A 41,432-nucleotide genomic window follows, 5' to 3' on the forward strand; every position below is an offset into this window, starting at 1 on the left:
CCCCGCATCCCGCCGCCGGGCCCGGCGCCCGGTCAGGTGTATTCGGCGATCACCTCGCGGGCGGCCTCGAGTTCGGCGCTCTTGGCGCGCGCGAACCCCTCGAACTCCTCCGGTTCGGCATGGACGGCCTCGAGCTGGATCCGGCTCTCGGCACCGGACCACACCTGGACCAGGCGAGTGGCGCGCTTGCACCGCACGTCGGCCTCGGCGACGGCGATCTCGTGGGCACTCGGGCGCTCCGAGTGCGCCCAGGCAGGGTCGCCCAGGGCCTCCATCGGATCCGGGTAGTCGAACCCGTCGTCCTTCATGCACGCGCTCCAGTCACCGAACACGCGCTCGACCGCGGGGGCCTCCATCGAGGCCTCATAGGCCCGCGATTCGTACTCGAACACGCGCGCCTCGGCGGGCGGGGGCACGTCCTCGCGCAGCCGCTCCTGGGCCCGCGCCCAGCAGCCGCCCTCGCCGTCGTCGCCGTAGGCGGCGCGCTCGTCCTCGGGGGCCAGCCCCTCGCGCTCCTCCTGTACCTGCAGGCGCTTCTCGACCTCCGGCGGGGACGGCGGCATGCGGTACCCGTAGCGCTCGGCGACCTGCGGCTCGATCAGGCCGTAGCGGCGGCGGTCCGTCGGGGCCGGGTCGCGCACCGGCGGCTCGAGGACCTCCCACTCCTTGCCGAGGCCGCGCATGCACGCGCGCATGATCAGGTCCCGCGCGTACTCGACCTCCTGGTGGTCCACGACGGAGAGCCGGTACGCGTCGAAGGGGACGTGCAGCGCGTACACCTCCGGGGGGACCGGGACGGCGCCGTCCCGGTCCCCTGCCTGAGGACCCGCGGCGCAGCCCGCGGCGGCCAGGAGGGCGAGGGCCGGGCCGAGCCCGCGCAGGGCCCACCGCACGGTTCCCCTCCGGTCGTTCTCGGACCGTTCCGACACGGTTCTCCTCGCCCGCCCCTCAGCCGTGGAAGATGATGCAGCTCGCGCGGTTGTCGAAGTCGTTGTTGGTCAGGTCCTTGTCCTGGGAGTTGGCGCGCGCATAGTAGGTGATACCGCCGCACCTCGCTCCCCCGTAGTCATACATGGAAATACCATGATTAGCGTGGTTCTTCATCGAGCTGATGTGGCCGTCCAGGTTCCCGCCCCCGTCGAAGTAGTTGTTCGACAGGTTGCGGTCGGTTCCGTTGAACTCCTGGTTGCGCCCCTTGAAGTCATCGTGCTCATAGACGTGGAAGTCGTCGGCGGCCGCCGCCCCCACCATTCCCGAGAAACCGATGATTCCAACAGCCGCGAATACGGCGATCCTTTTCAGCATGGCGATCATTCCTTTCTCCGGCTCGACACCCCTTGCGGTTTTTACCGCAGGCGGCCCCGCCGACGCTACGCGCGCCCGGTGACCACCACAAGGGCTCCCTGACCGCCTCCACACGGGTCAATTCCGACGAAGGTCCCGTTCTCCGTTTTTCACTGACGGCACAAGGAGGGATTTGGCCGAATTTCGGGACCTCCGGCACGCCATGGCGTACGGGGCGGCTCGGTCACGCGCTTTTCACACGCGGCGCCGCGGTCGAGCCTCTCCACCCCCACCTGGGCGTCCACCGGGACGACCCCCGGAACGCCCCGGTCCGCTCGGAGCCACGGGTCCCGACAGGGATTCGGGCACCGGCGGCCACCCGCAGGCTCCGATACCGGCGGTCGTTCTCCCTATACGAGCACCCGGCTGCTTGGCCGCGCCCCATCCGACCGCCCAGCGCGCGTCGGCGGCGTGGAAGTGCAGGTGCCACGGTTCGCCTCCGTGCCGGGAGAGCACGGGCATGGCCCCGGTTTCGCGCATGACCGCGTTCGCGGTCTCGCAGGCGGTGTCCATGTCGCCCTCCTCCACCGCGGCGAAGACCCGGTACAGGCGCCGGGCGAGCCCGCGCAGCTCCTCGGTGTCCCAGGCCCCGGGGAGCTCGTGGGCGTACTGCCGCCCGGCCGCCGAAAGCGCCTCGGCGAGGTCGGCGGGGGCGGCGAGGGGACGAAGGACACGATCCGGGCGGGACCGCGGTCCCCTACCGCAAAGAAATCGCGAAACGCCGCGCGGCACCGCGCGCGCTCGGACCCGGTACGGGTACCACCGGAGGCGGGAGGTGCCCGGCACCCCCGCCCCGACCGGGTTCCGCTGGAAATCGAGGACCGCCTGTGAACGACGACTCGTCCCTGCTCTACCGGCTCGGTGACGCGGCCTGGCGGATGCTGCTCATCGGAGCGGTCATCGTACTGCTGCTGTGGGCGCTCGCCTATGTCAAGGTCGTGTCCGTCCCCGTGGTGCTGGCCGTCTTCCTCACCTCGCTCTTGATGCCCGCCGTGCTGCTCCTGCGCCGGGCGGGGCTGGGGCGCGGCCTGGCGACCACCCTCGCCTGCCTGGGCGCCCTCGTCGTGCTGGCCGGGGTCACCACGCTCGTGGTGCGCCCGGCGGTCTCCGGCGTCGAAGGGCTGATCGACAGCCTGGGCCGGGTCCCGGACACCCTCGAGCAGACCGCCTACTCCCTGGGCCTGGACCCGCTGCTGATCAACGACCTGGTGGACTCGGCCTCCCAGGAGGTCACCAGGATGCTGGAGCAGAACCGGCAGCAGCTGGTGACCGGAGTGTGGTCGGCCGGGACCGCCGCGTTGGAGGTCCTGGTGGGGGCGGTGCTGGTCCTGGTGCTGACCGTGTACTTCCTGCACTCGGGCGACCGGCTGATGGAGTGGAACTACTCGCTGCTGCCGCGCGCGTCGCGGCCGGGCCTGCGCGCCTCGGCCGAGGCCGCCTACGGGGTGGTGGGGCGCTACGTCCGCGGCGTGGCCATCGTGGGCCTGATCGACGCGGTGGGCATCGGCGTGCCCCTGTTCTTCCTCATCGATCCGGCACTGGTGGCCCCGCTCATCCTGCTCACCTTCCTGGGCGCCTTCCTGCCGATCGTGGGCGCGTTCCTGTCCGGGCTGCTGGCGGCGCTGGTCGCCTTCGTCACCGAGGGGCTGGTGACCGCGCTCATCGTGGTGGCGGTGGTGCTGCTGGTCCAGCAGGCCGAGAGCCACATCTTCGCCCCGCGCGTCTACGGCCGGGCGCTGGACCTGCCCAGCGCGGTGGTGCTGGTGGCCATCTCCTGCGGCGGCGTCATCGGCGGGATCCTCGGGATGTTCCTGGCGACCCCGGTGGCGGCCGTGGTGGCGACCCTGCTGCGCGACCGCCCCTTCGCCGTCGTGGAGGATGCGCCCGGCGGCACGGAGGAGGCCGTGGCCGCGGGAGCCGCGGCGGGCACGGCGCGGGACGGCGGGCGCCCGGCCGGTGCGGGGACGGCGGGCGATGGCGCGGCCGGAGAGAACGGCGCGGGCGGTGCGAGCGGGACGGGCGGCACGGACGGCGCAGCGCCGAAGCCGGCCTCCGACGAGAACGGCGGACGGCAGGGCTGAGCACATCGGGGGGGACGGAAGCGCCTGTCGGCAGGGCCGTCGGCGCCCGGGGCCGATAGGGCCCGAAGGCCCGTCCGAGCGTTCCGCGTCCGTCCGGATGCCGGGGTGCTGCCCAGGGATCGGTCCCCGCACCTGCTCAGGCCTCCCCGTGTCGAACGACGGAGTCCGGCGCGGCCCACCACCGAGCGGCCGCCGGGCGCCCAGGTCCGAAGACCAGGGCACGAAGCCCCTCGTCAACGGGCTGAGCCCGCTCATAGAAGGCGGCGACGAGTACACGGCTCCACGCGAAGAGCATTCACCCGGCCTCCCTCTGGACCTCCTTCATGAAGGCGCTCAGGGCGGAAGCGGCGGGAGCTCGTGCTCCAGGCCGGGGGCCGGGTCCCGCTCCGTCTCCGCGAGGCGGCGCGCGATCCCCTGGGCCGCCGCCCTGAGGGCGGGGACGAGGCGCACGGGGTCGGCCCTCAGGCTGCGTACCACGATGCCCAGCGCCGCCACCGGCTCGGCGCCCGGAGCGGCCTCTGAAGCGTCGCCAGTGGCGCCCTCGAGTGCGGCCTCCCGGCCACCGCCGTCCGGCCGCCCCGGCTCCACCGGGACCGCGACCGACACCGACCCCAGCGTCATCTCCTCCTGTGTCAGGGCGTGGCCGCGCCTCGCCACCTGGCGCAGCTCCCGCTCCAGGCGCCCCCGTTCGACCACCGTGAAGCCCGTCGGGCGCGGGAGGGGGCGGGCGAGGTACTCCTCCCGGACCGACGGAGCGGCCCCTGCCAGGAGCGCCTTGCCGACGCCGGTCGCATGCAGCGGCAGGCGGCCGCCGACCCGCGAGACGACGGGCACCGACCGGTGTCCGCAGAGCTTCTCCACATAGAGCGCGTCGAAGCCGTCCCGCACGGCCAGGTGCACGTTCTCCCGCGTCGCCTCGTACAGGTCCTGCATGAGCGGCAGGGCGACCTGCCTGAGCCGGCCGGACACCGGGGCGAGCAGGCCGGTCTCCCACAGCCGCCTGCCGATCCTGTAGCGGCCGGCGCTCCCCCGCTCCCNCCGTCGCTCCCGCGCTCCAGCGCACGCCAGGACTCCAGTTCCCCGGCCAGGCGGTGCACGGTGGCCAGGGGCAGCTCCGCCCGGCGGGCCAGCTCCGAGAGCGTCAGCGCCGGATGGGCGACGTCGAAGGAGGCCAGCAGCCGCAGCGCGCGCCCGGTCACCGACCGGCCGTCCCCTCCGGTCATCACGCCCCCTCTCAGAGCCCCTTCCAGTGAGTGGAAGCCCAGGCTAGCCCGTGACGCGCGCCACCTAGTTGGGTGGCCCCATGCACACACGAGTCGGAATCCTCGGCGCCGGCCCCGCGGGCCTGGTGCTCTCCCTCCTCCTGGCCGAAAAGGGCATCGATTCGGTGATCGTCGAGACCCGCACGCGGGAGGAGATCGAGCGGACCATCAGGGCCGGGGTGCTCGAACAGGGGACCGTCGACCTGCTGGTGCGGCACGGGGCCGGCGACCGCGCCCTCCGCGAGGGCGCCCGCCACGACGGGATCGAGCTGAGGTTCGGCGGCCGGCCGCACCGCATCGACTTCGCCGGGCTCGTGGGGCGGTCGGTGTGGCTCTACCCCCAGCACGAGGTGCTCAAGGACCTGGTCGCCGCGCGCACGGCCGCCTCCGCCGACATCCGCTTCGGCTGCTCCCAGGTGGAGCTGCGGGGCCTCGAAGGGGACCGCCCCTCCGTCGCCTTCACCGACGACGGCGGCGCGCGGCACGAGCTGACGTGCACGGTGGTGGCCGGGTGCGACGGGTCCAACGGCATCAGCCGCAGGTCGATCCCCCAGGGCGCGCGCACCGAGCACTTCCGGGCCTACCCCTTCGGCTGGTTCGGCATCCTCGCCGAGGCGCCGCCGTCCTCGGCCGAGCTGGTCTACGCGCACTCCGAGCGCGGCTTCGCTCTGATAAGCACGCGCAGCCCCGGGGTCCAGCGCATGTACTTCCAGTGCGCGCCGGACGAGGAGGCCGACGCCTGGAGCGATGCGCGGATCTGGGACGAACTGCAGGCGCGGGTGGTCGGGGACGGCTTCGCGCTCCAGGAGGGACCGATCTTCCAGCGAGGCGTCATCCCCATGCGCAGCTTCGTCTGCGAGCCGATGCGCCATGGACGCCTGTTCCTGGCCGGCGACGCCGCGCACGTGGTTCCGCCGACCGGCGCCAAGGGGCTCAATCTCGCGGTGGCCGACGTCGCTGTCCTGGCGCGCGCGCTGACCGAGTTCTTCGCCACCGGTTCCGAGGCCGGGCTGGACGCCTACGGACCGACGGCCCTGCGGAGGGTATGGCGGGCGCAGCACTTCTCGTGGTGGATGACGTCGATGCTCCATACGCCCCCGGACGCGTCGCCGTTCGACGTCCAGCGGCAGCTGGGCGAGCTGGACATGGTCACCGGCAGCACGGCGGGGGCCGCCTACCTGGCCGAGGCGTACACGGGATGGCCGCTGGACGGGTAATGCGGCCCGGGCCGTGCGGCAGGGAGCGCCGCACGGCCGTGGCGCCCCCGCCGCCCGGGCCGCGGGTGGGTCGGGACCGCTCGTGGATCGCTCCGGGATCCGCCTTAGACCCCGACGACCTCGAACTCCACGGCCAGCTCGACGCCGTTGCGGGCGCCGGCCTCCTCGGCCGCCGTGCGGAGCATGCTCTTGTGGTCGAACCCTTCGAGCGCGCCCATGTAGACCTCGTGGGCGTCCAGGGAGGCGATGCCCGTGTTCAGCTCGTCCTGACCGAAGGAGGTGAAGTGCGTGGGCTCGGGCGAGGAGGAGAAGGCCACCGAGCGCACCCCCTTCCATGCCTTGAGTCCTTCCTCCCCCAGCTCGGGGAAGACCCAGGTGTTGGCGGCGTCGCGGACGGCGTCGAGCAGCGCCGGGCCGAGCACCCGGTGGTCGGCGTGGTTGTAGAAGTCCGCGCCCGGAAAGTACTCGCGGTAGTTGATGGAGATCACCACCTCCGGGCGGTGGTCGCGGATGGCCCGCGCCAGCGCGCGGCGGAGGCCGAGCCCGTACTCCAGCGTGCCGTCGGGGAAGTCCAGGAACTGCACGCGCTTGGCGCCCACGATCCGGGCGGCGGCGCGCTGCTCCTCCACGCGCAGCGGGCCGGCCTCGCTCGGCGGCACGGTCTCGATACCGGCCTCGCCCTTGGTCACCAGGAGTTCCGAGACCTCCTTGCCCTGGCGTGTCCATTTGGCGATGGCCGAGGTGGCGCCGAACTCCAGATCGTCCGGGTGCGCGACCACGGCCAGCGCGCGCGTCCAGTCCTCGTCGAAGGGCTTCAGGTGGGTGTCTTGAGCGGCCATAGAGGGGACTCTAACCGCGCCGGAGGCCGCGGCCGCGGACGCACGCGGGACTCTCCGGGGCTCACCTGCCGAATCCGGCCCGGGGTGGCCGGAAGCGGCCGTTCACGGGCGGGACCGGGTGCAAGGCTCAGCGGCCGCCCTCGACCGTCTCCCAGAGCTCGGACGCCACCCGCCTGCCACCGGGGACAGAGTAGATCTCGGTCGGCACCTCCCTCGGCTCCGCCCCGATCCCGTCGGGGTTCCCCCAGTTCGCCGGGGATCCGGGACATATCGCGCCTCCGAACGTTCCGGGGATCTCCTGCGGCTCGCTCCTGAGCTCGAAGGTCCGCTCGTGGACGGGCGCACCGGTCGCCAGTTCGCGCACCGTGACGGTGAAGCGCTGAGAGTAGACCGGCACCATGCGCACCGCCGGATTCGGGGAGCCGTGGTCGGTGTCCCGGTAGGCGCACTCGCCGATCTCCTCGTCGGCGCCCTGGCCCTCCACGCAGGCCAGGAGCTCCACCTCCTCGGCCGCCCCCGGGGTCCAGCCGTTCACGGTCCTGCGGCCGCTGACGGTCGTCTCCCCCTCCAGGTCCATGAGCTCGAAGCGGTCCGGCTCCGTGTCGTCCCCGGGCGCCCGGAGGAAGACCGCGACGGTGTGCGGCGGCTCCGGGGCCGTCTTCGCCGCCTTCACATACCTGCGGTCCGGATCGGGGCACAGCTCTCCGAGCTCCTCCAGGGTGTACTCGGCGAAACGCTCGCCTCCGACGGCCTCCCGGGCCGAAGGGGGCAGCACGGAGGCGCAGCCCCCGGCGAGGAGGGACAGGGCCGCCACGGCGGCAGGAGCGCGCCGGAGGCCGCGGCGGGTGGTGGGGGACGGCAAGGCGGACCTTTCTGGCTCTCAGGCGATCGCTGACGTCTTCTGCCGGTCGCTGTTTCTGCCGGCCTATGTTTCCGCCGGTCTCTGTCGGCCGGTTCCGCGGTCGGCGCGGCGGGGGCCGGACCGGTGGCGGAATCCGCCGCACATCGGACACCGAACGCGTCCGGAAGACTACAACGCCCCTGCGGCGCCGGTGACGCCCCGCACCCCGCGTTGCCGTCCGCGGCGCTTCTTGATAAGCGGAGGCCATGGACGCTCACCGGCACCTGCTGCCCATGGACACCTCGGCCGACGCCGAACGCCGCCGCGGGCGCACCGCGCTGCTCCCGGTCGGGAGCTTCGAGCAGCACGGGCCCCACCTGCCCTCGGCCACCGACACCGTGATCGCCTGCACCGTCGCCCGGGAGATCGCGGCGGCCCACCCGGTGCAGGTGCTGCCCCCGCTGACCATCTCCTGCTCCCATGAGCACGAGGACTGGCCGGGCACAGTGAGCATCTCGGCCTCCACCCTGCTCACGGTGGTCCGCGACGTCGCGGACTCGGCGCTCCGGGCCGGCGCGGCCGGGCTGGTCCTGGTCAACGGGCACGGCGGCAACTACGCACTGGGCAACGCGGTGCAGGAGGCCCGGGGAGCGATGGCGCTGTTCCCCGGCCCCGCCGAGTGGGCAGAGGCGCGCCGCGCCGCCGGGCTGGCCACCTCCGCCGACGCCGACATGCACGCCGGGGAGCTGGAGACCTCGATCCTGCTGCACGCGCACCCCGAGCTGGTCGGCCCCGGGTACGCCGAGGCCGACCACGACGCCGAGGAGCGGCCGCACCTGCTGACGCTGGGGCTGGGCGCCTACACCGCCTCGGGGGTGGTGGGCCGTCCCTCCCTGGCATCGGCGTCCAAAGGGGCCGCCGTGCTGTCCTCCCTGGCGCGGTCCTTCGGGGCGCTGCCGCCGCTGTCGGCCCGCCGCTGACCGGCCGCCCGGCACACGAGCAGCACCACGGCTCCGGGCAGGCTCGCGACCAGGGCCAGGGCCCCGTACCCGACGGCGGTGGCCAGCCCCAGTTCGGCGCCGAGCCCGGCGGCGCCGAAGGCGGCCGCGGTGGCCGCCTCGCGCGGCCCCCAGCCGGCGGCGTTGGCCGGCACCGCCATGGCCAGCAGCGCCGCCACGGCCGGGAGCACCAGCTCGGTGCCGGAGGCGGCGACCCCGACCGTGCGGGCGGCCACGACGAACAGGACGAGGTGCCCGGCCAGGACCGCGGCCGAGAGGGCGGCGACCCGCGGGCCCAGGCCGCGGGAGAGCAGGGTGGCGCGGGCGTCGGCGAGCACCGCCAGCACCGCGGACCGGACGCGGGGCAGGCCCCTGCCCCGGCGCGCCCAGAGCACCAGCCCCNCGGCGCCACCGGGTCGACCACCGACCACCACGCGGGGGCGGCGGCCAGGAGCACGGCTCCGACGGCGATGAGCACCGCCTGGCCGGCGGTGCGCTCCAGCACCACCGCGCGCACGCCGGCGCCGAGCGCCCCGCTGCGGCGGCCGTGGTCCAGGGCGCGGTGGACGTCGCCGAGCACCCCCGTGGGAAGGACCGCGTTCAGGAACAGCGAGCGGTAGTAGGCGGCGACCGCCGGGCCGGTGCGCAGGCGCAGTCCCAGTGCGCGGGCGACCAGGACCCACCGGCGCGCGCTGAGCAGGGTGGTCGCCGCTCCGACGGCCAGGGCCGCGGCCACCGCCAGGGCGGCGGGGCCGGCTCCGACGCCGCCCAGGGCCGCGGCCACCGCGCCCAGGTCCAGGCGCCAGGCGACGATCCCCAGCAGCGCTGCCGCCGCGACGATCCGCGCCCACGGCCACAGGCCGGCCGGTATCCCGGCGCGCCGCCGCCGTTCAGGTCCGGTCACGTCCGTGCCCCCGTCCGGCCCTCCGCCCCGCGAGCGGAGGCGGAAGGCCACCATGATGCCACCGCCCGGTGCACCGATCGCCCCGTTTCGCGAATTTCCATGGTCCCCATGCGTGCCCCGCTCATTCCCCGTCGCTTCCTCCCCGGCGGTTCACTCCCGGGCCCGTACCGCGGCCGTACCCGCACCGTCGGCGCCGGTCCCACCCCCTGAGTTCCGTCCGACCCGCGATCGGTTCGGATCCGGGTCCGGCCTCCGTCTGCAGGAACGACATCCCGCGAGGCCTGAAGGGGTGGCGATCACCTCGTTCAGAGGAACACCGCCTCCGGGGCCGCTGCCGAGCCCGAAGCACCGACCGGGGCGGCGGACCGCGCCCGGCGCGGAGGCCGCCGCGTCCGAAAACCCTGCCGCATGCATCGGCGGAACTTCCGACGGCCGTGGGCGGCCCCCGGACACGGCCCTCAGCCGCCCAAGGACGACATGCACACCGGCCCGGTCTCCGGTGGCGACCGGGCCCCGGCTCCCGGCTATCGAGCTCCCGGCTGTCGAGGCCCTATCTCCTCGGCACCTCCGCCTCACATTCGTCCGCCCCCTCCGTCGTCCGGCAGGGCGAGGAGGTCACGGTGGTGCACCTCTACGTGCAGGTCTCCGTCGGCGCACTGGGACCGGCGGCGGTCGAGGTAGTCGCGCGCTCTCACGCCCAGGTCCGGGCGCTGCTCGACGGCCGCCGCCACCCATCCCTCCAGCCACGCGGCGGCGAGGGCGCGCAGGTCCGGACCCAGCCGCCAGGGGCTGTCGCGGACCAGGACGTGCGCGCCGGCTCCCGCGAACGCCTGTGCCACGGCCCCGGGAGCGTCCGGCCCCAGCAGCGTCCGACCTCCCGACTCCCGTCTCTGGTGCGCGTTGAACGCCGCCTCGATCTCCCGGTCCAGCGGCTCCTCAGGGGCCAGGACCACCCTGCCCGCCACCGAGAGGGTGAGCAGGGCCGGGCAGCGCGCACCGGTGCACGCGGCGACCAGCGCGTAGGCCTCGTCGGTCGTCAGCACGTCCAAGAGCGCCGAAGCGGTGACCAGGTCGGCCCCGCGCAGGTCGGACCCGGTAAGGACGGTGAGCTCGGCCGTGCGGGTCTCCACGGTCACCGGTCGCCCGTCCGCCGCCGCGGAGGGCGGGCCGGCCCGCGCGCGCCGGAGCAGGTCCTCGTCGCGGTCGTAGACCACCCAGTGCTGCGGACCGGGAAGGATCGGCGCCGTCCAGCGGGCCATGGAGCCGGTACCGCCTCCCAGGTCGCACACCAGCAGCGGCGCACCGTGCTCCGGTCGGCGCAGGAACCGGCCGGCCTCGGCGGCCAGGCCGCGGTGGCGCGCGGCCGCGTCGGCCGGCTCCCGCAGCGCCAGCCAGTCCGGAGCGAACCGCCGCGTCCCCGGTGCGTTCATCGCGCCCCCTCTGCCGCCGCCCGGTCGCCGTGGAGCAGTTCCAGGACCCGGGCCATGTCCGCGGCCGCGCTCCTCCAGGAGCGCAGCAGGGCCCTCCGCTCGCGTGCGGCGGTCCGCAGGCCCACGCGCAGGGCCCCGTCGCCCCACCACCGTCCGAGAGCCCCCGCGAGCGCCAAGGCGTCCCCCGAGGGGACGAGGAGGCCGGCCACCCGGCCGCCGGAGACGCGGCCGACGGTCTCGGGCAGCGCCCCCGCCCCGCTCACCAGGACCGGGATGCCGCGTGCCAGCGCTTCGGACACCACCATGCCGTAGGTCTCCGCGCGGGAGGGCAGCACCACCAGGTCGGCGCGGGCGAACTCCCCGTCCAGCGCCGAGGGGCCCAGCGCGCCGGTGAAGCGGACCCGGTCCCGGATGCCGTGCCGTTCGAGCCGCTCCTCGACCCGTTCGGCGAATGTGGGGCGCGAGGGGCCTCCGGGGGAGGCCGCCTCCGAGGGCTGGGGGCCGGCCATGACGCACGTCCATCGCCGGTCGCGGTTTCGGCCGAGCGCTTCGGCGAGCAGGTCCTGTCCTTTGCGCGGGGTCACCGCCGCCACGCACAGCAGCCTGGAGGCGCCGTCGGTCCCGGGCGCCAGGGGCGCACGGTCGGTGCCGGGCTCCACCGTGTGGACCCGCGCCGGGTCGAGCCGGTGGCGCCGTGCGATGTCCCGCGCCGCGTGGCCACTGGTGGCCACCACCCGGTCCGCCGCGCGCAGGACCGCCCCCTCCGCTCGCTCGTACGCCTCCGCTCGCTCAGGGCGCAGCCCTCCCTCGTCCGCAAGGGGAAGGTGGACGAGGACCGCCAGGCGCAGCCGGGCCGCCGCCGGGGCGAGCACGTCGGGGACGCCGCAGGCCACCAGCCCGTCCACCAGGACGGGGGTGCCGTCCGGAAGCCCGTCGAGGGCCCGGGACAGCCGCGCGCGCTCGGCGCCCGAGGGATCCGGCCAGGCACCGTCCAGCGGGAGTTCACGCACCGGCATCCCCACGCGCGCCGACTCCTCGGCGATGCGCCGGTCGTACCGGTTCCCTCCGCTGGGCGCGGCCGGGTCGCCGATGCTCCCGGGAACGATGAAGACCGTCGTGCTCACAGCGACCGCTCATAGCTCGCCCACGCGACGTGGGACTCGTGGAGGGTCACCGCCAGGCCGTCCAGCCCGCGCGCCCCCTCCCCCAGCTCGCCGGCCTCGATCCGGGCGGCGAGCCGGTCGGCGACCACCTTGGCGAGGTACTCCGTGGTGGTGTTGACGCCTTTGAAGGCCGGATCGTCGTCGAGGTTGCGGTAGTTCAGTTCGGCCAGGACCTCGCCGAGCCGGGTGGTCGCCAGTCCGATGTCGACGACCACCCCGTCGCCGTCCAGCTCGGCGCGGCGGAAGGCCGCGTCGACGACGAAGGTGGCGCCGTGCAGGGCCTGTGCCGGTCCGAAGACGTCGCCGCTGAAGCTGTGCGCGGCCATGAAGTGGTCGCGGACGGTGACGCTGAACAAGGGTTCCTCCTCAGAGGCGGGGGTCAGGGGTAGGCGATCCGGTGGCAGAGGGCCGGGACGGTTCCGTCCGCCAGGCCCCGCATCGTCTCGGGCAGTTCGTCGAAGGGGCTCTCACCGCTGATGAGGGCGTCGTAGGCGGGGTCGGAGAGCAGGTCCAACGCCAGCGCCAGGCGGTCGCGCAGCGTCCGGCGCGCGCTGCGGGCCGGGGACACCCTCCCCACCTGGCTGCAGCGCACCGCCAGCCTGCGGGGGTGGAAGGCCTCTCCCAGCGGAACCCGCACCTGCCGGTCGCCGTACCAGCTCAGCTCGATCACCTCGCCCTCGGTCCCCAGGAGTTCCAGGGCCCGGGACAGCCCCTCCTCCGAGGCGCTGGTGTGGAACACCAGGTCGCATCCGCCCTCGGCGCCGCCGGGCGCGGCGAAGGGGACGCCCAGCCGTTCGGCGACGGCGGCCCGTGCGGGGTCGGTGTCGACCAGCTGCAGGCGCACCCCCGGCAGGGCCGCCAGCAGGCGCGCCGTACAGCCGCCGACCATGCCGGCGCCGACGACGCAGACGCGGTCGCCCACCCGGGGCGCGGCGTCCCACAGGGCGTTGACCGCGGTCTCCACGGCTCCGGCGAGCACCGCCCGGCGGGCGGGCACCCCGGGCGGGAGCGGCACGACCGCGTCAGCCGGGACGACGTAGCGGGTCTGGTGCGGGTACAGGCAGAACACCTCGCGCCCGACCAGGTCCGGCGGGCCCTGCTCCACCCGCCCGCTGTTGAGGTAGCCGTACTTGACCGGGCCCGGGAACTCGCCCTCCTGGTGGGGCGCCCTCATGTCCGCGCTGAGGGCCTGCGGGACGCGCCCGTTGAACACCAGAGCCTCGGTGCCGCGGCTGACCCCGGTGTACAGGGTGCGCACCACGACGTCACCGGGGCCCGGTTCGGCAAGCCCGACGGGACGGATCTCCCCTTCGCCCGGAGCGTTCACCCAGAAAGCGCGCGCTGCGCGTTCCACCTGCTCACCCTCCGTTCGCCCCGGGGCCCGCCTCTGTGGCCGCCCATGGTGCGGCGCTCGTTCCGCGCCCGTCGCCCCGGCACCCGTCCGCGCCTGCACGGCGCGCGCGCCACAGCCACAGCACGTCCCGGCCGAAGGACCAGGCCAGCAGCGCGAGTGCGCCCGCAGCCGCCGCGGCCGCCGCGAACGGGGGCAGCAGACCGCTGACGACCGCGATGAGCGCCACCGCCTGCACCGCCGCCACGGCCTTGCGCGCGGTGCTCGGCGGGAGTCCGGCGCCGAGCCAGGGGGCGAAGCGCGCGGCCGCGCCGAAAGCGTAGCGTGCGCCGCCGATCGCCAGTGTCCACAGGCCGAGCAGGAACGCGGCGTGCACGCTGAGCACCAGGATCAGGAAGGCGTCGACCTCCATGTCGAAGCGGGCCCCGAGCCGCGATGCGGTACCCGTGCGCCGGGCGACCGGCCCGTCGACCCCGTCCATGGCCAGCGCCACCGAGGCCAGGACCGCCGCCGGCCAGGGGTCGGCGGGGCGGCCGGAGGCGGCGTCGGCGACCAGGGCGGCCACCCCGCCCACCAGCACAGCGCGGGCCAGGGTGACGCGGTCGGCCGGGCGCATGGACACCGCACCGTCGCGCCGCAGCGCGCGCGCCAGCAGCGCCCACAGCGCGAGCGCATAGGCGCACCCGACGGCCCATCCCGCCGCTCCGAGCCCGACGGTGGACGCGATCAGGGCCAGCAGCACGGGCTGGGCCGCGGCCCCCAGGGCCGTGCCCCACCACGGCCCCGGCCGCAGGTGCGGTCCGGGCCCGGCGATCGTGCGGGCGGGGATCTCACAGACGCCCATAAGCACGCTTCACCTCCGCCATCAAGGCGTCGCGGACGCCGGGGGCGAGGGCGAGGGTCGCCTCGGAGTCCACGGTGTGCTCGGAGCCGTCGCGGTCCAGGACGGCCCCGCCGGCCTCGCGCACCAGCAGCACGCCGGCGGCGGTGTCCCAGGGGCGGTTGGCCAGGATCAGCGCGGCGTCCAGCCGGCCGTGCGCGGTCCAGGCCAGGTCGGCCGCAGCGGTACCGAGCATCCTGATCCGCTGCACCCGCGCCCCGAGCCGCCCCAGCAGCTCCAGGCGCACCCGGTTCTTGGCCTCGGCGCCCGGCCCCACGGCGAAGTCGCCGACCGCGACCATGGCCGCCCCCGGGTCGGCCGTGGCGGCCGCGTGCAGCCGTTCGGCGCCGCAGTAGGCCCCTACCCCGGACGCCGCCGAGTACGCGGCGTCCAGGAAGGGGAAGTCGATGGCGGCGGCCACCGCGGTCCGCCCGTGCACCAGGGCGACGGTCGCCCCGCACAGCGGGATTCCGCGGGCCAGGTTGGCGGTGCCGTCCACGGGGTCGACCACCCAGTAGGGCGCGTCCCCTCCGGCGCCGGTGCGGCCGTGCTCCTCACCGAGCACGCCCAGCCCGGGCGTCTCGCGGCCCAGGAAGTCCCGCAGCGCCTCCTCCACCGCCAGGTCCACGTCGGTCACCATGTCGCGGTCGCCCTTGGCGGCGACCGAGCGCGGGGCCCGGTCGGCGATGATGCGCCGGGCCAGGGCCGCCGCCTCGCGCGCGACCGGGAGCAGGTCGGCCCCGTCGGCCGTCGCGCCCGGCCGGGTCCCGTGCTCAGCCACGGCGGCCCCCGCCCGTCTGCGCCGCCCCGCCGGAGGTGTCGCTCCCGGGACGCCCGTTCACGCCCTCCGCGCCGCCCACGGCCTCGACGCCGTCGAGCTGCGGGAGGTCGTGGCCGAGCCGGTCGCGCTTGGCGGTCAGGTAGGCGAGGTTGCCGCCGTGCGCGGGCGCCAGCAGCGGAACGCGCGCGGCCACCGCCAGGCCGTGCGCCTCCAGCGCCTCCACCTTGTCGGGGTTGTTCGACATCAGGCGGACGGAGGCCACCCCGAGGTGGCGCAGGATCCGGGCGGCCGGGCCGTAGTCGCGCACGTCGACCGGGAACCCCAGGGACGTGGCCGAGTCCACGGTGTCCAGCCCCTGCTCGTCCTGGAGAATGTGGGTGCGCACCTTGGCCAGCAGGCCGATCCCGCGCCCCTCGTGCCCGCGCATGTAGACCAGCACCCCGCGGCCCTCGGCCGCGATCGCCTCCAGGGCCGAGTCGAGCTGCTCGCCGCACTCGCAGCGGGTGGCGCCGAAGACGTCCCCGGTCAGGCACTCGGAGTGGACGCGGACCAGGACCGGCCCGCCGTCCGCGACGTTCCCGCGCACCAGCGCCATGTGCTCGCCGTGGGCCCCGGGGTCGCGGAAGGCCACGGCCCGGAACCGGCCGCGGCGGGTGGCCAGGTCGGATTCTGCGGTCTCCAGGTGCGTTCCGTCGTGATCAGGCATCCTGCTCCCCTCGCTGGTGGGAGGGCCGCGGCGGGGCGGCCCGGGCGCGCGTGCGCGTCACGCTATAGACTGACCCTGATATTCGAAATTTGAAACATCGTATCTCGAGGACGGCATCATGGGCGGCGACCCCCGGGAAGGAACGGGACTGACACGGCGGCGGCGCCGGATCTCCGACAGCGAGACCGAGCGGCGCATGCTCCAGGCGGCCATGGACCAGGTCAACAGCGCCGGACTGACGGTCAGCCTGGACCACATCAGCTTCGAGGACGTGATCCACCAGGCCGGCGTCTCGCGCAGCGCGGTCTACCGCCGCTGGCCCTACAAGGACCTCTTCTTCAGCGACCTGCTCCTGGAACTGGCCCGCGGAACGAGCCCGGCCATCGGCACGACCAACCCCGAGGCGGTGCGCGGCGTCGAGCAGACCATCCTGGACAACCTCGACCGGCTCCGCTCCCCCGCCCGGCGCATGGAGGTGGCCGCCGAGGTCCTGCGCCACGGAGCGCCCCGCGAGCTCAAGACGTTCCTGGAATCGCCCGAGTGGCGCACCTACCTGGCCCTGCACGCGACCTTCCTGGGCCTGCCGGAGACCGACTACCGCGAAGAGGTGCGCCTGGCCCTGACCGAGTCCGAGCGCAGGGTCACCGCCGGCCTGGCGGCCTTCTACGAGCGGTGCGCCTCGCTCCTGGGGCTGCGCCTGCGCGCCGGCCTGGGGGCGGGCTACGAGTCGCTCGCCGCGCTCGCGGGAGCGACGGTGCGCGGCATGGTGGTCATGGCGCCCACCACCCCTGTGCTGTCCGAGCTGACCGTGCGGTCCGGGACGCTCGGCCTGCCCGAGGCGACCGACTGGTCGCTCCCCGCGCTCGCGCTCGCCTCGATCGCCTCGGCGTTCCTGGAGCCCGACCCCGACGTCGTGTTCGACGACGCGCGCATCGAGGAGCTGCGCACCGAGCTGAGCGCCCGGCGCGGGCCGCTCGAACGTGCCGCGGTCGAGGAGGGGGCGGGCCCCGGCTAGGGCACCCCCGGGCCGGGCGGAGGCGCCGGCCGTCAGGGGCGCGCCCTCATTTGCGCCTGTACCTGGGCCGCGGCCGCAGGTGGGCGTTGGGCAGGGCGGGGGCGGGAAGGGGCGCCCCGTCGTCTTCGGGAACGGTCCCGAAGCGTGCGGGCCCGGCGCCGCCCGTGGGGGCGGCCCCGCCCTGCTCCTCTGCGCCTTGCCGGGTGCGTTCCTGCGTGCCGTTCGCGCGCGCTGCGGCCCGTTCGGCCTCCCAGGCCTCGCGCGCGGCCACGATCTCCTCATGGCTCCGCCCCACGAAGTTCCAGAACATGACGAGGTCCTCCTCGAAGGGGACACCGCCGATGAGGAGCGCGCGCGAGCCCGGCCGTCCGTGCAGGGCCAGTTCCTTGCGCCCTCGCCCCAGGTACAGCATGGAGCCCACGGGCACCTCGCACCCCTCCGCGCTCACGGGGCCGGCCAGGGCGAGCACGGCGTGCTCGAACTCCGGCTCCAACGGCATGCGCAGCGCGCCCTCCCCCTCCAGCGCCGCCTCGGCCCCGACCAAGGGGGAGTAGACGCGTGCGGGCGAGGTCTCCCCGGCCATCGACCCGGCGATGAGACGCACGGTCCCCGCGGCGCTCTGCAGGTCCGGAAGGTCGGCGTGGCGCTCGAACCCGGCGGGGCCGTCGCGGTGGGCCTCAGGCTGGGCGATCCACAGCTGCACACCGTGCAGTGTCGGCGGCCGTTCCTCCGGCGAGCGCTCGGAGTGGGCGATGCCCCGTCCGGCGGTCATCAGGTTGAGCTCGCCCGGGCGCACGGTGCGGTCGCTGCCCAGGCTGTCCAGGTGGCGGACCCGGCCTTCGAGCAGCCAGCTCACCGTCTGCAGGCCCGTATGGGGGTGGGGCGGCACCTGCATGCCCGGTCCGTCGGCGAGGTCGGAGGGGCCGTAGAAGTCGGCGAAGCACCAGGCACCGACCATGCGGCGCTCGCGGTTGGGCAGGGTCCGCTGGACGGGCATGGCGCGCGGCCCGCCCAGCGGGACCTCCCGGGGCGCGAGCAGTTCGATGTCGGGTTCGGCGGCCGGCGGTGCGGGTGCGGGACCGGGCGCCCCGGGCGCGGTGCCCGGGGCGCACACGGTCTGCTCGGCGGGGCGGCTCTCGACGTTGCTCACCGCCCCACCGTAAACCGGGCCCGGCGCGCGGACCCAGCCCTCCGGCGGCGGGCGCGTCAGCCCGCCAGCCCCCTCGCCCAGGCGGCGAGGCGGTCGAGGAAGGTCTCCGCCGTCGTGAGCCTCGGCTCCTCGGCGAGCACCGCGAAGTGGGGCACGTGCGGCATGCCCTCGTACAGGTCGAGCGCGACCCGGGTGCCCTGCTCGGCCGCGGCCTCGGCGAACCGCCGGGCGTCGTCCAGCAGCAGCTCGTCCTCCCCGGCGACCAGCAGCAGGGGCGGGAGGCCGGCCAGGTCCCCGTACAGCGGCGACTGCGGCGCCGCGTCGGCCGGTGCGCCGCCGAGGTAGTTGGGTCCGATGTGGCCCATCATCGACCCGGCCACCAGGTCCCTGCCCTCGTTCTCGGTGCGCGATCCGCCCTCGGCCGCGAAGTCGGTCAGCGGCGAGACCGCCACCGCCCCGCCCGGCAGCGCCTCGCCCGCCTCCTTGAGCACGAGCAGCGCCGACAGCAGCAGCGTCGCCCCGGCGGACTCCCCCGCCAGGACGATCCGCCCGGGCGGCACCCCCTGGGCGACCAGGGAGCGGTGGACCGCGACCACGTCGTCCACGGCGGCGGGGAAGGGATGCGCCGGGGCCAGCCGGTAGCCCACGCGCAGCGCGGGGCGGCCCGCGGCACGGGAGAGCCGGTGGGCCATGACGCGCTCGATCTGCGGGCTCTCGAACTCGAAGCCGCCGCCGTGCACGTAGACCAGCACGCCCGATGACAGCCCCGTACCGTCGGCGTCCACCCAGTCGCCCGGGACGCCGCCGGTCCCGGGAAGCAGCGGCTCGGTCCGGGCCGCGTCGGGCAGCGCGGCCCCGAACAGGGTCCCGCCGGTGAACAGCTCCCGCACCGCGGCCCGTTCGGCGTCGGTGGCGCGCACCCGCTCGACGAGGGGGCCCACCGGGCGGCGCGCCGCCCCGTCCCCGCCCGGTGAACCGGCCCCGGGCCCTGCGGACGTCCCGGGCTCCGCGGAGGCCCCGGCCTCTGGCTCCGCTGGCTCCGCTGCCTCCGCTCCGCCGTCGATCCCGGCGTTGAGCAGGGGCACCAGCGTCGTCTCCTCGTAGTCCAGGTGGGCGAGCAGGTCGGCGATCAGGCGGTCGACGTCGGCCAGGACCGCCCGGGTGTCGGGGTCGCCCCCGGAGACGCGCTCGCGGAGCGCGTCCAGCAGCTCGGCGACCCGGGCGTGCTCGGCGGCCAGGCGCTCGACCACCGGCGCCAGGTCCGGGCGCGCGGCGGCCACCGCGGGGAAGACCCCTCGGTCCTCCATGGTGTGGTGGTGGTGCAGGCCCTGGCACAGGGCCATGCAGTTGAGGCGCAGCTGGGCGCCGAGGGTCCCGCCTCCGGCGTCGGCGACCTCGGCGCGGACCAGCTCCAGCTCCCGGCGGAAGGCGTCGTGCACCACCACCAGGGCGTCCCCGGCGGGCAGGTCCGGAGGCCCGCCGGCGACGGGCTCCAGGGCGACGACGGGCAGGGTGCGCCCGGCCCGCTCCTGGTACTCGCCCCACCCCGCGTCGGCTTCCACGGCGCGCGCGAACACGCGGTCGCGCTCGACGCCCTGGAGCACCGTCGCCGTGGCGGTGTAGGTGAACGGGCCGTTCTCCACGGTGACGCGGGGGTCGGCGCGCAGGTTGCGGTACCAGGCCGGGTGGTCCGGGGCGCCTCCGGCCGAGGCGATGACGACGACGCGGCCGCGTTCGTCGTTGAGGTAGCCCAGCGGTGTGGTGCGCGGGAGCCCGGTGCGGGCCCCGGTGGTGGTCAACAGCAGCAGGCGGGCGCCGGCGAAGGGGCCTCCCACGCGCCCCTGGTTGGCGCGGAACTCTTCGATGACCTGCCGGTTGAAGTCGGTGATGATGGCGGCATCTCCTTGAATGCACGGGTGAGGAGCGCGCCGCCCTGCTGCGGGCGTGCGCGCGGAGGTGTTCAGGGGTGTCTCCGCACACGCGTCGGTACGGATGGCGGGCATCACGGGCGCATGGCGGGGCGGAGACCTCGTGGATCACGGATCGCCGTCGATGCGGCGGAGAAGGGGCGCCTGCTCACGCGCCGGGCGCGGAAACGGCCGACGGGCGCGGAGCGCGCGGCGCCATGCGCTAGATCAGTCCGAAGACGCGTGCTTCCATCACGACATCTCTCCAGGGTCAGGTGCCGCCCGGCCACCGCCTTCGTCGCTGCGGTGCCACGCGGCACGCCCGTCATTCAAGCCCTGCGCCGAGCGGGTGTCAACCCCGGTCCGGCCCGCCCTGGTCGGGGCGTTCACGGATACGGCCGTGGCATCGAGCGCCGAGAGGAACGAAGCGCCCCGCAGATGGCCGACGCACTTCATTCGAGCGGCCGTTCTTCGGCCGCCGACTGGACTCTTCGGGTGTCGTGAGGGAGCACTCTGCAGAACGGCCTCCCCCATGCGTACATGAATAGTGGTGGATTCACCACTCCCGATCGCCCGACGCCCTTCCTGAGAGGGGACACCACAAAGAATGCCGGGCCCGCACACCCCTGGGACCGTTTCTGGGGGGGGCGGCGCAGGCGCCGGGATCGGCCGTGGCGTGGAGGCTTCCTGCTGGTCCCCGTGTGCGTATCCGACCACCCGTCTCAGACCCCCGGCGTCACAACCGCGGAGAGCAGTCTCCCCTCGGAACCGGGCGCGAACAGCTCGGGCCTGAGGCGCGCCATCACCGCGCCCCAGGCCCGTTCCTCAGTTCCCGTTTACCGACTGCTCACCCGCAGAATCGTCTTTCCGAGCGTCGCGCGCTCGGCGATGGCGCGGTGCGCCTCTTCGGCCTTCTCCAAGGGGAACGCCTGGCCGATCTTGGGCGCGACGTCTCCGCGCCGCAGCTTGTCCAGCAGCCGGTGAACGATGCGGCGCCCAGAGGCGTCGTCCAGTTCGGGCAGGTCGAGCAGTGAGAGCGCGCGGACCCCCCGTTCCTCGGCGCGCTCAGGGTCGATCTGTGCGAAGTCTCCGCCCGAGGCCCCGTAGCCCACGAACCGGCCGCCGTCCTTGGTGAGCCCGAAGGCCGCGGTTCCCAATGCGGCCCCGGCCCCGTCCAGCACGACGTCGGGCCCGGCTCCGCCGGTCAGCTCCAGGACGCGGTCGGTCCAGCCGTCCTCGGAGTAGTCGACGGTGTGCCCGGCCCCCTGCTCCTTGGCCCAGGCGAGCTTGCGCCCGCCCCGGGCGGCTGCGATGACGTGGGCCCCTTCGGCTCGGGCCAGCTGCACCAGGATCGATCCCAGGCCTCCCGCCGCAGCGGTGACCAGGACCGTCTCCCCCCGTCCGGGCACCACGGCGTCGGCGATGTGCTGGGCGGTGAGGCCGTCGTGCAGCAGCGCCAGCACCTGGTCGGCGTCCACGCCCTCGGGGACGGCGACCAGGCTCTCGGCGGGCGCCGTGGCGAACTCGGCATAGCCGCCCTGCGGGGCCGACGTGCGCCCGGTCTCGGGAGAGCGCTCACCGGTGTCGGCCGTCACCCGGCTGCCGACCAGGGACGGGTCGACGCCTTCACCCACGGCCGCGACCCGGCCAACGACACCGCTGCCGGGGATGTAGGGCGGCTGCAGGGGGAAGAAGTCGGCGCCCCAGCCGCTGCGCAACTGGGTGTCGAGGAAGAGCACATCGGCCGCCTCGACGCCGATCACCGCCTCGCCCGGCCCCGCCTCCGGCGCCGGGACCTCCACCGGGGCCAGGACCTCGGGACCGCCGAACCGCTCCACTCGGACTGCGCGCATGGTGCCGCTCCTCTGCTCCGCATCGCCCCGCCCGGCCGCTCCGGGAGGGGAACGGCACCACACTCACACCTGAAGTTCAGTTGAGGTCAAGCCTTTCAGTCGGCGGCCCTGGTGGATCACGGCTCGCAGCACCACTTGAGCGCGGTGGCCTCGATGTCCACGAAGCGCCGCATGCGCGCCCCGGCGATGGAGGCCAGCAGCGGCGCCGCACGGCCCTCCAGCGACAGCACCAGACGCACCCGCGAACCGCCGCCCGCGGCCTCCAGGTGGTGCTCGGCCGTCATCCGGGCCCCGAGGAAGGAGGTCTCCCAGGTGAACTCCCGATCGGGCGTGAAGGCGGTGACCGTCCACACCGCCGGGGGCGTGCGCCGCTGGACCAGCCGGAAACGCGCGCCGGGCCGCGGCGCACCGGAGTCGAGGGCCTGCACGGAGGCCACCGTCGGCAGCCAGTCGGGCCAGCGCTCGACGCCGGTCATCACCGGCCAGACCTCCTCGGGCCGCGCACCGATCTCCGTACCGGTCTCGTACCGCATCCGTTTCCGCCCGTCTTCCCGCAGCGCGCGGCCGCCCCGGCCGCGTGGCGCCATTGTGGGCGCCGTCGGCCGCCTCCGCCATGGGCCCTTCGGCCGCTTACCGCTCCGGCGCCCCGGGGCGGACGCGGTCGCGAAGCCCGGGCACGTCCCGCCGGCGAAGGACGGTGCCCCGTAAGGGCCCGCCGAGGGTGCACACCGGAACGGATCACCCACCCGTGGCGGAGTCGGGCGCGGCGCCCTAGAGTGGCATCCGCCCAGGCCGGAGAGCCGACCGGCCCCGGTGCCCCACCGACCCGGAAAGGCCGGCGCCCCCGTGTCCGAGCCGCCCGCACCGCCCCGCTTCTCCCTGCGCCAGCTCGCCTACTTCGTCGCGATCGCCGAGGCCGGGACGCTGACCGAGGCCGCCGAACGGCTGCACATCTCCCAGCCCGCCGTCTCGCTGGCCCTCAACGACCTGGAGCGCGCGCTCAAAGTCCAGCTGTGCGTGCGGCGCAAGGCCCACGGCATCACCCTCACCCCCTCCGGCTCCGGCCTGCTGGCCCGCGCGCGCCGCCTCCTGCGCGAGGCCGAGGAGCTCGAAGCCGAGGCCAGCGGCGGCGGCGCGCTCACCGGCGTGCTCTCCCTGGGCTGCTATGTGACGCTCTCGCCCACCGTGCTGCCGCCCCTGCTGCAGGGCTTCGCCGCCCTCCACCCCGAAGTGACCGTCGACTTCGCCGAGGACGACCAGGACGTGCTGCAGCGGCGCCTCCTGCGCGGCGAGCTGGACCTGGCGGTGCTCTACGACATGGACCTGCTCCCCGAGATGGAGCGCACCGTGCTGTTCTCCGTGCGCCCGCACGTGCTGCTCCCCGCCGACCACCCCATGGCCGGCCTCCCCGAGGTGTCGCTGCGCGCTCTGGAGCCCGAACCGATGGTGCTGCTCGATGCCGCGCCCAGCTCCCACCACGCCCTGTCGCTGTTCCACCGCTTCGGGGTGGTCCCCCGGGTGCGCCACCGCCCCACCACCTTCGAGACGGCGCGCGCGCTGATCGGCCGCGGCATGGGCTACGGAGTGCTGGTGCAGCGCCCGGCCAACGACCGCACCTATGAGGGGATGCGCGTGGTCGTCAAGGAGATCGCCGAACCGGTGCGCGAGGAGGCCGTCGTCCTCGCCTGGCCACGGAGCATGCGCCTGAACCGGCGCGCGCAGGAGTTCGTCCGCTTCTGCCGCGCCCAGGAGCCCGCGCGCGACTCCTGAGCGCACATCGTCCCGCGTCCCCGGTACGTCCCCGGCACGGAGCCGGGCCGGGCGGGCGTCACACGGCGCAGCGGTCGCCCCGCGTCAGGCCGCTCTCCGCGAAGGGGACGTCCTTGGGCTTCTTGTGCAGCTCCCACCCCTGGACGTGCACGCCCGGGCTCTCGTGGAAGAAGCGGTCCTGCCACAGGCGCGCCTGGTCGGCCAGCTCCTCCAGGCCCTGCCCCCGCGCCTCGGCGGCGCTGGTCTCCAGGAGCGCCTCCACCTCTTCAGAGGTGGTCATCCGCTCGTACCAGGCGGTCTGGGCCGAGCTGCCCGGCCCGGACGAGGGGGTGGAGGTCCCCGGGATGTCGGCGGCCTGCAGCGCCTGCGCGCCCTCGTGGCCCAGCGTCGCCCACACCGCGCGCGCCAGCACGATCTGGGAGGCGATGCGGCCCCGGTGGTCGCCGGTCCGGCCGCACAGCCGCACCGCGCGCCGGGCGTGGTCCAGCACCGTCGACAGCTCCTGCCCCTCGCGCGGCGGCCCGGTGTACACGCCCACCGCCATCTGCGACTCCATCACCGCGTGGAAGCGCGTCTGGGCGGTGATGCGCCGCACACGCGCCTCCCACCACCGGTCGCCCAGCGCCTCGAAACCACTCACCGCCTGGGAGAAGGCGGCCACCGCCCGCTCGCCCTCGCCGGCCTCGCTGAGCACCTGGCCCAGCACCAGCCGCGTTCGGGCGCTCTCCCTGCCGTGGTCGAGCTCGTGGAACATCTGCAGCGAGCGCTCGGCCAGCTCCAGGCGGGCCTCCGGGCGCCACGGGTCGCGCCCCCGCTGGCCGGTGAGCAGACCGCCCACCAGCGCCCCCAGGCCGCTTCCGGAGCGCCCCTCCCAGACCGCGCCGTGGTCCAGCAGCGCCATGCCGCGCAGGCACCGCGCCAGGTGCACGCGCTTGCCCGCGCGCTCGAAGCGCTCGCGCAGCGTGTCCAGCAGCCGCCAGGCCTCCTCGTGCCGCCCGCCCACGTTGTGCAGGTCGCCCAGCAGGATGCGCGCGTAGTCGGCCCGGCCCGCGTCGCCGGTCCGGTCGAAATCGGCGATCGCCCGGTGCAGGGGCTCCTCGGCGGCCGCGGCGTCCCCGAGGAGCAGGTGGCGCTCCGCGGCCGCGAGCCGGGCGCGCGGGTCGGGGCCCTCGCGGGCGGGGGCGCCGGTCGGGTCGGACCAGCGGTCGGGCGCGGTGCGCGGGCGCGGCGGGCCGGACGGCGACGCGGGCGGCCGCTCCTCGGCCTCCCCTGTCGCGACCGGGGCCGCCTGGGTGGCGGCGAAGGCCTGGGTGTCCAGCTCGGGCGGGGCCGCCGGGCGGGGCGGCGGCGCCGAGCGGACGGTGGGCTCCGGGGCGGCGCCGGCCGCCTCGGGGACCGGCGGCACCTGCTCGGCCCCGGTGAGCATGTCCAGCAGGCCGCGGGCGGTGGGGCGGTCCCCGGGCTCCTTGGCCAGGCAGTGCAGCACGATCGCGCGCAGGTGCCCCTCCAGCGGCCCGGTCTCGGCCGGGCCCTTGAGCACCCGCAGCATGCGCGCGCCCACGTTGGGCCCGGGGAAGGCCTGCCCGCCGGTCCCCGCGTAGACCATGGTGGCGCCCCAGGCGAAGACGTCGGCCCGGTCGGTGATCCGGTCGCCGCGCAGCTGCTCGGGCGCCATGTAGCCGACGGTGCCGACCGCGGCCGTGGAGGCCGCGCCCGCCTCGGCCAGCCGGGCCACGCCGAAGTCGATCACCCGGGGGCCGTCGTCGGCCAGCAGGATGTTGTCCGGTTTGAAGTCGCGGTGCACCACCCCGGCGGCGTGGATCGCCACCAGCGCGGTGGCGGTGTGCACCGCCAGGCGCTCCAGGTCGGCGCCGTGCCGCGGCCCGCTGTCGCGCACCTGCTCCAGCAGGGTCGGGCCTTCGACGTACTCCGAGGCGATCCACGGGCGCTCGGAGTCGGCGTCGGCGTCCAGCACCGATGCGGTGCAGAAGCCGCGCACGCCCCGGGCCGCCTCCAGCTCCCGGCGGAACAGCTCGCGGGCGTGGGCGTCCTCCAGCATGTGGGGGTGCAGCTCCTTGACCGCCGCCTGGCGGCCCTCGCCGTCCACCCCCAGGTAAACGGTGCCGAACCCGCCCCGCCCGAGCTCCCCGTAGAGGGTGAATCCGCCGAGTGTCCTGGGTCCGTCCGTCATGCGCTCCCCTATTCGCTTCTCCGCCGCCCGCCCTCCCGCGGCGCGCCGTCAGGAGGCGTCGCTTACAGAACCTTAGTGGCCCCGGATTCCGCACAGCAGTCCCGGGGACGCGACATCACCCCATGTGAGCGCGGATCCGCCGGATGTGGCCAGGGCCCGTGCGGCAGCAGCCGCCGATCAGGCGCGCCCCGGCGGCGCGCCAGGCGTCGGCCCGGGCCGCGAACGCCTCGGGGTCCGCACTGCCGGTCCAGGCCCGGGCGGCCGGGTTCCAGGACTCCCCCGAGTTCGGGTAGGCCGCCCCCGGCCGTCCGGAGGCGGCGACGGCCTCGGCCACCAGGGGTGCGGCGTGCCGGGGCGGCGTGCAGTTCACACCGACGGCGACGACCTGCTCCATCCCGGCGAAGAGCGCGGCGCACTCGGCCATGGGCGTCCCGTCGCTGATGTGCGCGTCGTCGCGGCCGGAGAAGCTCACCCACACGGGCACCTCCGGTGTCTCCCGCATCAGCTCCGCCAGGGCGCGCGCCTCCTGGTAGGAGGGAACGGTCTCGCAGGCGAGCAGGTCGGCGCCGGAGCCGGCCAGCAGCATCCAGCGCTCCCGGTGCCACTCGGCCAGCGCGCGGGCGTCCAGGCCGTAGTCCCCGGTGTACTCCGAGCCGTCGGCGAGTGCCGCCCCGTAGGGGCCGATCCCGGCGGCGACCAGGCCTGCGCCCGCCTCGTCGCGCGCCTGTGCGGCCAGGCGCACCGACCGGAGCATGAGCCCGGCCGCCTCGTCGCGCCCGATCCCCTGGCGCGCGAAGGCGGCGAATCCGGCCTGGTAGGACGCCGAGACCGCCACGTCCGCCCCGGCCTCGAAGTAGTCGCGGTGGGCGCGGCGCACCAGCTCGGGGGCGTCCGCCAGCAGCCGCGCCGACCACAGTTCCCCGGACAGGTCGCACCCGTACTCCTCCAGCCTGGTGGCCAGGCCGCCGTCGAGGACCACGACGCCGCGGTCGTTGAGCAGCGCTTCCATGGGCGCCACTCTAGATCGGCGCAGGGACCCTTGCAGGCCCTTTGCGCCGGGGAGAGGCTCGAGGCGCCGCCCGGCCAGGAGAGGTCGGCGCGATTCTCCAAGGACGGTGCACATGCTCCGAGTCATCGGCGCGGGATACCCGCGCACCGGAACACTGTCGATGAAGGCGGCGCTCGAGCAGCTGGGGTTCGGTCCCTGCCACCACATGTTCGAGGTGATGAGCAGCCCCGAGCAGAGCGCCCTCTGGTCGCTCACCCCGGGCGAGGGGGAGGCGTCCTGGGACCGGCTCTATGAGGGGTATGAGTCGGCCGTGGACTGGCCGACCGGGTACTTCTGGGAGGAGGTTTCCCAGGCCTACCCCGACGCCAAGATCCTCCTGACCGTCCGGGACGCCCGTCGGTGGTACAAGAGCGCCTCTGAGACCATCTTCCAGTCCCCGCGCATGCTCGACGCCGTGGACGGCGAGGAGCACGGCGGCGCCGGGCAGGAGGACGCGGCCGGTGCGACCACCACGGCGCACCTGAGGAGGCTCCACGAGACGCTGCTGAGCACCATGTGGCGCGGGGCCTTCGGCGTCGGCGCCGACGAGGTCCCCGACGAGGCCACGGCGGTCGCGGCGTTCGAGCGCCACATCGAGTACGTGCGCTCGCGGGTCTCCGAGGACAGGCTGCTCGTGTTCGAGGCGGCCCAGGGGTGGGAGCCGCTGTGCGACTTCCTCGGCGTCCCCGTCCCTGAGGACGAGCCCTTCCCCCACCTCAACGAATCCGAGGACCTGAAGGAACGGCTGGGGAACGTGATGAGGGGCGGCCGGCCCTACTAGGCGCCACCCGAGGCGCGGACCGCGGACCGCAGAGGGCGGCCGCCGACCCCGGGGCTCCCCGAAGGCCGGCGGCCGCCCCGGGGCCTCAGTCCTCGACCGGGGCCAGGCTCACGGTTCCGTCCTCGTCCACGCTCCATCCGGGGTTGTGGCAGACCTCCCACACCACGCCGTTGGGGTCGGCGATGTGGCCGTGGTACCCGCCGAAGGCCGCCTTCTGCGGACTCTTGACCAGGCGGGCACCCGCCTTCACCGCCCGGGCGACCACGGCGTCGACCTCCTCGGGCGAGGCGACGTTGTGGGCCAGGGTCAGCCCGCCCAGGCGGGCGTCCTCCGGGCCGCCCGCCATGTCGCGGGCGAAGGCACCGGCCTCGAAGAGGCCGAGGACGGTACCCGGGGCGATCTGGAAGAAGATGATCTCCCCCGGTACGTCCATGAGCGGCCGCCAGCCGAGCCCGTCGGTGTAGAAGGACCGGGCGGCGTTGAGGTCGAGCGTGGACAGGGTGATGAAGTGGACCGACTGGTTCATGGGTCCGATCATGGCGGGGAGGGGGGAGGAGTGTCTTGAACGAAACGGACACGCCGCGATCGGCCTACCGGGAGTTCCCGCCGGCGGGCCCGGTTCCGGCCGCCGTGTGCGCCTGGGAGCAGGCCATCGCCCCCGGGCGGGGATACGTCCAGCGGGTGCTCCCCGACGGGTGCGCCGACGTGGTGGTCACTGCGCACGGCCAGGCCCGCCTCGTCGGCCCGACCGCCGAGCCGGCCCTGGTCCGCCTGGCCCCCGGCGGGACGGTGCGGGGGCTGCGCCTGCGCACGGCGGTGATCGGGGCCGCGCTCGGATGCCCGGTGGGCCCCCTGCGGGACGCGGACGTCCCTCTGGAGGACGCCCTGCCCTCCGGCGCCGCCCGCCGCCTGGCCGAACAGGTGTGGTGCGGCGACCCGCCGGAGCTTCCCCTGCGCCGCCGCGCGGACGGCCGCGTGCGGGCGGCGCTGCGAGCGATCGGCACACCGGCCGGCCCGGGGGCGCCGGCCCCCTCGGTGCGCGGCGCCGCCGAGGCCGCCGGGGTCTCCGAGCGCCACCTGCGGCGGCTGCTGGCCGACGCGACCGGACTGGACCCGCGGGCGCTGCAGCGCGTCATGCGCCTGCAGCGCTTCCTGGCCCTGGCCGACGCCGCGCCCGGCCTACGGGCGGCGGACCTGGCGGCCCAGGCCGGCTATGCCGACCAGCCGCACCTGACCCGCGAGGTGCGCAGGATGTCCGGGCTCACTCCCGCGGTCCTGCTGCGTGAACGCGCCGCCGGCCGCGGGGCCCCTCCGCCGCCCGGCGCCGACTGACCGGCGGACGCCTCCGCCCCGGCCCGACGCCCGCTCGGCCGCGTCGCCCCGGCCGCGGGACCTCAGCCGAAGATGTTCCACCAGCGGCGCTTGCGCCTGCCGTCGGAGGCCCGCAGCGCCTCCCGCGCGCGCTCGGCGCGCTGCTCCTCCAGACGCCGCCGGGCCTCGGCGTTCTTCTCCCGCCACTCGGCCACGACCTCCTCGACGTCGAAGGGCATCATGTTCAGCGGCGGGCCGGAGGTGGGGAACTTGACGGTGCGCACGATCTGCTCGTTGATCCCGGCGATGATCCGGCGGGCCTCGTCCTCGGTGCGGGCGCCCACGGCGGCGGCCCGCGCCTCCTCGGCCTCCTTGCGCACGCGCAGCGCCGGCGGCAGCGGCGCCACCCCCTCCTCCTCGGTCTTGCGCCGCACCCACCACAGGGCGTCGCGCGGGCGGTCGATGTCCGGGATGGGCTTGCCCGCCCCGGGCAGGCCGTCGAACTCACCGCGCTCCATCGCCCGGCGGACCTGCTGGTCGGCCCAGGACTCCCACTCCATCCCCGCGGGCTTGCGTTCGGTCATGGCCGCTCCCCCGTTTCCGTGCTCCGCCGTCCCGCCGCGCCCGGTCGCCTCCGCGCGGCGCCCACGCTTCATGATACGTCTGTATCATAACCGCTGCCGAAGCCCCCGGGAAAGGAGCACGCACGTGCCCCGCACCGTCGACCACGCCCGACGACGGACCGACATCTGCGACGCCCTGGTGCGCACCGCCGCACGCGAGGGCCTGCACGCCGTCACCATGCGGTCGGTCGCCGCCGAGGCCCAGGTCTCCCTGCGCCTGGTGCAGTACTACTTCTCGACCAAGGCCGGGCTGATGCACGCCGCCCTGGTCCACCTCGAAGAGCGCAGCCACCGCCGCTGGTCCGAGCGCCTGGCCGGGCTCCCGGTGCCCGCCGCGCCCCGCGCCCGCGTCCGCGCCTTCCTCGAGGAGGCGCTGCCCACGGACGAGGAGAGCCGGGTCTTCCACCTCCTCTGGACCTCCTTCGCGGTCCTGGCGATGACCGACCCCGCGCTCGCCGAGCAGCCGTTCGTCTCCGGCCCAGAGCGCTTGGAAGGCCAACTGGCCGCGCTGCTGGAGGAGGCCCGCTCCCAAGGCGCCCTGAGCCCCGAACAGGACCCGGCCCTGGAGGCCGCCCGGCTCCTGGCCCTCACCCACGGGCTGGGCACCGACGTGCTCACCGGGCGCATCACCCCTGAGCGCGCGCTCGCCGTGGCCGAATACCACACGGGCGCCCTTTTCGACGCCTGCGTCCCCGCCGACGACGGGACACCGGGGCACGGCTGAGGCCCGCCCGGGCGGGCGGAACTCCACCGCCTCCCGTCATCGGCCTGGGCCGAGGCGGGCGCTGCGCCGCCGGATCCGCATCCGCTGAAGGGTAGGTAGATGCCACGCCGCCACCGCGACGAAAGGACACCATGCCCCCCACCGAATCGGAACCCAGCGACGCGGAACCCGCGGAGAACGAACACACCGCACGCGCCGAGCTCAAGGCCGCCGTATGCGCCGAGATCGACCGGCGCGCCGGGGAGATCACCGCGGTCTCCCGCGAGGTCCTGCACAACCCCGAGACCGGCTTCCGGGAGGAGCGGACCGCCCGCCTGGTCCGCGACCGGTTCGCCGCCATGGGGCTGGAGCCCCGGTCGGGGCTGGCCGGGACCGGCGTCGCGGCGCGCATGGACGGGCGCGCCCACCGCCGCACCGTCGCCGTCCTGGGCGAACTCGACTCGCTGCTGGTCGCCGACCACCCCTGCGCCGACCCCGCCACCGGAGCCGCGCACGCCTGCGGGCACAACGCCCAGATCGCCTCCCTGCTCGGCACCGCCTACGGCCTGGCCCCGGTCATGGACCGCCTCGACGGGGACGCGGCGCTGATGGCCGTCCCCGCCGAGGAGTGCATCGAGGTCGACTGGAGGCTGGACCGCCGCGCCGCCGGGGACCTGGAGTTCATCGTCGGAAAGCCCGAACTCGTCAGGCTGGGCGCCTTCGACGGCGTGGACATGGCGATGATGGTGCACGCCGGTCCCGCCGTGGCGTCCCCCGCCATGTCGGTGTCCATGACGGCGAACGGGTCGCTGGTCAAGCGGGTGACCTTCCACGGCACCGCGGCCCACGCCGGCGCCACCCCCTGGAACGGGGCCAACGCCCTGAAGGCCGCCACCCTGTCCATCGCCGCCGTCGACGCCCAGCGCGACACCTTCCGGGACGCCGACGCCGTGCGGGTGAGCCAGATCCTCACCGGCGGCGAGGCCGTGAGCGCCGTTCCGGCCAGCGCGCGCATGGAGGTGATGGTGCGGGCCGCCACCGTCGAGGCGATGCAGGACGCGTCGGACAAGGTCGACCGCGCGCTGCGCGCCGGAGCGCTGGCGCTGGGCGTGCGCCTGGAGATCGAGACCGTGGGCGCCTACCTGCCGCTGCGGCCCGACGGTCCCTTCGCCGACCTCGCCTACGCCAACTGCGTCGAACTGTTCGGCGCCGGGGAGGTGGTGCGCGACGCCGGAGCCATGGGCGGCTCGACCGACATGGGCGACCTGGGGTTCCTCATGCCGGTGCTGCACCCGTGGTCGGCCTCGGGGTGCGACGCGCCCTTCCACGGGCCCGCCTTCCACACCGCCGACCACGAGGCGGCCGCCGTGGCCCCGGCCAAGGCCATGGCGATGACCGTGGTGGACCTGTTGGCCGACGGCGCGGCCGGAGCCGAGCGGGTCATCGCCGGTTCCGGCCCCAAGCTGGGCACCGAGGAGTACCTGGACCTGCGGCGCTCCTTCGATGCCCACACCGTCGAGGACCCCCTGGAGCGGATGCGATGAGCGGGGACGGGACCGCGTCGGCCCGCACGCACGGGACCGGCGCCGCTCAGAGCACGGACGCCCTGCACGAACGGGACGCCGTGGGGCTGGCGCGGATGCTCCGGGAGAAGCGCGTGTCGGCCCGCGAGGTCGTCACGGCGCACCTGGACCGGATCGCCGCGGTGAACCCCCGCGTGAACGCGGTGGTGACGCTCTGCGCAGAGCGCGCGCTGGAGGAGGCCACGGCGGCGGACGAGCTCCTGGCCTCGGGGGCCGTCCCCGGCCCGCTGCACGGGCTCCCCGTGGCGGTCAAGGACACCCATGCGACGGCGGGGGTGCGCACCACCCTGGGCTCGCCGGTCTTCGCCCACCACGTCCCCGAGGCGGACGACCTGGTGGTGGAGCGGATGCGGGCCGCAGGGGCGATCGTGGTCGGTAAGACGAACGTGCCGGAGTTCGCCGCGGGCTCGCACACCTTCAACCCGGTGTTCGGCACTACCCGCAACCCCTACGACGCCTCCCGTTCGGCCGGGGGCAGCAGCGGCGGTGCGGCGGCGGCCCTGGCCGCGGGGATGCACCCGATCGCCGACGGCTCGGACATGGGCGGATCGCTGCGCAACCCGGCCTCGTTCACCAACGTGGTCGGACTGCGGCCCTCACCGGGCCGGGTCCCGGCGTGGCCGTCGGCGATGCCGTGGGAGACGCTGTCCACGCCCGGGCCGATGGGCCGGTCGGTGGCGGACGCGGCCCTGCTGCTGTCGGTGATCGCAGGGCCCGACCCGCGCGCGCCGACGGCGCTGGGCGATCCGGGCCGGGTGTTCGCCGATCCCTGGCCCGCGGAGGTGCGCGGGGCGCGGGTCGCGGTGGCGCCGGACTTCGGCGGGGCGCTGCCGGTCGCCCCCGAGGCGGCGGCCGTCGTCACCGCGGCGGCCCGGACCCTGGAGGGGCTCGGCGCCGCGGTCGAAGAGGCGGTCCCGGACTTCTCCGGAGCGGACGGCGTCTTCCGGACGTTGCGCGCGTGGCAGTTCCATCTGGCGTGGGGCCCGGTGATCGAGGCGCACCCGGGCACGGTCAAGGAGGCGGTCGTGCGCAACGCGGCGGCGGGGGCCGCACTGACCGGCGAGCAGGTGGGACGCGCCAAGCAGGGCCTGGCCGGGCTCTACCACCGGTTCCGTCTCTTCTTCGAGCGGTACGACCTGCTCCTGCTCCCGGTGAGCCAGGTGCCGCCCTTCGATGCCGGGGCCGAGTACCCCGCCGAGGTGGCGGGACGGCCCATGGGCGACTACCTGGAATGGATGGCGTCGTGCTACTGGGTCTCGGCGACCGGCTGCCCTGCGCTCTCCGTCCCGGGCGGTTTCACCGGCGAGGGGCTTCCCGTGGGCGTCCAGATGGTGGGCCCGCACAGGGCGGAACGGCGGCTCCTCGGGATGGCCGCGGCGTTCGAGGCCGCCACGGGGTATGGACGTCGGCGTCCGGGACTGAGCTGATGCATCTGCCCGGAGGAGTCTTCAGCGCACTCCCAGCACAGCCTTGACGATGTAGATTCAACTCTGACAACACGCCGAGCGCTGGCACGGCGATCGGTTTGCACCTCCAGCGCTCTGGAGACACGAACCGATCGCAGTCTGAGGACTTTCCTCCCATCGGATGCCCGGAGACGGTGGAAGGCGCGAACGACGCCCTTACAGGCCTCCTCCAGGAGGATTCCATGACTCCAGAAGAACTGGCAGAGAGGATCAAGGCGAGCGCCGGCCCCGAACAGGCCTATGACCTCATGGCCGCGCAGCCGATGAGGGTCCGCCAGGCCGCCCATCACGCCCTGCCCCTCGCCTCTCGCCTCGCCCTGTGGGAGGTCCAGATCGACCGGTTCGCGGAACAGAATGCCGGAGACCTGAAGACGGCTCCCAAGCAGCGCGAGGCCATCGCGTTCGCCAAGACGGTGATCCGGCAGGCCAGGAACGGGGGCATCGACCCTGCAAGCGAGCTCCCGGTGAAGCTCGAAGAGATGAGGGTCCTTGCGCAGGAGGCCTTCGATGCGAGGACGGCGATCCGCCTGTTCGCGACCCTCGGCCCTCCCGAGGAACCACCCGGGTGACCACGCCTCCCCTGTCGCTGCGGTCGGCCCTGTGGGCCGCCCCCGGATGGGAGGCGCAGTCCCCCTCGGCGCCCCCTACTCGCCTCACCCCTCGACGACCTGGGTGTTCTGGCAGGCGACGAGGCGCCAGGCGCCGCCCTCCTTCGCCATCACATAGAGCGGGCTCCCCTCCCGGCCCACCTGTTCGCCACCGTCGTCCCAGTAGCGCTGGCGCACCTTGACGGCGGCGACGTCGGAGCGGATGAAGAGCACCTGCTCCACCTCGTACGTGGGGATCATGCCCTTCATCGCCCCGGGGAGCACCTTGCGGGTGAAGGCCGCGATCTCGTCGATACCGTTCAGGCGCACCCCCTGCGCCGTGGTCCATACGGCGTCCGCCCGGAAGAGGCCGATGAACGCCTCGGGCAGCTCGTTGCGCTGGGCGTGCTCGACGTCGGCGACGACCTTCCCGATCGCCTCGACGTCGGCCGCGTTCGTCTCTGGCGAGGTCCGCATGGGCACCGATCCTGAGACATCGACCTGAGCTGAGGTCAAGGGCTGCGGCCGACGCGGGGAGGCCGGTACAGGGAGGACGGTCCGGGAAGGAGCCGCGGCGGCCGGGCGGCCCCGCGTCACCCCTCGGGACGGTCCTCCAGCAGAGCCTGCGCAACCGCACTGTCCGTCACCAAGGTCGACACCAGGCCGCTCTTGAGCGCCGCACCGATCGCCCTGGCCTTGGCCTCGTCGCCCGCTCCGGCGACGGCGACCACCTCGGGGACCTTGCGCAGCTGCTCGGCCCGGATGCTGATCACCCGCTCGTCCAGATCGCAGTGGACCGGCCGCCCCTCGGCGTCGATCAGCTGCGCCGACACCTCCGCCTGCACCCCCAGGCCGCTGTAGCGCGCGCGGGAGTCCGGGTCCAGGGACTGGAACACCGTGGAGTTGTGCTCGTCCCAGCCGCCGATGGCGACCACCGCCGTGGTGAGCCGGTCGTAGTGGGCGAAGGCCGAGGCGATACCGGGGTCCGCGCGCAGCGTCGCGGCCGTGGCCGCGTCGGGCAGGATCAGCGGGGCGTAGACCGGGTAGGCCGGTCCGCCCGACAGCGACGCCGCCCGGCGGACCGTCTCCACTGAGCCGCCGCCGTCGGCGAACTCCGAGAGCACCCCGTTCAGCTGAACGACCGTGCACCGGGGAAGCTCGGCCAGTTCGGCGCCCACCGCCTGCAGCACCCGGCTCCAGGCCAGCCCCAGCACCTCGCCGGGGCGCACGATCTCCGGCAGCAGCCGCGCCGCCGCCGCGCCCAGCGCCCTACGGGTCTCCACCGGGTCCTCGGCGGCCTCCACCACGATCGCCCGGCGCAGCCCGTAGGCCTGCCGGAGCCGCTCCGACAGCTCACCGTCCAGCCGCGCGGGCAGGCGCACCTCGATGCGCACGATCCCCGCACCGCGGGCCGTGTCCAGGTCCCGGGCCACCTTGAAGCGGCTCAGCCCGAACTCCTCGGCGATCTCCACCTTCGACCGCCCGTCCAGGTAGAACCTGCGCGCGATCGCGGCCAGCCGCACCATCTCCGCGGGGCCGCCCGCGGCGGCCTCCGGCGCCTCACTCCGCCGTTCGCTCATATGCGCAGCAGTGTACTCGATCGAGCGATACGCATTGACACCGTGTTTCGCTTGGGTTTTCAATACACGAAACATCTGTGACCCAGGCCGCTCACATGAGCATCCCCGGTCACGCCGCCCCCGACCCCTGGAGAGACCCCTCATGCGTGCCGCCATCATCGATGAGCCCGGAGCCGTCAGCGTGGGCGAGAGGCCCGACCCCGCCCCCGCCCCCGGCGGGGTGGTGGTCCGCGTCGGCGCCTGCGGGATCTGCGGAACCGACCTGCACATCGCCGACGGCGAGTTCCCGCCCAGCCCCTACCCCCTGGTCCCCGGGCACGAGTTCGCCGGGACCGTCACCGCCGTCGGCGAGGGCGCCCCCGGCGGCCTGCGCCCCGGCGACCGGGTGGCCGTGGACCCGTCCCTGTTCTGCGGCCACTGCACCTACTGCCGCGCCGGCCGCGGCAACCTCTGTGCGAACTGGGGCGCGATCGGCGACACCGTCGACGGCGCCTTCGCCGAGTACGCGTCCGTCCCCGCGGCCAACTGCTACCGCATCCCGGACACGATGACCCTGCGCCAGGGCGCCCTGGTCGAGCCGCTCTCCTGCGCGGTGCACGGGCTGCGCCGGATCGGCGCGCAGGTCGGCGAGCGCTTCCTGGTGGTGGGCGCGGGCACGATGGGCCTGCTCCTGCAGCAGCTCCTGCAGCGCTCCGGCGCGCGCGTCACCGTCGTCGACCGCAACACCCGGCGGCTGTCCATCGCCGCCGGCCTGGGCGCGGAGGCGACCGCCGCCGATACCGCCGACCTCGCCGACGAGCGCTTCGACGCCGCGATCGACGTGACGGGCGCTCCCCCGGCCATCGAGGCCGCCTTCTCGGCGCTGCGCCGGGGCGGCCGCCTCCTGGTGTTCGGGGTCGCCGCCGACGACGCCCTGGTGTCGCTGTCGCCGTTCCGCGTCTACAACGACGAGATCACCATCGTCGGCTCCATGGCGGTGCTCAACAGCTTCGGCCCCGCCGTGGACCTGATCGGCTCGGGCGCGATCGAGACCGCCCCGCTGCTCACCGATGCGCTGCCGCTGGAGAAGTTCCCCGAGGCGCTGAGCATGATGCGCTCAGGGGCCGGAGTGAAGATCCAGGTCGTCCCCGACGAGGACGGCGCCCACGGCGACGGCGGCACCGCCTGACCCCCGAAGCGATCGGAAGAGGCAGCACAGTGCACCCCACCCCCTTCGCCCGCGCCGCCGCCCGCGCCTTCGCCGTCGCCGCGGCCGGGCTGCTGCTCACCGGATGCGCCGGCGCCGGGGCCACCGGCTCCGGCGGCGACTCCGTCCGGCTGACCGTCGCCATCGTCTCCAACCCCCAGATGCAGGACGCGATCTCGCTGGAAGAGCGCTTCCGCCGGGAGAACCCGGGGATCGAGGTCGACTTCGTCTCGCTCCCGGAGAACGAGGCCCGCGCCAAGATCACCACCTCGGTGGCGACCGGCGGCGGCGAGTTCGACGCGGTGATGATCAGCAACTACGAGACGGCCCAGTGGGCCGAGTACGGCTGGCTGGAGAACCTGCAGCCCTACATCGACGACTCCCCCGGCTACGACGACGGGGACTTCATCCCCTCGATCCGCGAGGACCTGTCCTACGAGGGCGACATGTACTCGGTGCCCTTCTACGGGGAGTCCTCCTTCCTGGCCTACCGCGAGGACCTCTTCGACGAGGCCGGCGTCGAGATGCCGGAGAACCCCACCTGGGACGAGGTGGCCGAGCTGGCCGCCGAGCTCGACGGCGTGGAGCCCGGCGTCTCCGGGATCTGCATGCGCGGCCTGGCCGGCTGGGGCGAGATGCTCAGCCCGTTCAACAGCATGCTCCACACCTTCGGCGGGCGCTGGTACGACCAGGACTGGAACGCCGAGCTGGACTCGCCCGAGTTCCGCCGCACCGCCGAGTTCTACGTGGACCTCACCCGCGAGCACGGCCAGACCGGGGCGGCCAACAGCGGATTCGGCGACTGCCTGAACCGCTACGCCCAGGGGCGGGCGGCGATGTTCTACGACTCCACCTCCATGGTGAGCACCATCGAGGACGACAGCGCCGGGACGGTGGCCGGGCTCAACGGCTACGCCCCCGCGCCGGTGTCCGAGTCCGACTACGGCGGCTGGCTCTACACCTGGTCGCTGGGGATCCCCTCCACCTCCGAGCACAAGGAGGAGGCCTGGGCGTTCCTGGAGTGGATGACCGACAAGGACTACATCCGCCTGGTCGCCGAGGAGTACGGCTGGCAGCGGGTCCCGCCCGGCAACCGGCTCTCGACCTTCGCCGAGCCCGAGTACCAGGAGGCCGCCGGCGCCTACGCCGACCCCATGCTGGAGGGCATCGAGCAGGCCGACCCCGCCGAACCGACGACACGGCCGGTCCCCTACCGCGGCATCGGGTTCCTCGCCATCCCCGAGTTCCAGGACCTGGGCACCCGGGTCAGCCAGCAGCTCAGCGCCGCCATCGCCGGGCAGGTCACCGTCGAGGAGGCGCTCGCCCAGAGCCAGCGCTACGCCGAGGACGTCGGCGACACCTACAAGGAGGACGAACGATGAGCGCTGCGACCGCGCCCGCGCCGGAGGCGCCCGCGGCGCCGGCGCGGCGGACGGGACCGGACCGGCCCCCGCGCGCCAACGGGTGGGCCCGGCGCGCCCCGCTCCTGCCCGCACTGGCGTTCCTGCTGGTCACCACCCAGCTTCCGTTCCTGGCCACGATCGTCTACTCGCTCCGGTCATGGAACCTGCTGCGCCCGGACTCCCAGGCGTGGGTGGGCCTGGCCAACTACGCGCGGGTGTTCACCGACCGCCAGTTCCTCGGAGCCGCGGCCAACACGGTGCTGATCACCGCCTCGTGCGTGGTGGTGGCCATGCTCCTGGGGATCGGCCTGGCGCTGCTGCTGGACCGGCCGTTCCGGGGGCGCGGGGTGGTGCGCACCCTGGTCATCACCCCGTTCCTGGTGCTGCCGGTGGCCACCGCGCTGCTGTGGAAGCACATCATGTTCGAGCCGGTGTTCGGGCTGGTCAACTTCGTGCTGGCGCCGTTCGGGGCGGGCGGGACCGACTGGGCCTCGCAGTCGCCGGTGTTCTCGGTGGTGGTCGCCCTGGTGTGGCAGTGGACGCCGTTCATGGCCCTGCTGGTCCTGGCGGGCCTGCAGAGCCAGGGCAAGGACGTGATCGAGGCGGGCCAGGTCGACGGCGCGTCCCGGTGGCAGATGTTCGTCTGGGTCACCCTGCCGCACCTGCGCCGCTACATCGAGCTGGGCGTGCTCCTGGGGTCCATCTACGTGGTCAACACCTTCGACACGATCTACATGATGACCCAGGGCGGACCGGGGACCGCCAGCTCCAACCTGCCCTTCTACATCTACCAGCGGACCTTCCTCGGGTTCGACATCGGCCAGTCGGCGGCCATGGGCGTCGTGGTGGTGGTCGGCACCATCATCGTGGCCACCCTCGCGCTGCGGCTGATCTTCCGCACCTTCATGAACGCACAGGAGGCGAGAACGTGACCGCCGTGAGCCCCCCGCGTCCGGCACGACGCGCCCGCGCGAGCGCGCGCGGCACCGCCCTGACCGCGGCCACCTGGGTGATCGCGCTGGTGTTCGTCTCGCCGGTGCTGTGGCTGGTGCTGACCGCCTTCAAGGAGGAGAACCAGGCGGCGACCGATCCGCCGACGCTGTTCTTCCAGCCGACGCTGGACCGCTTCTCGGCGGTCCTGGACGCCGACTTCCTGCCGTACGTGGGCAACTCCCTGATCGCGACGCTGGCCTCGACCCTGCTGGTGCTGGTGCTGGGCCTGCCCGCCGCCTACGCGCTGTCGGTCGCCCCGGTGAAGCGCACCCAGGACGTGCTGTTCTTCTTCATCTCCACGAAGATGCTGCCGGTGGTGGCCGTCGTGGTGCCCATCTACGTGGCCGCCTCGCACCTGTCCATGCTGGACAACGTGTGGACGCTGGTGGTGCTCTATACGGCGATGAACCTGCCCATCGCGGTGTGGATGCTGCGGTCCTTCTTCCTGGAGGTGCCCGGGGCGATCGTGGAGGCCGCACGGGTCGAGGGCGCGGGCCTGCCGCGGATCCTGTGGTCGGTGATGCTGCCGGTGATGGCGCCCGGCATCGCGGCGACCGCGCTGATCTGCACGATCTTCGCCTGGAACGAGTTCTTCTTCGCGGTCAACCTCACCGCCGCCCAGGCCGCCACCGTACCGGTGTTCCTGACCGGCTTCATCACCAGTGAGGGGCTGTTCGTGGCACAGCTGTCCGCGGCCGCGGTGATGGCCTCGCTGCCGATCGTGGTGGTGGGCTGGACCGCCCAGCGGCAGCTGGTGCGCGGCCTGTCCATGGGCGCGGTGAAATGACGGGCGGGGGCCGCGGCGCCCCGCCCGCGGCGGCCCCGCCATGATGGGGGACCGTCGGATAGTCCCGGTCCCGGTGCCGCGGCGAGCGCCGCGGCACCGGGACCTCCGAACGTCGGGAGACACATGATCATCGTCTGCGGCGAAGCGCTCGTGGACCTCATCCCCGGGGAGTCCGCCGGCGACTGGAGGGCGCTGCCGGGCGGCGGCGCCGCCAACGCCGCCATCGCGCTGAACCGGCTGGGGGCGCCCGCCCCCCTGCTCTGCCGCCTGTCCGGGGACCATTTCGGCCGGATGCTCCGCGCCCACCTGGAGGGGAACGGGGTGGACCTGCGCTGGGCGGTGGACGCCCCCGAGCAGACCACCCTGGCCTTCGTCGCGGTCGACGGGGCGGGCTCGGCCGAGTACACCTTCTACGCCCAGGGCACCGCGGACTGGCAGTGGTCGCCCGAGGAACTGCCCTCCGCCACCGGCGGTTCGTGCGTGCATGTGGGGACCCTGGCCACGGTGCTGGAGCCGGGGGCCTCGGTCCTGCGGTCGTGGCTCAGGGCGCGGCGCGGGGACACCGTGGTCTCCTACGACGTCAACGTCCGCGCCGTCGCCTGCCCGGACATGGACGCCTACCGGGACAACGCGCGCGCGTGGTGCGATGTGGCGCACGTGCTCAAGGCCAGCGCCGACGACCTGGCGCTGCTCTTCCCCGAGCAGCCCCCGGTGGAGGCGGCCCAGGCCCTGGTGGAGGAACACGGCCTGCGCCTGGCGCTGGTCACCCTGGGCGGCGAGGGGGCCGTGGCGGTGATGCCCGGGCATGAGCCGATCCGGGCCTCCGCGCCGCCGGTGGAGGTGGTCGACACCGTGGGAGCGGGCGATGCCTTCATCGGCGCCTACCTGTCCGAGCTGGAGCGCCGCGGATTCCTGGCGAGTCCGGCGGCCCTGGAAGGGCTCGGACCCGAGGAGGCCGCCGAGACGCTGGGGTTCGCCGCGAACGCGGCCGCCCTGGCGTGCACGCGCGCCGGTTCCTCCCCGCCCACGCGGGACGAGGTGGACACCGCGTTCGGCAAGGCGGTCTCCTGAAGTGCGGGCCTTGCCGGCCGCACCCGGGGAACGCTCCGCCCCTTGCACCTCGGAGCGCTTCCCGGGCCGAAGGAGCGCACCCCGTCCCCTGAGGGAGATCCCATGGCACTCATAGCGGGCGTCGACAGTTCGACGCAGGCCACCAAGATCGTCGTGCGGCGCGCCGAGGACGGCGCACTCGTGCGCACGGGCCGCGCCCCGCACCCCGACGGCACCGAGGTCGACCCCGAGGCCTGGTGGCGCGCCTTCCAGGAGGCCGCGTCCGGCGGGCTGCTGGAGGGCGTCGAGGCGATCGCGGTCGCCGCCCAGCAGCACGGCCTGGTGGCCCTGGACGAGCAGGACCGGGTGGTGCGCCCGGCCCTGCTGTGGAACGACACCCGTGCCGCGGGCGCCGCCGCCGACCTGGTCGCCGAGCTGGGCGGCCCCAAGGCGTGGGCGGACGCGGTGGGCAGCGTCCCGGTGTCCAGCTTCACGGTGGCCAAGCTGCGCTGGCTGGCCGAGCAGGAGCCGGAGAACGCCTCCCGGGCCGTGCGGGCCGTCCTGCCGCACGACTGGCTGACGCGGCGCATCACCGGCGCGCAGGAGGCCGTGACCGACCGCGGCGACGCGTCGGGGACCGGCTAACTT

Annotated in this window: 39 protein-coding genes and 3 pseudogenes; 17 read left to right on the top strand and 25 right to left on the bottom strand. The window is 74.6% G+C overall.

Going from position 1 to position 41,432, the window contains the following annotated elements; all coding sequences use genetic code 11:
* Window positions 1–32: 32 nt before the first annotated feature.
* From D450_RS0106535 to D450_RS32265, 3 genes are all read right to left on the bottom strand, one after another.
* Window positions 33–929, bottom strand: a complete 897-nt coding sequence (locus tag D450_RS0106535) for a hypothetical protein (RefSeq protein WP_017537876.1) — start codon at window positions 927–929, stop codon at window positions 33–35.
* A 19-nt stretch (window positions 930–948) separates the two neighbouring features.
* A complete protein-coding gene (locus D450_RS0106540) occupies window positions 949–1,314 on the bottom strand; it encodes a peptidase inhibitor family I36 protein (RefSeq protein ID WP_017537877.1) in 366 nt (121 codons plus the stop codon).
* 225 nt (window positions 1,315–1,539) lie between these two features.
* On the bottom strand, window positions 1,540–2,130 hold the full coding sequence (locus tag D450_RS32265; protein ID WP_338037960.1) for an ABATE domain-containing protein: 591 nt from the start codon (window positions 2,128–2,130) through the stop codon (window positions 1,540–1,542).
* Window positions 2,131–2,171: 41 nt separating this feature from the next.
* Between D450_RS32265 and D450_RS0106545 the strand changes: the two genes are divergently transcribed.
* Window positions 2,172–3,425: an AI-2E family transporter gene (locus D450_RS0106545; RefSeq protein ID WP_017537878.1), complete on the top strand. Its 1,254-nt coding sequence runs from the start codon at window positions 2,172–2,174 to the stop codon at window positions 3,423–3,425.
* Window positions 3,426–3,758: 333 nt separating this feature from the next.
* On the opposite strand, the gene D450_RS29620 is transcribed toward D450_RS0106545, so the two are convergent.
* Together D450_RS29620 and D450_RS34515 are read right to left on the bottom strand one after the other, a co-directional pair.
* Window positions 3,759–4,394 (bottom strand): IclR family transcriptional regulator, encoded by a 636-nt coding sequence (locus tag D450_RS29620; RefSeq protein WP_017537879.1) that lies wholly within the window; start codon window positions 4,392–4,394, stop codon window positions 3,759–3,761.
* 140 nt (window positions 4,395–4,534) lie between these two features.
* A pseudogene (locus D450_RS34515) lies at window positions 4,535–4,648 on the bottom strand (IclR family transcriptional regulator); the annotation flags it as partial.
* A gap of 80 nt (window positions 4,649–4,728) precedes the next feature.
* Here D450_RS34515 and D450_RS0106555 point away from each other — a divergent pair.
* The gene (locus tag D450_RS0106555) at window positions 4,729–5,904 is read left to right on the top strand and encodes a 4-hydroxybenzoate 3-monooxygenase (protein ID WP_017537880.1); all 1,176 of its coding nucleotides are present in this window, start codon (window positions 4,729–4,731) and stop codon (window positions 5,902–5,904) included.
* A 104-nt stretch (window positions 5,905–6,008) separates the two neighbouring features.
* On the opposite strand, the gene D450_RS0106560 is transcribed toward D450_RS0106555, so the two are convergent.
* Together D450_RS0106560 and D450_RS0106565 are read right to left on the bottom strand one after the other, a co-directional pair.
* Window positions 6,009–6,743 (bottom strand): PIG-L deacetylase family protein, encoded by a 735-nt coding sequence (locus tag D450_RS0106560; RefSeq protein WP_017537881.1) that lies wholly within the window; start codon window positions 6,741–6,743, stop codon window positions 6,009–6,011.
* A gap of 127 nt (window positions 6,744–6,870) precedes the next feature.
* Window positions 6,871–7,557: a hypothetical protein gene (locus D450_RS0106565; protein ID WP_241483081.1), complete on the bottom strand. Its 687-nt coding sequence runs from the start codon at window positions 7,555–7,557 to the stop codon at window positions 6,871–6,873.
* 293 nt (window positions 7,558–7,850) lie between these two features.
* Between D450_RS0106565 and D450_RS34520 the strand changes: the two genes are divergently transcribed.
* Complete coding sequence (locus D450_RS34520; RefSeq protein ID WP_017537883.1) at window positions 7,851–8,564, top strand: creatininase family protein; 714 nt, start codon at window positions 7,851–7,853, stop codon at window positions 8,562–8,564.
* Between the two features lie 502 nt (window positions 8,565–9,066).
* Here D450_RS34520 and D450_RS34525 read toward each other — a convergent pair.
* The 8 genes and pseudogenes from D450_RS34525 to ribA all read right to left on the bottom strand — a co-directional run.
* A pseudogene (locus D450_RS34525) lies at window positions 9,067–9,540 on the bottom strand (lysylphosphatidylglycerol synthase domain-containing protein); the annotation flags it as partial.
* 518 nt (window positions 9,541–10,058) lie between these two features.
* Window positions 10,059–10,916: a class I SAM-dependent methyltransferase gene (locus D450_RS0106580; RefSeq protein WP_017537885.1), complete on the bottom strand. Its 858-nt coding sequence runs from the start codon at window positions 10,914–10,916 to the stop codon at window positions 10,059–10,061.
* A complete protein-coding gene (locus D450_RS0106585) occupies window positions 10,913–12,040 on the bottom strand; it encodes a glycosyltransferase family 4 protein (protein ID WP_017537886.1) in 1,128 nt (375 codons plus the stop codon). The genes D450_RS0106580 and D450_RS0106585 overlap by 4 nt, the downstream gene beginning before the upstream one ends.
* Window positions 12,037–12,435, bottom strand: coding sequence for a 6-pyruvoyl trahydropterin synthase family protein (locus D450_RS0106590; protein ID WP_017537887.1), 399 nt, complete (start codon window positions 12,433–12,435; stop codon window positions 12,037–12,039). Before D450_RS0106590 ends, D450_RS0106585 begins: the two co-directional genes overlap by 4 nt.
* Window positions 12,436–12,458: 23 nt before the next feature.
* Window positions 12,459–13,433 carry a zinc-dependent alcohol dehydrogenase gene (locus D450_RS0106595; protein ID WP_026128415.1) on the bottom strand — a complete coding sequence of 325 codons (975 nt, stop codon included), beginning with the start codon at window positions 13,431–13,433 and terminating at the stop codon, window positions 12,459–12,461.
* A 4-nt stretch (window positions 13,434–13,437) separates the two neighbouring features.
* Window positions 13,438–14,274, bottom strand: a complete 837-nt coding sequence (locus D450_RS0106600) for a CDP-alcohol phosphatidyltransferase family protein (protein ID WP_017537889.1) — start codon at window positions 14,272–14,274, stop codon at window positions 13,438–13,440.
* A complete protein-coding gene (locus tag D450_RS0106605) occupies window positions 14,261–15,091 on the bottom strand; it encodes an inositol monophosphatase family protein (protein WP_017537890.1) in 831 nt (276 codons plus the stop codon). Before D450_RS0106605 ends, D450_RS0106600 begins: the two co-directional genes overlap by 14 nt.
* Window positions 15,084–15,797: a GTP cyclohydrolase II gene (gene ribA / locus D450_RS0106610; RefSeq protein ID WP_017537891.1), complete on the bottom strand. Its 714-nt coding sequence runs from the start codon at window positions 15,795–15,797 to the stop codon at window positions 15,084–15,086. The genes D450_RS0106605 and ribA overlap by 8 nt, the downstream gene beginning before the upstream one ends.
* Window positions 15,798–15,915: 118 nt before the next feature.
* On the opposite strand from ribA, the gene D450_RS0106615 reads away from it, so the two are divergent.
* Window positions 15,916–16,812 carry a TetR/AcrR family transcriptional regulator gene (locus D450_RS0106615; RefSeq protein WP_017537892.1) on the top strand — a complete coding sequence of 299 codons (897 nt, stop codon included), beginning with the start codon at window positions 15,916–15,918 and terminating at the stop codon, window positions 16,810–16,812.
* A gap of 46 nt (window positions 16,813–16,858) precedes the next feature.
* Here the strand turns inward: D450_RS0106615 and D450_RS0106620 are convergent, their stop codons facing one another.
* The 4 genes from D450_RS0106620 to D450_RS0106640 form a co-directional block, all read right to left on the bottom strand.
* Window positions 16,859–17,962 carry a pirin family protein gene (locus D450_RS0106620; RefSeq protein WP_017537893.1) on the bottom strand — a complete coding sequence of 368 codons (1,104 nt, stop codon included), beginning with the start codon at window positions 17,960–17,962 and terminating at the stop codon, window positions 16,859–16,861.
* Window positions 17,963–18,018: 56 nt separating this feature from the next.
* Entirely contained in the window at window positions 18,019–19,965 is a 1,947-nt protein-coding gene (locus tag D450_RS31725) for a nitroreductase/quinone reductase family protein (protein ID WP_017537894.1), read from the bottom strand.
* A gap of 740 nt (window positions 19,966–20,705) precedes the next feature.
* Window positions 20,706–21,722 (bottom strand): zinc-binding dehydrogenase, encoded by a 1,017-nt coding sequence (locus D450_RS0106635; protein WP_039820212.1) that lies wholly within the window; start codon window positions 21,720–21,722, stop codon window positions 20,706–20,708.
* A gap of 116 nt (window positions 21,723–21,838) precedes the next feature.
* Window positions 21,839–22,255 (bottom strand): SRPBCC family protein, encoded by a 417-nt coding sequence (locus D450_RS0106640; RefSeq protein WP_017537896.1) that lies wholly within the window; start codon window positions 22,253–22,255, stop codon window positions 21,839–21,841.
* 313 nt (window positions 22,256–22,568) lie between these two features.
* Between D450_RS0106640 and D450_RS0106645 the strand changes: the two genes are divergently transcribed.
* Window positions 22,569–23,492, top strand: a complete 924-nt coding sequence (locus D450_RS0106645; RefSeq protein WP_017537897.1) for a LysR family transcriptional regulator — start codon at window positions 22,569–22,571, stop codon at window positions 23,490–23,492.
* 58 nt (window positions 23,493–23,550) lie between these two features.
* Here the strand turns inward: D450_RS0106645 and D450_RS31730 are convergent, their stop codons facing one another.
* Both D450_RS31730 and mmuM read right to left on the bottom strand, forming a co-directional pair.
* Window positions 23,551–25,683, bottom strand: coding sequence for a serine/threonine-protein kinase (locus D450_RS31730; RefSeq protein WP_051063556.1), 2,133 nt, complete (start codon window positions 25,681–25,683; stop codon window positions 23,551–23,553).
* A gap of 115 nt (window positions 25,684–25,798) precedes the next feature.
* A complete protein-coding gene (mmuM, locus tag D450_RS0106655) occupies window positions 25,799–26,692 on the bottom strand; it encodes a homocysteine S-methyltransferase (protein ID WP_017537898.1) in 894 nt (297 codons plus the stop codon).
* Window positions 26,693–26,804: 112 nt separating this feature from the next.
* Here mmuM and D450_RS0106660 point away from each other — a divergent pair, with 112 nt between their 5' ends.
* Window positions 26,805–27,512, top strand: a complete 708-nt coding sequence (locus tag D450_RS0106660; RefSeq protein WP_017537899.1) for a sulfotransferase family protein — start codon at window positions 26,805–26,807, stop codon at window positions 27,510–27,512.
* An 85-nt stretch (window positions 27,513–27,597) separates the two neighbouring features.
* On the opposite strand, the gene D450_RS0106665 is transcribed toward D450_RS0106660, so the two are convergent.
* Window positions 27,598–28,038, bottom strand: coding sequence for a VOC family protein (locus tag D450_RS0106665; RefSeq protein WP_017537900.1), 441 nt, complete (start codon window positions 28,036–28,038; stop codon window positions 27,598–27,600).
* 35 nt (window positions 28,039–28,073) lie between these two features.
* Here D450_RS0106665 and D450_RS0106670 point away from each other — a divergent pair, with 35 nt between their 5' ends.
* Window positions 28,074–28,844, top strand: a complete 771-nt coding sequence (locus tag D450_RS0106670) for a helix-turn-helix domain-containing protein (protein ID WP_017537901.1) — start codon at window positions 28,074–28,076, stop codon at window positions 28,842–28,844.
* A gap of 62 nt (window positions 28,845–28,906) precedes the next feature.
* Here the strand turns inward: D450_RS0106670 and D450_RS0106675 are convergent, their stop codons facing one another.
* Complete coding sequence (locus tag D450_RS0106675; RefSeq protein ID WP_017537902.1) at window positions 28,907–29,407, bottom strand: DnaJ family domain-containing protein; 501 nt, start codon at window positions 29,405–29,407, stop codon at window positions 28,907–28,909.
* A 124-nt stretch (window positions 29,408–29,531) separates the two neighbouring features.
* On the opposite strand from D450_RS0106675, the gene D450_RS0106680 reads away from it, so the two are divergent.
* The 4 genes from D450_RS0106680 to D450_RS0106695 all read left to right on the top strand — a co-directional run bounded on the left by D450_RS0106680 (window position 29,532) and on the right by D450_RS0106695 (window position 33,767).
* Window positions 29,532–30,170: a TetR/AcrR family transcriptional regulator gene (locus tag D450_RS0106680; protein ID WP_017537903.1), complete on the top strand. Its 639-nt coding sequence runs from the start codon at window positions 29,532–29,534 to the stop codon at window positions 30,168–30,170.
* Between the two features lie 131 nt (window positions 30,171–30,301).
* Complete coding sequence (locus tag D450_RS0106685; protein WP_017537904.1) at window positions 30,302–31,693, top strand: amidohydrolase; 1,392 nt, start codon at window positions 30,302–30,304, stop codon at window positions 31,691–31,693.
* Window positions 31,690–33,159, top strand: a complete 1,470-nt coding sequence (locus tag D450_RS0106690) for an amidase (RefSeq protein ID WP_017537905.1) — start codon at window positions 31,690–31,692, stop codon at window positions 33,157–33,159. The genes D450_RS0106685 and D450_RS0106690 overlap by 4 nt, the downstream gene beginning before the upstream one ends.
* 173 nt (window positions 33,160–33,332) lie before the next feature.
* Window positions 33,333–33,767: a hypothetical protein gene (locus D450_RS0106695; RefSeq protein WP_017537906.1), complete on the top strand. Its 435-nt coding sequence runs from the start codon at window positions 33,333–33,335 to the stop codon at window positions 33,765–33,767.
* An 84-nt stretch (window positions 33,768–33,851) separates the two neighbouring features.
* Here D450_RS0106695 and D450_RS0106700 read toward each other — a convergent pair whose 3' ends face one another.
* Window positions 33,852–34,262 (bottom strand): SgcJ/EcaC family oxidoreductase, encoded by a 411-nt coding sequence (locus tag D450_RS0106700; RefSeq protein WP_017537907.1) that lies wholly within the window; start codon window positions 34,260–34,262, stop codon window positions 33,852–33,854.
* Between the two features lie 116 nt (window positions 34,263–34,378).
* Window positions 34,379–35,311, bottom strand: coding sequence for a sugar-binding transcriptional regulator (locus D450_RS0106705; RefSeq protein ID WP_193374737.1), 933 nt, complete (start codon window positions 35,309–35,311; stop codon window positions 34,379–34,381).
* 196 nt (window positions 35,312–35,507) lie between these two features.
* Here D450_RS0106705 and D450_RS0106710 point away from each other — a divergent pair, with 196 nt between their 5' ends.
* From D450_RS0106710 to D450_RS0106735, 6 genes and pseudogenes are all read left to right on the top strand, one after another.
* Window positions 35,508–36,533 (top strand): zinc-dependent alcohol dehydrogenase family protein, encoded by a 1,026-nt coding sequence (locus D450_RS0106710; RefSeq protein ID WP_017537909.1) that lies wholly within the window; start codon window positions 35,508–35,510, stop codon window positions 36,531–36,533.
* 29 nt (window positions 36,534–36,562) lie between these two features.
* Window positions 36,563–37,933, top strand: a complete 1,371-nt coding sequence (locus tag D450_RS0106715) for an ABC transporter substrate-binding protein (protein WP_017537910.1) — start codon at window positions 36,563–36,565, stop codon at window positions 37,931–37,933.
* Window positions 37,930–38,886 carry a carbohydrate ABC transporter permease gene (locus D450_RS0106720; RefSeq protein WP_017537911.1) on the top strand — a complete coding sequence of 319 codons (957 nt, stop codon included), beginning with the start codon at window positions 37,930–37,932 and terminating at the stop codon, window positions 38,884–38,886. Before D450_RS0106715 ends, D450_RS0106720 begins: the two co-directional genes overlap by 4 nt.
* Window positions 38,883–39,734 carry a carbohydrate ABC transporter permease gene (locus D450_RS0106725; RefSeq protein ID WP_017537912.1) on the top strand — a complete coding sequence of 284 codons (852 nt, stop codon included), beginning with the start codon at window positions 38,883–38,885 and terminating at the stop codon, window positions 39,732–39,734. The genes D450_RS0106720 and D450_RS0106725 overlap by 4 nt, the downstream gene beginning before the upstream one ends.
* A 123-nt stretch (window positions 39,735–39,857) precedes the next feature.
* Window positions 39,858–40,805, top strand: coding sequence for a PfkB family carbohydrate kinase (locus tag D450_RS0106730; RefSeq protein WP_017537913.1), 948 nt, complete (start codon window positions 39,858–39,860; stop codon window positions 40,803–40,805).
* A 102-nt stretch (window positions 40,806–40,907) separates the two neighbouring features.
* Window positions 40,908–41,426, top strand: a pseudogene (locus tag D450_RS0106735) (FGGY family carbohydrate kinase); the annotation flags it as partial.
* Window positions 41,427–41,432 lie beyond the last annotated feature (6 nt).

The organism is Nocardiopsis halophila DSM 44494 (assembly GCF_000341245.1).
In the GTDB taxonomy this organism is placed as follows: domain Bacteria; phylum Actinomycetota; class Actinomycetes; order Streptosporangiales; family Streptosporangiaceae; genus Nocardiopsis_A; species Nocardiopsis_A halophila.

Coding starts and splice junctions, on each gene's coding strand:
- D450_RS0106540 (WP_017537877.1), bottom strand. CDS start 1,314: ATGATCGCCATGCTGAAAAGGATCGCCGTATTCGCGGCTGTTGGAATC.
- D450_RS0106555 (WP_017537880.1), top strand. CDS start 4,729: ATGCACACACGAGTCGGAATCCTCGGCGCCGGCCCCGCGGGCCTGGTG.
- D450_RS0106560 (WP_017537881.1), bottom strand. CDS start 6,743: ATGGCCGCTCAAGACACCCACCTGAAGCCCTTCGACGAGGACTGGACG.
- D450_RS34520 (WP_017537883.1), top strand. CDS start 7,851: ATGGACGCTCACCGGCACCTGCTGCCCATGGACACCTCGGCCGACGCC.
- D450_RS0106580 (WP_017537885.1), bottom strand. CDS start 10,916: ATGAACGCACCGGGGACGCGGCGGTTCGCTCCGGACTGGCTGGCGCTG.
- D450_RS0106600 (WP_017537889.1), bottom strand. CDS start 14,274: ATGGGCGTCTGTGAGATCCCCGCCCGCACGATCGCCGGGCCCGGACCG.
- ribA (WP_017537891.1), bottom strand. CDS start 15,797: ATGCCTGATCACGACGGAACGCACCTGGAGACCGCAGAATCCGACCTG.
- D450_RS0106615 (WP_017537892.1), top strand. CDS start 15,916: ATGGGCGGCGACCCCCGGGAAGGAACGGGACTGACACGGCGGCGGCGC.
- D450_RS31725 (WP_017537894.1), bottom strand. CDS start 19,965: ATGCCCGCCATCCGTACCGACGCGTGTGCGGAGACACCCCTGAACACC.
- D450_RS0106635 (WP_039820212.1), bottom strand. CDS start 21,722: ATGCGCGCAGTCCGAGTGGAGCGGTTCGGCGGTCCCGAGGTCCTGGCC.
- D450_RS0106640 (WP_017537896.1), bottom strand. CDS start 22,255: ATGCGGTACGAGACCGGTACGGAGATCGGTGCGCGGCCCGAGGAGGTC.
- D450_RS31730 (WP_051063556.1), bottom strand. CDS start 25,683: ATGACGGACGGACCCAGGACACTCGGCGGATTCACCCTCTACGGGGAG.
- mmuM (WP_017537898.1), bottom strand. CDS start 26,692: ATGGAAGCGCTGCTCAACGACCGCGGCGTCGTGGTCCTCGACGGCGGC.
- D450_RS0106660 (WP_017537899.1), top strand. CDS start 26,805: ATGCTCCGAGTCATCGGCGCGGGATACCCGCGCACCGGAACACTGTCG.
- D450_RS0106665 (WP_017537900.1), bottom strand. CDS start 28,038: ATGAACCAGTCGGTCCACTTCATCACCCTGTCCACGCTCGACCTCAAC.
- D450_RS0106675 (WP_017537902.1), bottom strand. CDS start 29,407: ATGACCGAACGCAAGCCCGCGGGGATGGAGTGGGAGTCCTGGGCCGAC.
- D450_RS0106685 (WP_017537904.1), top strand. CDS start 30,302: ATGCCCCCCACCGAATCGGAACCCAGCGACGCGGAACCCGCGGAGAAC.
- D450_RS0106690 (WP_017537905.1), top strand. CDS start 31,690: ATGAGCGGGGACGGGACCGCGTCGGCCCGCACGCACGGGACCGGCGCC.
- D450_RS0106700 (WP_017537907.1), bottom strand. CDS start 34,262: ATGCGGACCTCGCCAGAGACGAACGCGGCCGACGTCGAGGCGATCGGG.
- D450_RS0106705 (WP_193374737.1), bottom strand. CDS start 35,311: ATGGTGCGGCTGGCCGCGATCGCGCGCAGGTTCTACCTGGACGGGCGG.
- D450_RS0106710 (WP_017537909.1), top strand. CDS start 35,508: ATGCGTGCCGCCATCATCGATGAGCCCGGAGCCGTCAGCGTGGGCGAG.
- D450_RS0106720 (WP_017537911.1), top strand. CDS start 37,930: ATGAGCGCTGCGACCGCGCCCGCGCCGGAGGCGCCCGCGGCGCCGGCG.
- D450_RS0106730 (WP_017537913.1), top strand. CDS start 39,858: ATGATCATCGTCTGCGGCGAAGCGCTCGTGGACCTCATCCCCGGGGAG.